The sequence below is a fragment of the Marinomonas algae genome (assembly GCF_047525555.1).
In the GTDB taxonomy this organism is placed as follows: Bacteria; Pseudomonadota; Gammaproteobacteria; order Pseudomonadales; family Marinomonadaceae; genus Marinomonas.
Window position 1 is genome coordinate 1 of sequence record NZ_JBLIXK010000012.1, and the last position, 57,671, is coordinate 57,671.

53 protein-coding genes are annotated in these 57,671 nt (G+C 41.8%); 38 read left to right on the top strand and 15 right to left on the bottom strand.

The annotated features are described in order from the left end of the window. Positions 1–475 precede the first annotated feature (475 nt). From ACMUMQ_RS13725 to ykgO, 12 genes are all read left to right on the top strand, one after another. Positions 476–685 carry a cold-shock protein gene (locus ACMUMQ_RS13725; RefSeq protein ID WP_024024079.1) on the top strand — a complete coding sequence of 70 codons (210 nt, stop codon included), beginning with the start codon at positions 476–478 and terminating at the stop codon, positions 683–685. A 161-nt stretch (positions 686–846) separates the two neighbouring features. Next, a complete protein-coding gene (locus ACMUMQ_RS13730) occupies positions 847–1,398 on the top strand; it encodes a DUF2058 domain-containing protein (RefSeq protein WP_414682545.1) in 552 nt (183 codons plus the stop codon). 412 nt (positions 1,399–1,810) lie between these two features. Further along, entirely contained in the window at positions 1,811–2,689 is an 879-nt protein-coding gene (locus ACMUMQ_RS13735; protein ID WP_414682546.1) for a porin, read from the top strand. A gap of 247 nt (positions 2,690–2,936) precedes the next feature. Further along, positions 2,937–4,025: an amidohydrolase family protein gene (locus ACMUMQ_RS13740; protein ID WP_414682547.1), complete on the top strand. Its 1,089-nt coding sequence runs from the start codon at positions 2,937–2,939 to the stop codon at positions 4,023–4,025. A gap of 14 nt (positions 4,026–4,039) precedes the next feature. After that, positions 4,040–4,327 carry a YkgJ family cysteine cluster protein gene (locus ACMUMQ_RS13745; protein ID WP_414682548.1) on the top strand — a complete coding sequence of 96 codons (288 nt, stop codon included), beginning with the start codon at positions 4,040–4,042 and terminating at the stop codon, positions 4,325–4,327. Beyond that, complete coding sequence (locus ACMUMQ_RS13750) at positions 4,324–4,674, top strand: thioredoxin family protein (RefSeq protein ID WP_414682549.1); 351 nt, start codon at positions 4,324–4,326, stop codon at positions 4,672–4,674. The genes ACMUMQ_RS13745 and ACMUMQ_RS13750 overlap by 4 nt, the downstream gene beginning before the upstream one ends. An 18-nt stretch (positions 4,675–4,692) precedes the next feature. Continuing rightward, positions 4,693–5,646 carry an N-acetylmuramoyl-L-alanine amidase-like domain-containing protein gene (locus tag ACMUMQ_RS13755; RefSeq protein ID WP_414682550.1) on the top strand — a complete coding sequence of 318 codons (954 nt, stop codon included), beginning with the start codon at positions 4,693–4,695 and terminating at the stop codon, positions 5,644–5,646. A 184-nt stretch (positions 5,647–5,830) separates the two neighbouring features. After that, the gene (paeA, locus tag ACMUMQ_RS13760) at positions 5,831–7,108 is read left to right on the top strand and encodes a polyamine export protein PaeA (RefSeq protein WP_414682551.1); all 1,278 of its coding nucleotides are present in this window, start codon (positions 5,831–5,833) and stop codon (positions 7,106–7,108) included. Positions 7,109–7,168: 60 nt separating this feature from the next. Then, positions 7,169–7,759: a glutathione S-transferase N-terminal domain-containing protein gene (locus ACMUMQ_RS13765; protein WP_414682552.1), complete on the top strand. Its 591-nt coding sequence runs from the start codon at positions 7,169–7,171 to the stop codon at positions 7,757–7,759. 194 nt (positions 7,760–7,953) lie between these two features. Next, positions 7,954–9,540, top strand: coding sequence for an ABC-F family ATPase (locus ACMUMQ_RS13770; RefSeq protein WP_414682553.1), 1,587 nt, complete (start codon positions 7,954–7,956; stop codon positions 9,538–9,540). Between the two features lie 202 nt (positions 9,541–9,742). Further along, entirely contained in the window at positions 9,743–9,988 is a 246-nt protein-coding gene (locus tag ACMUMQ_RS13775; RefSeq protein WP_317002938.1) for a type B 50S ribosomal protein L31, read from the top strand. Positions 9,989–10,000: 12 nt separating this feature from the next. After that, positions 10,001–10,141, top strand: coding sequence for a type B 50S ribosomal protein L36 (ykgO, locus tag ACMUMQ_RS13780; RefSeq protein ID WP_317002939.1), 141 nt, complete (start codon positions 10,001–10,003; stop codon positions 10,139–10,141). Positions 10,142–10,233: 92 nt separating this feature from the next. Here ykgO and ACMUMQ_RS13785 read toward each other — a convergent pair whose 3' ends face one another. Further along, entirely contained in the window at positions 10,234–11,871 is a 1,638-nt protein-coding gene (locus tag ACMUMQ_RS13785) for a methyl-accepting chemotaxis protein (RefSeq protein WP_414682554.1), read from the bottom strand. A 242-nt stretch (positions 11,872–12,113) separates the two neighbouring features. On the opposite strand from ACMUMQ_RS13785, the gene ACMUMQ_RS13790 reads away from it, so the two are divergent. The 9 genes from ACMUMQ_RS13790 to ACMUMQ_RS13830 all read left to right on the top strand — a co-directional run bounded on the left by ACMUMQ_RS13790 (position 12,114) and on the right by ACMUMQ_RS13830 (position 23,452). Next, positions 12,114–14,018, top strand: a complete 1,905-nt coding sequence (locus ACMUMQ_RS13790; protein WP_414682555.1) for a PhoX family protein — start codon at positions 12,114–12,116, stop codon at positions 14,016–14,018. A gap of 430 nt (positions 14,019–14,448) precedes the next feature. Continuing rightward, complete coding sequence (locus tag ACMUMQ_RS13795) at positions 14,449–16,836, top strand: putative bifunctional diguanylate cyclase/phosphodiesterase (RefSeq protein ID WP_414682556.1); 2,388 nt, start codon at positions 14,449–14,451, stop codon at positions 16,834–16,836. Positions 16,837–16,925: 89 nt separating this feature from the next. Next, positions 16,926–18,494, top strand: coding sequence for an FMN-binding glutamate synthase family protein (locus ACMUMQ_RS13800; RefSeq protein WP_414682557.1), 1,569 nt, complete (start codon positions 16,926–16,928; stop codon positions 18,492–18,494). Positions 18,495–18,603: 109 nt separating this feature from the next. Continuing rightward, entirely contained in the window at positions 18,604–19,539 is a 936-nt protein-coding gene (locus ACMUMQ_RS13805; protein WP_414682558.1) for a 2-hydroxyacid dehydrogenase, read from the top strand. Between the two features lie 81 nt (positions 19,540–19,620). After that, positions 19,621–19,971 carry a 5-carboxymethyl-2-hydroxymuconate Delta-isomerase gene (locus ACMUMQ_RS13810; protein WP_414682559.1) on the top strand — a complete coding sequence of 117 codons (351 nt, stop codon included), beginning with the start codon at positions 19,621–19,623 and terminating at the stop codon, positions 19,969–19,971. A gap of 58 nt (positions 19,972–20,029) precedes the next feature. Beyond that, positions 20,030–21,013, top strand: a complete 984-nt coding sequence (locus ACMUMQ_RS13815) for a phospholipase A (protein WP_414682560.1) — start codon at positions 20,030–20,032, stop codon at positions 21,011–21,013. A gap of 96 nt (positions 21,014–21,109) precedes the next feature. After that, a complete protein-coding gene (locus tag ACMUMQ_RS13820) occupies positions 21,110–21,679 on the top strand; it encodes a hypothetical protein (protein ID WP_414682561.1) in 570 nt (189 codons plus the stop codon). A 169-nt stretch (positions 21,680–21,848) separates the two neighbouring features. Then, positions 21,849–22,364 (top strand): phosphatase PAP2 family protein, encoded by a 516-nt coding sequence (locus ACMUMQ_RS13825; protein ID WP_414682562.1) that lies wholly within the window; start codon positions 21,849–21,851, stop codon positions 22,362–22,364. Beyond that, complete coding sequence (locus tag ACMUMQ_RS13830; RefSeq protein WP_414682563.1) at positions 22,361–23,452, top strand: MJ1255/VC2487 family glycosyltransferase; 1,092 nt, start codon at positions 22,361–22,363, stop codon at positions 23,450–23,452. The genes ACMUMQ_RS13825 and ACMUMQ_RS13830 overlap by 4 nt, the downstream gene beginning before the upstream one ends. Before the next feature lie 37 nt (positions 23,453–23,489). Here the strand turns inward: ACMUMQ_RS13830 and ACMUMQ_RS13835 are convergent, their stop codons facing one another. Further along, complete coding sequence (locus ACMUMQ_RS13835) at positions 23,490–24,410, bottom strand: dienelactone hydrolase family protein (protein ID WP_414682564.1); 921 nt, start codon at positions 24,408–24,410, stop codon at positions 23,490–23,492. A 305-nt stretch (positions 24,411–24,715) separates the two neighbouring features. Between ACMUMQ_RS13835 and folM the strand changes: the two genes are divergently transcribed. From folM to ACMUMQ_RS13875, 8 genes are all read left to right on the top strand, one after another. Continuing rightward, positions 24,716–25,438: a dihydromonapterin reductase gene (folM, locus tag ACMUMQ_RS13840; RefSeq protein ID WP_414682565.1), complete on the top strand. Its 723-nt coding sequence runs from the start codon at positions 24,716–24,718 to the stop codon at positions 25,436–25,438. A 71-nt stretch (positions 25,439–25,509) separates the two neighbouring features. Beyond that, on the top strand, positions 25,510–26,187 hold the full coding sequence (folE, locus tag ACMUMQ_RS13845) for a GTP cyclohydrolase I FolE (RefSeq protein WP_317004817.1): 678 nt from the start codon (positions 25,510–25,512) through the stop codon (positions 26,185–26,187). An 81-nt stretch (positions 26,188–26,268) separates the two neighbouring features. Then, positions 26,269–26,544, top strand: a complete 276-nt coding sequence (locus tag ACMUMQ_RS13850; protein ID WP_414682566.1) for a hypothetical protein — start codon at positions 26,269–26,271, stop codon at positions 26,542–26,544. Between the two features lie 194 nt (positions 26,545–26,738). Continuing rightward, the gene (locus ACMUMQ_RS13855; RefSeq protein ID WP_414682567.1) at positions 26,739–27,956 is read left to right on the top strand and encodes an MFS transporter; all 1,218 of its coding nucleotides are present in this window, start codon (positions 26,739–26,741) and stop codon (positions 27,954–27,956) included. Between the two features lie 247 nt (positions 27,957–28,203). Next, positions 28,204–29,586, top strand: a complete 1,383-nt coding sequence (locus ACMUMQ_RS13860; protein WP_414682568.1) for an L-serine ammonia-lyase — start codon at positions 28,204–28,206, stop codon at positions 29,584–29,586. Positions 29,587–29,843: 257 nt separating this feature from the next. Then, positions 29,844–31,418, top strand: coding sequence for an inorganic phosphate transporter (locus ACMUMQ_RS13865; protein ID WP_414682569.1), 1,575 nt, complete (start codon positions 29,844–29,846; stop codon positions 31,416–31,418). A gap of 275 nt (positions 31,419–31,693) precedes the next feature. Then, a complete protein-coding gene (locus ACMUMQ_RS13870; protein ID WP_414682570.1) occupies positions 31,694–32,473 on the top strand; it encodes a hypothetical protein in 780 nt (259 codons plus the stop codon). Between the two features lie 40 nt (positions 32,474–32,513). Continuing rightward, positions 32,514–33,131: a LysE family translocator gene (locus ACMUMQ_RS13875; protein WP_414682571.1), complete on the top strand. Its 618-nt coding sequence runs from the start codon at positions 32,514–32,516 to the stop codon at positions 33,129–33,131. A gap of 19 nt (positions 33,132–33,150) precedes the next feature. On the opposite strand, the gene ACMUMQ_RS13880 is transcribed toward ACMUMQ_RS13875, so the two are convergent. Both ACMUMQ_RS13880 and ACMUMQ_RS13885 read right to left on the bottom strand, forming a co-directional pair. Next, positions 33,151–35,142: a DNA topoisomerase III gene (locus ACMUMQ_RS13880; RefSeq protein WP_414682572.1), complete on the bottom strand. Its 1,992-nt coding sequence runs from the start codon at positions 35,140–35,142 to the stop codon at positions 33,151–33,153. Between the two features lie 109 nt (positions 35,143–35,251). Next, positions 35,252–35,473 (bottom strand): hypothetical protein, encoded by a 222-nt coding sequence (locus ACMUMQ_RS13885; RefSeq protein WP_414682573.1) that lies wholly within the window; start codon positions 35,471–35,473, stop codon positions 35,252–35,254. Positions 35,474–35,661: 188 nt separating this feature from the next. Between ACMUMQ_RS13885 and ACMUMQ_RS13890 the strand changes: the two genes are divergently transcribed. Then, positions 35,662–36,282, top strand: a complete 621-nt coding sequence (locus ACMUMQ_RS13890) for an FKBP-type peptidyl-prolyl cis-trans isomerase (RefSeq protein WP_317004801.1) — start codon at positions 35,662–35,664, stop codon at positions 36,280–36,282. 102 nt (positions 36,283–36,384) lie between these two features. Here the strand turns inward: ACMUMQ_RS13890 and ACMUMQ_RS13895 are convergent, their stop codons facing one another. The 9 genes from ACMUMQ_RS13895 to ACMUMQ_RS13935 form a co-directional block, all read right to left on the bottom strand. Beyond that, positions 36,385–36,801 carry a GNAT family N-acetyltransferase gene (locus ACMUMQ_RS13895; protein WP_414682574.1) on the bottom strand — a complete coding sequence of 139 codons (417 nt, stop codon included), beginning with the start codon at positions 36,799–36,801 and terminating at the stop codon, positions 36,385–36,387. A gap of 15 nt (positions 36,802–36,816) precedes the next feature. Beyond that, positions 36,817–38,007 carry a JmjC domain-containing protein gene (locus tag ACMUMQ_RS13900; RefSeq protein ID WP_414682575.1) on the bottom strand — a complete coding sequence of 397 codons (1,191 nt, stop codon included), beginning with the start codon at positions 38,005–38,007 and terminating at the stop codon, positions 36,817–36,819. Positions 38,008–38,101: 94 nt separating this feature from the next. Then, a complete protein-coding gene (purB, locus tag ACMUMQ_RS13905) occupies positions 38,102–39,475 on the bottom strand; it encodes an adenylosuccinate lyase (protein WP_414682576.1) in 1,374 nt (457 codons plus the stop codon). Positions 39,476–39,660: 185 nt separating this feature from the next. Beyond that, the gene (locus ACMUMQ_RS13910) at positions 39,661–41,880 is read right to left on the bottom strand and encodes an NADP-dependent isocitrate dehydrogenase (protein WP_414682577.1); all 2,220 of its coding nucleotides are present in this window, start codon (positions 41,878–41,880) and stop codon (positions 39,661–39,663) included. A 227-nt stretch (positions 41,881–42,107) separates the two neighbouring features. Further along, entirely contained in the window at positions 42,108–42,737 is a 630-nt protein-coding gene (gene hflD, locus ACMUMQ_RS13915) for a high frequency lysogenization protein HflD (protein ID WP_414682578.1), read from the bottom strand. 12 nt (positions 42,738–42,749) lie between these two features. Continuing rightward, complete coding sequence (gene mnmA / locus ACMUMQ_RS13920; RefSeq protein ID WP_414682579.1) at positions 42,750–43,871, bottom strand: tRNA 2-thiouridine(34) synthase MnmA; 1,122 nt, start codon at positions 43,869–43,871, stop codon at positions 42,750–42,752. Positions 43,872–43,992: 121 nt separating this feature from the next. Beyond that, positions 43,993–44,388 (bottom strand): NUDIX domain-containing protein, encoded by a 396-nt coding sequence (locus tag ACMUMQ_RS13925; RefSeq protein WP_414682580.1) that lies wholly within the window; start codon positions 44,386–44,388, stop codon positions 43,993–43,995. Further along, positions 44,324–45,049, bottom strand: coding sequence for a pseudouridine synthase (locus tag ACMUMQ_RS13930; RefSeq protein WP_414682581.1), 726 nt, complete (start codon positions 45,047–45,049; stop codon positions 44,324–44,326). The genes ACMUMQ_RS13925 and ACMUMQ_RS13930 overlap by 65 nt, the downstream gene beginning before the upstream one ends. A gap of 150 nt (positions 45,050–45,199) precedes the next feature. Then, on the bottom strand, positions 45,200–45,448 hold the full coding sequence (locus ACMUMQ_RS13935; RefSeq protein ID WP_317004793.1) for a cold shock domain-containing protein: 249 nt from the start codon (positions 45,446–45,448) through the stop codon (positions 45,200–45,202). Between the two features lie 244 nt (positions 45,449–45,692). On the opposite strand from ACMUMQ_RS13935, the gene clpS reads away from it, so the two are divergent. Further along, positions 45,693–46,043 (top strand): ATP-dependent Clp protease adapter ClpS, encoded by a 351-nt coding sequence (clpS, locus tag ACMUMQ_RS13940; protein WP_317004792.1) that lies wholly within the window; start codon positions 45,693–45,695, stop codon positions 46,041–46,043. Positions 46,044–46,063: 20 nt separating this feature from the next. Continuing rightward, positions 46,064–48,316, top strand: coding sequence for an ATP-dependent Clp protease ATP-binding subunit ClpA (gene clpA / locus ACMUMQ_RS13945; protein WP_414682582.1), 2,253 nt, complete (start codon positions 46,064–46,066; stop codon positions 48,314–48,316). Between the two features lie 145 nt (positions 48,317–48,461). Here clpA and infA read toward each other — a convergent pair whose 3' ends face one another. Both infA and aat read right to left on the bottom strand, forming a co-directional pair. Continuing rightward, on the bottom strand, positions 48,462–48,680 hold the full coding sequence (gene infA, locus ACMUMQ_RS13950; RefSeq protein WP_148831492.1) for a translation initiation factor IF-1: 219 nt from the start codon (positions 48,678–48,680) through the stop codon (positions 48,462–48,464). 225 nt (positions 48,681–48,905) lie between these two features. Then, positions 48,906–49,649, bottom strand: a complete 744-nt coding sequence (aat, locus tag ACMUMQ_RS13955; protein ID WP_414682583.1) for a leucyl/phenylalanyl-tRNA--protein transferase — start codon at positions 49,647–49,649, stop codon at positions 48,906–48,908. Positions 49,650–50,179: 530 nt separating this feature from the next. Here aat and ACMUMQ_RS13960 point away from each other — a divergent pair. From ACMUMQ_RS13960 to serS, 6 genes are all read left to right on the top strand, one after another. After that, on the top strand, positions 50,180–51,019 hold the full coding sequence (locus tag ACMUMQ_RS13960; RefSeq protein WP_414682584.1) for a hypothetical protein: 840 nt from the start codon (positions 50,180–50,182) through the stop codon (positions 51,017–51,019). A 151-nt stretch (positions 51,020–51,170) separates the two neighbouring features. Continuing rightward, positions 51,171–53,903, top strand: a complete 2,733-nt coding sequence (locus tag ACMUMQ_RS13965; RefSeq protein WP_414682585.1) for a DNA translocase FtsK — start codon at positions 51,171–51,173, stop codon at positions 53,901–53,903. A gap of 44 nt (positions 53,904–53,947) precedes the next feature. After that, positions 53,948–54,577, top strand: coding sequence for an outer membrane lipoprotein periplasmic chaperone LolA (gene lolA / locus ACMUMQ_RS13970; RefSeq protein WP_414682586.1), 630 nt, complete (start codon positions 53,948–53,950; stop codon positions 54,575–54,577). Beyond that, on the top strand, positions 54,577–55,935 hold the full coding sequence (locus ACMUMQ_RS13975; RefSeq protein WP_414682587.1) for a replication-associated recombination protein A: 1,359 nt from the start codon (positions 54,577–54,579) through the stop codon (positions 55,933–55,935). The genes lolA and ACMUMQ_RS13975 overlap by 1 nt, the downstream gene beginning before the upstream one ends. Beyond that, positions 55,932–56,303, top strand: coding sequence for a fluoride efflux transporter CrcB (gene crcB, locus ACMUMQ_RS13980; RefSeq protein WP_414682588.1), 372 nt, complete (start codon positions 55,932–55,934; stop codon positions 56,301–56,303). Before ACMUMQ_RS13975 ends, crcB begins: the two co-directional genes overlap by 4 nt. A 64-nt stretch (positions 56,304–56,367) precedes the next feature. Further along, the gene (gene serS, locus ACMUMQ_RS13985) at positions 56,368–57,669 is read left to right on the top strand and encodes a serine--tRNA ligase (RefSeq protein WP_414682589.1); all 1,302 of its coding nucleotides are present in this window, start codon (positions 56,368–56,370) and stop codon (positions 57,667–57,669) included. Positions 57,670–57,671: the final 2 nt, after the last annotated feature.

Genomic DNA, 57,671 nt, shown 5'->3' on the forward strand with positions numbered 1-57,671 from the left:
AATATATTCACTGTTTGGTAGTGTTATTTACAGACAGGGGGCAATGGAATGCCCAAGCCTCCAAGGTGGAGGCCCTGTCTCCTTTTCATGATGATTCAGAGCTGCATGGATGCAGCAGAAAATTCCTCTCTATTTTAGTTACTCCTTAGTTTTATTTTTTTATGATCTAGCGAGCATTTTATAGTCTCTAATCTTAAGAGGCATGTAGCTATTATTTGCTATAAAAGGCTTTTTTTATTCTTTTATAGCAAATGAATGAAAAATTGTTCAAAACTTGATTGACCCGGTGACTGAAAGCGGACTACAATCAATTTCGTTTAAAAGAGTTGGCAATATTTATGTCCAGAGTTGCGAATACTACGTTACGTATGTTCGGTCCTGTTAAGTCATAAGTAATACCGAGTTTTTTTAGCACTATAACGTATGATGATTTACATCTGCGTATAAATTAACTTAACCTACAGGATAAACAGACATGTCTGACGTAGTAACTGGTACAGTAAAATTTTTCAACGAAACTAAAGGTTTCGGTTTCATCACTCAGGATTCAGGTCCTGATGTTTTTGTTCATTTCTCTGCAATCAACACTTCTGGTTTCAAAACTTTGGCTGAAGGCCAAAAAGTTGAATTCCAAGTAGCTCAAGGCAAAAAAGGCCCTGAAGCTCAAAACGTTACACCTTTATAAGGTAACGTTGCTGAGATTTTTCTCAGTGGTGTGAATGCTAAAAAAGCGACTTTTCAGTCGCTTTTTTTGTTTTTGTACTTGATAGATATATGCAATAGAGAAGACTTCAATATTCTCTAATTTTTTTGATTGTAGAAAATTCTATTAATTAGGAGAAAGTAATGGCGGCCAAATCATTGCAGGAGCAGCTGTTAGGAGCTGGTCTTATTGATAAAAAAAAGGCAAAAAAGATAAAAACTGAGCAGATGCAACATAAGCAAAAGGTGAAGAATGGCAAGGCTGCACCAATAGATGAGAGCGCGCGTTTAGAAGAATTGAAGCGCCAGCGTGAAGAAAAGGCCGAGAGAGATCGCGCTCTTAATTTAGAGCAGCAAAAAGTAGCTCAGAAAAAGGCTATTCAAGGTCAGATCCGCCAGATGATAGAGCAGAATCGAATCCGTAAAGAAGAAGGCGATATTGCTTATCATTTTACTGACGACAAAGTAGTTAAGCAGATTTATATTAGCCAGGCTATGCATGATGATTTGAGTCGTGGTCGCCTTGCTATTGTGAAACTTGATCAAGCTTATGAATTGGTAGCTGAACCAGTCGCAGCTAAAATCAAAGAACGGGACGAAGCTTATGTTCTTGTTTGTAATAACCGACTTGATGACGCTGTTGATGAAGATGACCCATATGCAGACTTTAAGATTCCTGATGATCTAATGTGGTGATGTGCTCTTAGTGAAAGTGAGTTTTCTATACTCATTTTCACTGTTTAGTCCTCCTTTCATTTCCACTTTCACTTCCTTTGTTCCAAGTTCAAGCATGTAATTTACACTTTGATTGCAAATGAGCCGATTTTTTCTCCTTGCCTTTTTCTAAGTTTTGCACATTAACACCTTATTTATTTTCAACCTATTGAAAAATAAGGTTTATTTTCTCCATTATTCTACCTAAAAATCTCGATATTCCTTTTTCTTTAGCTTTTTTCAAAAATAAAGAACCCTAAAAGATAAGACTGTGCAAGTAAGTTTTACACCGTTGTTAATTATCTTGAAATGTTTAGATTATTGTCCTGTTACTTGCACGTATCGTGCATTTTTACGAAGAAAAAGAAATTGCATCTATAAAAAGGAAACGAGAATGAAAAAATCGATTATTGCTCTTGCTGTGTCTAGCGCAGCATTGACTTCTGTTTCTGCTATTGCAGCAGAAGGCTCAACATTTGATGTTTACGGTAATATTCAGTATGCAATTACTGATACTGAAGGTACTGGTGACTTTGCTGACAATGGCTCGACTTTGGGTGTACAAGGTGAAACTAAAATCAATGATGATTTGACTGGTTTCTTCAAATACGAACTAGAGTTCGATGCTGATGAAGATGGTGACGAAGATAACGAAGCGAAACTTGACCAAGCATTTGTTGGTTTAAAAGGCAACTTTGGTACAGTAAAAGCAGGTTCTTTCGACAGTATTTATAATGATGCAATTCAAGATTCCGTAGATCAATTTGAATTTATTGGTTTCGAAGGAGCTGATACGACAGAAGAAGGCGATACGATTGCTTACTTCTCTCCGTCTTTTAATGGCTTAGAACTGCAACTTTCTTCACAAGTTAATACGGCAGAAGGTGCTGGAAATGCGACAACTGCTGTTGCTAAGTACAGTGTTGATGCGCTTACTTTTGCTGCTGGTTATGACTCACTTTCTGATGATGCGGAAGAAACAATTGGTTTCTCTATCGGTTACCAAGTAACGCCAGCACTTTCTGTTTCTGCGAAACTAGAAAGCAACGATGATCAAGATATTACAGGTTTGTCTACTCGTTATGGTTACGGTGCAGGTGATCTTTATGCTTCAGCTCAAGTTGTTTCTGAAGATGGTTCTGATGATTACAACGAATATGCTGCCGGCGTTAGCTACAGCCTTGCTTCAAACATGTATGTTTATGGCGAAGTAGGTCAGCTTGGTGACACTGAAGACACTACGACTGCTGTAGGTGTTTACTACGGTTTCTAAGATCAGTAATTAAATGATTTTATTTACTCTAAGGCTCCGGTTACAAGGAGCCTTATGTTAAGTACGATCATTCAAGGTTCCATATTTCTTCTCTTGTAGGCAGATTGTTGGAATTCTTTTGGCATCAAATGGCAACATTTGGTGCCTTTTTTATTTTGTTTCCAACCCTCAAATTGCTTTATAGCTAAGCTGCTATAATGTCTAATTATTGCTCTTATTTTAACTGTTTGATGTATTGGAAAAATTTATGAGGCACTTTGTCTATCTTGCCCTAAACACTTTGTTGTTAACTGGGTGTGTTTCCTCACAAGAAGGAACTATTAATAGAACACTTGACTCCTTCCGAGGAGAGTCTGCCTGCTATGACAGGGAAACTGAGCCTTATACTCCTGTTGTAGATACACACCTGCATTATCGACCTTTCGATGGCAAAGCCATTCCTTTTGACGAGATGAATGAATATTTGTCTCGAACCAGTGTCCGTTTCGTCAACGTTTACGGTATCGGGCAAATGTTACCAGCCCAGTCTTCTTGTTCTAATTATTCAAAATGCCCTGGTGTCCCTGTTTTACCAACGACACGAAGCGATTTTGTCAATGCAGAGAATATGATTGCCTCAGCTCCTGATGATCTGCATTTGACGTTATCAATGACCTTTACTGATTTATCAAACCCTGAGTCGACTATGGCTTTGATGGCATTGTATGAAAAAGAATACCCAGGTTTGTTTCATTGGATGGGAGAGGTCAATCTAGTCAAACAAGCTCAGTTTAATAATCACCATGTTCCTGCTAGTCCTCAAAATATTGAGCAATGGTCTGACTTCATGGCAGAACTCAGAGCAAGAAACTATCCGATTACGATTCATTCAGATATCGGTAACGACGCTCATCCAACCTATTATTTGCATCTAATGGAAAAAGCTTTAGCGCGCTATCCTGATAATAAAATTGTTTGGGCGCACATGGGAGTCTCCTATGAGCAAACTAGGTTAGATGCCCGCGAGCATATTTCCATTTTGTCCCGTTTACTGGATCAATACCCTAATTTGATGTTGGATATTTCGTGGAGAATATTGGACGACTACTACTTTAGCCGACCTGGTAATCAGCCATTGTACGTTGATTTTATGAACCAATATTCAGAGCGAATTCTTCCTGGTTCAGATTTTGTTGCTTTTCGAAATAATACCTATGAGGTGTATCAAGAAGAGCTGAATGTTACGAGTAGGATACATCAGTACCTTAATGATGATGCATTTCGTAACATTGCATTGGGAGCAAACTATTTTAAATTGCTAAATCTGGACTATCAGGCGCCAGCGGTTTGTTTATAAGGTATCCTGCAGTTATGGATATTAAATTAAACAACGTTTTAGAACCTGAAGTTGCTTGCTCCAACTGCCAAGCCTCCTGTTGCCGGATGGAAGTTATGATCATCAGTGACACTGGTGTTCCTGAAAAGCATATTTCTGTTGATGAGTGGGGCGGAGAAACCATGCTGAGACTAGAAGATGGTTGGTGCTCTGCTGTGGATCGAGAAACTTACTTTTGTACAATTTATGATAATCGCCCTTGGATTTGTCGAGAATTTGAAATGGGTTCTTATGAATGTCGAGATGAATTTAAGAAGGTATGATGCAAGCGGCAACGATTGGCTTTAATACAGAGTACTCTGAAGATGCGACAAGCCTTGAAGAAATTCATGGCTTATCAGGCTTAACTTTATTGGAGTTTGGTGCACCTTGGTGTGGTCATTGTCAGGCGGCTCGTAATGCCATGAAAGAAGCCATCAATGAACATTCTGGCTTGGTGCATATCAAGGTATTCGATGGAAAGGGGAAAAGGCTAGGACGGCAGTTCGCTGTAAAGCTTTGGCCTACTTTGATTTTATTGCGTGATGGGAAAGAGGTTGAGCGTATTGTTCGTTTCACATCAGCAGAGGAAGTCCGTCGATTATTATCATTTTCTCATGATCCTATCTAACGATAAGGCTGGAGAGTTATGTTGAAGTTAGCCTTTTTCTTGGCCTTAGTGAGTTTCGCTGTGTTTTATGTTGCACCTGTAGCCGCCAGCGTAAAAACAGAGTTCTCTTATCAATCCTTGTTTTATCAAGAGCTTGAAAATACTCCGCATGCTGTCTCTTCAGAAGAACGCATTAACTCTTTTAGTCAAATATTTTTAGGTGTGCCTTATGTTGGCGGTGGTTTAGGGGAAGGCGAGCAAGGAAAATACGATAAAGATCCTTTGGTTCGGTTTAATGAGTTCGACTGTACAACGTATGTGGAAACTATTTTAGCGGGCGTCATGTCGAGCTCTGAGAATGACTTCATGCCCAGCTTACTGAGTTTTCGCTACAAAGATAGTAATGTCACTTTTACCTCTCGCAATCATTTTCCAAGTTTGGATTGGATCCCAAACAACCAAGATAAATTAAAAGATATTACCCAGTTAGTAGCACAAGAATCGTTAATGACTGCAGAAGCCATCATTGATAAAACCTCTTGGTATCGAAAAATGGAAAAGAAAAAACTTTATTGTGACAAGGATTTATCTGCCCAGTGTGATGGCTTATTAGACCAACTTCATGATGAAGGTGATGCATTTTTGCCAGAAGTCGCTAGCCTTGATTATGTTCCATTAACCGCACTTTATTTGCCATCATCAGACAAGTCCGATGATGCTAGCTTTATAGTCGATCAATCTATTTTAGACCGGATTCCCTCTGGTAGCGTGATTAGCATGGTACGACCAAATTGGGAGCTTAAACAGTGGATTGGCACAAATATGAATGTTTCCCATCAAGGGTTTGCAATACGCAAAGAGGGTCAATTGTTACTTCGTCACGCCAGCGTGCTTCATAAAAAAGTGATTGATGAAGATTTTGTTGATTACTTTTCTCGATATACCAGCACATCGTCTCTAAAAGGTTTTAATGTACAAGTATTAAGAAATTGATATTAAAAGAGTTTTCAAATCCTCTATCTTGATAAATAAGGCTTTTAAAAAGCGCTTTTTATGCTTATAAACAGTGTTTTTGCTCTCTTCTAAAAGTATAAAAAATATACATTGTGTCTGCTCAACTTCCTTCTATAATGCGCTCATATTTGGGCTAGGCCCTTTCTTTTAGAGTGAGAAGTAAATGAATGATATGTTGAGTATTGGCTTATTAATTATTGCTGGTGCCTTATTTGCTATGTCTGAAATTGGTATGGCGGCAGCACGGAAAATTAAGCTTCGAGTACTGGCCGAAGAGGGAGACTTAAAAGCTCAAGCTGTTATTAATCTTCAACAAAAGCCTGGGGCCTTTTTTGCGATGATACAAATTGCATTAAATGCCATTGCCATCTTGGGCGGTATCATTGGTGAGCAAGCGCTTACACCTTATATTAAAGATGCAGTTAGCTTTTTTTATACTGGGCCTTTATTAGCTCAAATTAGTTTCACACTGTCGTTTTTGGCGCTGACGTCGTTGTTTATTTTATTTGCGGACTTACTGCCAAAACGTCTTGCGATGATTATGCCGGAAGCCGTAGCGATTCGTATGGTAACGCCAATGCTTTGGGTGACGTTTTTGTTAACGCCAGTGGTGTTCTTATTTAATGGCATCACCAATATTATTTTACGTTTATTCAATGTACCGATTGAGCGGCAAGAAGTGGTGACGACTGAAGACATTGTTGCCATGATGGACGCTGGTGCTGAAGATGGCAGTTTACAGAAACAGGAATATCAGTTGATCGGAAATGTGTTTGAGTTAGAAACTCGTAATATTTCTAGCACTATGACGCCACGAGATCAGATTATCTACTTCGATATTGATGACAGCAGTGAAGTGATCAGTCAGAAGATCATTGATCATCCTCATAATGACTTCTTAGTTTGTAATGGCAGTTTAGATAAAATTGAAGGCATTATCGAATCAAAAGAAATTCTGCGATTGGTTTTAAAAGGTGAGCCTGCACAGATTAAAGCAGAGAAAGTAGACAAAGATGTTTTCTACCTGCCTGAGACATTGACGCTTTCAGAAGCGTTAAATGCCTTTCGTGTGGCGCCTCAGGCTTTCGCTGTGATCGTGAATGAGTATGCGACCATTGTTGGTATTGTGACAGTCAAAGACTTGTTAGCTGGCTTCATGGGAGGTTTGCTAACACCTGAAGATGAAGAACAAATCGTTCAGAGAGATAAAGATTCATGGTTGATTGAAGGCTTAACGCCGATCAGCGATGTTATGCGCAGCTTAGATATTGAAGACTTTCCAGATCGTACTCAATATGAAACTCTTGGTGGTTTCATGACATATAGCTTGAAACGTTTACCGAAGCGGACAGACTCTTATATCTACGAAGGATATAAATTCGAGGTGCTTGACCTTGAAGGGGTTCGAGTTGAACAGCTGTTGGTGACTCGTTTAAAGTAAAGGCACCTTAAGTCGGAAAGTGAACACGATTAAACGCAGAATAATGACAGGATGCTTAATATGAAATTAGTCATTGGAACTTTATCCACTTGGTCATTAAGAGCTTGGATGTGTGGTCAGTTGGCTCAAATAGAGTGTGAAATACACGCAATTGACTTGTCGAAAGATGGCTACAAGGAGGAAGTGCTGAAATATTCTCCTACAGGCTTAGTTCCCGCTTTAGTCGTAAAGGATTTGGTTATTCATGACTCTTTGGCAATTACAGAATATTTTAATGAAAAATCCAATGGTGCCTTGTATCCAGAAAACTCATCGGAAAGAGCATTGGCAAGAAGTCTTTGTATGGAAATGCATTCTGGTTTTATGAACTTGAGAAGTCAGTGTCCGTTCTCATTAGAAGCAGTGTCACCATTAATGGATAGAAATGAGGGCATTCAAAAAGAACTGGATAGAATCGCTGTTATTTTTCAGCAAGCCAGGTTGCCTTTTATGTTTGATAACGCCGGTGCTGTGGATGTTTTTTATGCCATTCTTGCATATCGATTACACTCCTATGGTGTTGAATTTAACGGAACGGCTGGAGAATATCAGAAGAGTTTGTTGAAATGGCCTTTATTAGAAAAAGCCATTCAGTTCTCGAATAGTTTATAACGCAGGGATCAGATGACTTATTTTTCAAAGATGATAAATGAGTCACTGATGTCTGGTTTTAAATACTCTTTTTATCCCTCGACTTTATCGCTTTAACTCTCTATATTCGCACCCCTTTGTGTTTATCTTTTGTACGCTTGCTTAAGCCGCATTGATAAACCGCTTTTCTCATTACTTACTCTCAGGACTTTCTTTTGATTTCCACAGCTAATATCACCATGCAATTTGGCGCAACGCCATTATTCGAAAATATCTCTGCTAAATTTGGTAACGGCAATCGCTACGGTTTGATTGGCGCGAATGGCTGTGGCAAGTCGACTTTCATGAAAATTCTGAGTGGTGTTTTAGTGCCGACATCAGGCAATGTCTCCATTACACCAGGTGAAAAAGTCGGCACCTTGAGCCAAGATCAATTCGCTTTTGAGGAATACTCTGTCGTTGATGCTGTGATTATGGGCGATGTAGAGCTTTGGAAAGTGAAGCAAGAGCGTGATGCGATTTATGCCAAGCCAGAAATGAGCGAAGAAGACGGCATGCGAGCGGGTGAATTAGAAGCCGAGTTCGCGGAGATGGACGGTTACAGTGCCGAAAGTCGCGCTGGCGATATCTTGCTTGAAGCGGGCATCGAAGAAGAATATCACTTTGGTTTAATGAGCCAAGTAGCGCCGGGTTGGAAATTGCGTGTGTTATTGGCACAGGCTTTGTTTGCTAACCCTGATATATTATTGCTGGATGAGCCAACCAACAACTTGGACATTCACACAATCAACTGGCTAGCGGGTGTATTGAACCAACGTAAGTGCACCATGATCATTATTTCCCATGACCGTCACTTCTTAAACACAGTATGTACTCACATGGCGGACATCGATTTTGGCGAATTGAGAATTTATCCAGGTAACTATGAGTATTTCATGGAAGCCTCTTCGTTAATTCGTGAGCAATTACTCACAGAAAATGCGAAGAAAAGTGCTGAAATGGATGACTTACAGGCTTTTGTAAACCGCTTTTCTGCCAATGCATCAAAAGCCAAGCAAGCCAGCTCTCGTGCGAAGAAGCTAGAAAAAATTGAGTTATCAGAAGTAAAACAATCGAGTCGAATGACGCCGTCGTTGAATTTCAAGCAAGATAAGAAGTTGCATAGACAAGCTCTGATATTAGAAGATCTGGGTCATGGCTTTGAAGATGAAATGTTGTTTACGGGCGGCAGTATGATTCTTGATGCGGGGGCGCGATTAGCGATTATCGGCGAAAACGGTGCGGGTAAGACTACCTTCCTTCGTTGCTTGATGAATGAATTGAAAGCCAAACAAGGCGAGATCAAATGGGCGGAAAATGCGGTGATAGGTTATTGCCCACAGGACAGTACAGAAGACTTTAATTCAGATCTGACCTTGTTTGATTGGATGTCTAAATGGCGTACTGCGAAACATGATGATTTGAAAGTTCGTGCCATGTTAGGTCGTTTATTGTTTACAGCGGATGACTTCAATAAAAAGGTTCGTGTCTGCTCTGGTGGTGAGAAGAACCGCTTATTATTCGGCAAGCTTATGATGATGGACTTGAACGTCCTTGTTATGGATGAGCCAACTAACCACATGGACATGGAAGCCATTGAAGCCTTGAATAATGCTTTAATGGATTTTGATGGTACGTTGATATTTGTCAGCCATGACCGAGCCTTTGTCTCTTCTTTGGCGAACCGTGTAATTGAAATCAAAGATAACAAGATTATTGATTTCCAAGGGACTTATGATGAGTATCTAACGCATATTGCTTAAGGCCTCATCGAAACATTTTAATGATGTAAAAGATCACACCCAATGCCGCTTTTAGAAGCGGCATTTTTGTTTGGGCTTACAAGTATTTTGGTTTTTTGAGTGATCAATTTAGGTGAGCAGTAAGTATTTTTCAGCGGACAAAGGACAGTATTGCTCTGCAAATATAAAATGTTATATCATAACATTTTATAAGGAGTATCCAATGCGCAAAAATATCCACCCAAATTACCGAACGGTTGCCTTCCATGACACTCAAATTGACACTTATTTCTTCATTGGGTCTACCGTTGAAACACAGCAAACAATTGTACGAGATGGGACAGAATACCCTTACATGGCGATTGACGTATCTAGCTCGTCTCACCCTTTCTATACAGGTGAACAAAGAACACACGGCACTGAAGGCCGTATCGCACAGTTCAAACGTCGTTACCGTAAGAGCAAATAAAGGAAGATTGTCATGAAAATTCTCAGCTCTTTAAAAAGTGCTAAACATCGTCATAAAGATTGTAAGGTCGTAAAAAGAAGAGGGCGTCTGTTTGTTATTTGCAAATCAAACCCTCGTTTCAAAGCTTCTCAAGGTGTTAAAAGTAAACGCTAAGATGTGAGGTAATCATTAGAAAAAAGCAGCCAGCTAATATATTAGTCGGCTGCTTTTTTATTGCGCGGATGTTGCTGTTTCAACTCGCTTTTTTAGAGCTTAAAGGTCGACATCACCTTGCGAGTTTCTTTTGATGTTTCAGCGAGAGCTTCGCTTGTTTGATTATTTTTCTGAACTTGCATACTGGCTTGAGTGGAAAGCTCGGCCACTTTTGTATTCAAGTCATTCAGCCTTTGTACTGCATCACTTTGCATAGAAACACTTTGTATTACCGTGTTACTTGCTGTGTTTATGTCATTAACCGAATGCGCGATCTCTTGTAGATACTGTGAGGTACGTGACATTTCTTCTGTAGTTTTTTGCGATTGCTGATGGCTTTCAGTAATACGAGATTCCGCTTCTTTCGCGCCATCTTGCAATTTGTTGATCATAGCTTGAATTTCGTCTGTTGATGCTTGAGTTCGGCTGGCTAAACCACGAACTTCATCTGCAACAACAGCAAACCCACGACCTTGCTCACCTGCACGGGCAGCTTCAATCGCCGCATTTAAGGCCAATAAATTAGTTTGCTCAGAAATGGCGCTGATAACATCCAGTACGGAACCAATTGTTTGTGACTGCTCGGCAAGCTGGACAACAGTTTTAAGTCCTAACTCAAGTTCATTAGATAATTTATCTAATGATTCAACGGTTTGCTTGATTGACTCTTGACCTGTTTGGGTCTTACTAGCTGTATTTTGTGCTGATGTGATAGTGGATTGCGTTGTTTCAATCACTTCATCTTTAAAGCTATCAACTTCTTTAATCGTGTCTGTCATCTGAGCAAACATGCCTTCACGTTCTTGAGTGATTGCTTTGGTTTTTGAAGCAACAGTTTTTAGCTCTTGGCTTTTATTTTCAACTTCTTGGTTGAGTGCGACAGCTTTTGTGAGTGTTCCAGAAAGTCGGTTTACAAAAGTATTATAGTGAGCTGCAATCTTGGTTAATTGGTCATTGCCTGCTTCAGGTAAACGAGCGGTTAAATCACCGTCACCATGTGAAATGTTCTCCATTGCTAGGCGTATTTGACCTATCGGAAGCAGAATCGAGCGCATAATTAAGAACGAGATAAATAAAGCGGCTAAAATAATCACGCTACTAATGATGCTGAGTTTGATGGCTTCTTTATTAAATTGAGCATCAACATCATCTAGGTAAATACCAGAACCGATAATCCAGCCCCAAGCTTCAAAACCTTGAACATAGGAGATTTTTTCAACCGGTTCTTCGCTACCAGGTTTTGGCCATAAATAGTCAACGAACCCTGCGTTTTGCGCTTTTACGACTTTGATAAATTCAGAAAAGATTTTTTTCCCATTTTTGTCTTCAAGACTTAATAAGTTCTTACCATTCAATGACGCGTTTGCACCATGCATTATCATGTTGCCTGCATTGTCATTTATCCAAAAATATTCGACTTCTGAATAGCGAGTATCTTTGATGGTTTCCATAGCAAAGCGTTGTGCCTGCTCTTTGCTCAGCTCGCCAGATTGCTGGAGCGTATAAAAATACTCAAACACGCCAGTGGCAGTTTCAACAACATGCTTTGTTTGTGAGTATTTCTCATTGAGAAGAGATTGTTTGTTGGTGGTTAAGCTTAAATAAATAACGAGTAATAAGCCTAAGGAGAAGAAAAAAACTAAGCTGACTAAGCGTAGATTGATCGAGAATTTACGTAAAGTGTTGATCATTTCAATATCCTCAAAAGCATTATTATTTTATATGCAACTAGTCTCGACATGTTGCCTTTTCCTCATATAACCATAATGCAATCTAGCTGTCATTTTAATGCCATTTTTTCACTGTAGTTTTATGTACAACTTCCTTTTGCAGGGGGAAGTCTTCTTTTAACAGTCAGTATTTACAGAGGCTAATGCGGAAAGCAGTGTTGCTGAGCGGCAGTCATCTATTAACAATATTATAGGGCAGTATTATGAAAACCGTGCAAAAACATGATTTAAGCTTTGATGAGTTAGATGAATTAGTACGACCAGCGCCAGAGGTTGTAGAGTTTGAAGAAGTATCGAATAAGATGGTTTCTCGCCGTGGCTTTTTGGGCGGCGGTGTCGCTGTTGGCGCGGGTGCTTTTGTTATGGGATCAACCACATTAGCCGCAGGTAAAGCGCTTGCTGCTGGGTCAGAAGAATCTCGCCTTGCTTTTAAAATGGTGAAAGCAAATGCGCTTGATACTGTGACTGTTCCAGAAGGTTATAAGTGGGAAATATTAGCGTCTTGGGGAGAGCCTATGTTTTCCAGTACACCAGATTTTAATGGTGCTACTGGCGGTACTGGTGCATCTCAAGAAGCTGCGTTTGGAGATCATTGTGATGGTATGGCATTGTTTGCCCATCACGGTCGTCAAATTCTATGTGTAAATAATGAATACACGAATTTAAAAACACTTCACGCCAATCGTACAGATGGTGTGCCAGCAACAGCAGACGATATTCGCAAAAGCAAAGCGGCTCATGGTGTCAGCATAGTTGAAATAGCCCATAAAAATAATCAATGGAGCATAGTAAAAGATTCGGAGTTTAACCGCCGTATTACTGCCGACACAGAAATGGACATTACAGGTCCAGCTCGTGGTCACAAATTGATGCGTACTTCATCTGATTCTAAAGGTGTTATTGCAAAAGGCACTTGGAACAACTGTGGTAATGGTCAAACGCCTTGGGGAACTTACTTAACCTGTGAAGAAAACTTCAACGGCTATTTCTCTTCAAGTGACGAAAACTTCTCATTAACTCCAGAGATGAAGCGTTATGGCATCAGCCATAAAGATTGGGGTTACAAGTGGGCGATGTCTGACTCTCGTTTTGATGTATCAAAAGAGCCTAACGAGCCTAACCGTGCAGGTTACATTGTTGAGATTGATCCATTAGACCCTAAAGCTCGCCCTAAAAAACGTACTGCGCTTGGTCGTTTCAAACATGAAAATGCAGAGTTAACTATTGCTTCTAATGGTCATGTTGTCGTGTATTTAGGCGATGATGAGCGTGGCGAGTTTTTATATCGCTTCGTTTCTAAGCATAAATATTTAGCAGGCGGAAACAACCGTGATCTATTAGAAGAAGGCACCTTGTATGTTGCCAAATTCCACGACAATAATCGTGGTGAGTGGTTGGCGTTAACGCCAAAAACAACAGGTATGACCGAAGCGGAAATTTCAATTCATACTCGTATCGCAGCCTCCAAAGTTGGCGCAACGACAATGGATCGCCCAGAGTGGGTAGCATCGAATCCAAATAAAGTGGAAGTATTCTGTGCGCTAACCAATAACAAAAACCGTGGAGTTAAACCAAATGCGGGTGGTGATGCAACGCCTGCTGGTGGGCCAAACCCTCGTGTTGAAAATAACTTTGGTCAAATCGTTCGTTGGACGCCTATGAATGAAGACCACACAAGTAGTGACTTTAAGTGGAATTTGTTTGTGTTAGCGGGCAACCCTGCTGTATATGACGATGCAAATGCAGGCTCTCAAAATGTGAATCAAGATAACATGTTCAACTCGCCAGACGGCTTGAAGTTTGACTCTAAAGGCTTGTTGTGGATCCAAACAGATGGCAACTATTCCAATGCGAAAGGCTTTGAAGGGCAAGGTAACAACCAAATGTTGGTTGGAGATCCTGAAACAGGTGAAATTCGCCGCTTCTTAGTAGGACCTAAGGAGTGTGAGATTACGGGCGCTGCTTGGAACACTGAGCGTACTACTATGTTTATCAGCGTTCAGCATCCAGGTGAAAAAGGTGATTCTCATTGGCCTGGTGGCGGTCAGTCTGTGCCTCGTTCAAGTGTGATTGCTATTTCCCGTAAAGATGGCGCGGTAATCGGTTAATGATTTATCGTTAGTCGACCATTGAGGCACGAAAAAAACCAGTATGGTATTCATGCTGGTTTTTTTGTATTTTACCTTTGTGCTATAAGAAAAATTTATTCGATTGGTGTGAGTTTTGGCTCATCCTTCTTTTGATGTAACTCTTTCTTTTTCATATTTTGTGTCATAGTCTTAGTGATACACGTTATTTTTATAGATTCCTTAACTATATTAATAAGTTGAATAGAGTATATAAACGCCATCACTCTCAAGGTTATGGTGAGCAAATAGCCGTTTTATTAGATATTAGTAAATACTTTGATCTACATCAGTTTATGAATGAAGGGAGCACTTTCATTTATAAAGTATTCTTATACTCTAGATCTATTGTGCTAGCTTCTTATAGCACTTTGGCATGCACTCAAACTAGGGACGTTTTAAGTGAGTAATAATGGCTGTTGTGTTATCTAAATCGTTATTTATAAAACAGGCTGTTCTCGTTTTAATACTGGCTGTTTTTTTGAGCTTGCTGAGTAGCGCTTTTCAGGTTGTAGAAAGCGTCGAGGCTCGAAAAGAGAAAATAAACTCAAATTTTGACGAATTATTGGCGGTGGTTGAAAGGCCTCTTGCCGAGGCTTTGTTTCGTCTGGATATGACGTTTGCTCAACAGCAAGTTGACAGTTTGTCTCTGAGTCCTTCCATTGCTTATGTCGAAGTGCATGATGAAAGCGGAGCTTTGTTGGTTCAAACAAAGGAGAAAGTACGAGATTTTACCGTTTCACAATCGCTAGCGGATTCTATACTGTCTGATTTGGAAGAGTATAAGAGCGGTTTGCATATGGACGCGCCTAAATTCTATGCTGGCACTTTATCTGTTATTCCTGAGAAACGTTATCTGTTAGACAATATTCTCGCTGAGCATTTGCCCATTCTGACCTACAATTTGTTCAAAGACGTTTTGTTAGCCTCTTTGATATCTTTAGTTTTTTATTTTTTAGTTACCTACCCTTTAACTCGCTTAACCGATGCTTTATCGACACTTGGGCGTAACGCAAAACTTTCCTTACCTAAATCTTTCTTTCGATACCATCAATCCGATGAGTTAGGTCGCCTTCATTTTACCTTTTCACAACTTCTCGAAAAGTTAAACATTGCGTTAGGCGATCTAGAGCGCAGTGATAGCCATAATCGCGCGGTTATTGAGCATGCTGCGGACGGCATTTTTCTATTAAACGAAAATTATCAAATTACCCGCGTGAATGCTGCTGCTGAGCACTTATTGAAGATGAGCTCAGAAGACATTATATCCAGCTCGTTAGAGAGTTTATTTACCGTTTCTTCTTGGGGCGGTTTTTCAAAAGTACTTGATGGTTTACAGGTGATGCCTCAAACATTCGAGGCCGCTTATCAAGTGGAAGGCGGTGCGCTTCCAGTGGAAATACGAATCGCAAAATACACCATAAAAGACAAGTTTGAAATTTTGTTATTGGTACGTGATGTTTCCGAACGTAAGGAAGCAGAAGCGCACATACATCATTTAGCGTATTACGATTCGGTCACCAAACTACCTAATCGACAATTTGTCATAGAACAGCTAGATGGCTTGTTATCTGAGACGGAACAGAAGCAAGAATATTCGGCGGTTGTATTCATGGATATTGACCGTTTTAAAGTCATAAATGACTCTTTAGGGCATTCCGCAGGAGACCAATTGCTGCGTTGTGTGGCTGTGCAAATATCCAAACAAATCTCGAGTGACATCACATTGGCTCGCATGGGCGGTGATGAATTTGTTTTGCTACTGAGATATTTAGGCTCAGACAGGTCTCAAGTCGAACAAGATCTTAAAAACTTTGTGGAGAGTATTCAATTTGCTTGTCAGCAGGTGAAGCAAGCAGGCAATCATGAAGTTCATATTACTGCGAGTTTTGGCGCTACTTTATTTAAGAGTGCCGATGATTCTGCTGAAGTGATTTTGAAACAAGCAGACACGGCTTTATATCGCGCTAAGGAATTGGGGCGAAATACTTTTTCTTTATATGAGCCTGACATGCAAGTTGCGTCAGATGCTCGCCTAGAAATGGAAAAAGCGCTTCACAATGCAACAGAAGGGAAGCTGTTTGAACTTTATTATCAGCCTCAAGTGAACCACAAAAATGAGTTAATTGGTGCAGAGGCGCTGATTCGTTGGAAAGATGAACGCAGAGGATTTATTTCTCCTGCGGAGTTTATTCCCGTTGCAGAAGAAATTGGCTTAATTGTAGAAATTGGTGAATGGGTATTAGACGAGGCTTTGTCACAAGTCGCGGCTTGGCTGAAAGAAGGCAAATGGCAGCCATCATGGCGTATGTCAATCAACGTGAGTCCTATACAGTTTCAGCAGGTAGGCTTCTTACCCATGTTAAAAGCCTTGTTAGAAAAACATGACGTTCCGCCAGCTTGCGTCGATTTAGAAATTACAGAAAATATGCTCTTGAACGATTTGTCGTCTAGTTTAGACAAGATGAATAAAATTAAAGAGCTGGGCGTTTATCTTTCTATTGATGACTTTGGTACGGGTTATTCTTCTCTCAAATATTTAAAGTCATTGCCTGTGGATAGATTGAAAATCGACCAATCTTTTGTTCGAGATCTATTAACGGATAAAAGTGATGAGGCGATTGTGTTAGCCGTTATCGCCATGGCAAATGCCTTAAACATGAATGTACTTGCGGAAGGTGTAGAAACTTTAGAGCACCATAATCGTTTAGAAGAAATTCATTGCTATAACTATCAAGGATACCATTTCGGCCGTCCCGTGCCGCCCAGTCAATTTGTTACGGACTTTATAAGCAAGTAAGACCAAAAACGATTTAAAAGACTTATCCCACTCTCTAGATTATTATCTAATACAGAATAAGCATTTTTCACATACCATAAGGGCCAGTTATGGATTATTTGTCTTCGTTAGCCTCCCTAACCATTCAGTGGGGAGCCTTGCTATTAGCCTTTTGTCTTCTCATTACCATCATATCTGTCGCGACAATGTACTGGATCGACAAGAATCAAACAGCGCACACTATCAGACGAAACTACCCTGTTATCGGTCGATTTCGCTATCTTTTTGAGCATATGGGAGAGTTCTTTCGACAGTACTTTTTTGCTCAAGACAGAGAAGAGTTGCCTTTTAATAGAGCCGAGCGTTCTTGGGCTTATCGTGCTGCTAAAAAAGTAGATTCCACAATTGCGTTTGGCTCTACTCGGTCTCTAGAAACACCGGGAGATATTTTCTTTTTAAATGGGGCTTTTCCAACACTTGAAGAAGATGCTCAGTCTCCGAAAGAAGTTTGTATCGGACAATATACGGCAAAGACGCCATATCGAACGAGTTCGGTTGTGAACATTTCAGGAATGAGCTTTGGTGCTTTGTCAAAGCCAGCAATTCAAGCTTTATCAAAAGGCGCTGCCAAAGCAGGAATTTGGTTGAACACAGGCGAAGGCGGATTATCTCCTCATCATCTTGCTGGTGGCTGCGATATTGTTTTTCAAATTGGTACGGCTAAATATGGTGTGCGTAATCATGAAGGTCATTTGGACGACGAAAAGTTAGCTAGTGTTGCTGAGCATGAAAATGTTCGAATGTTTGAAATCAAAATGAGTCAAGGAGCCAAGCCCGGTAAAGGTGGCATGTTACCTGGTGAGAAAGTAACAGAGGAAATTGCTCAGATTCGTGGCATTCCTGTTGGTAAGGATTCAAACAGCCCAAATGGTCATCCAGATGTGAAATCCATTGATGACTTATTGAATATGATACATCGTGTTCGCCAAGTTACTTCTAAGCCTGTCGGATTTAAAATGGTGGTGGGCGATTTGAGTTTCTTCAATACAATGTGTGAATTAATACACAAAAAAGGCATAGAGTATTGCCCTGACTTCATTACCATCGACAGCTCTGATGGTGGCACGGGAGCGGCTCCACAGCCACTTATGGATTACGTTGGTATGCACCTACGAGAAAGCTTACCAACAGTAGTAAACATTATTACTTCTTACGGTTTACGGCCTTATATCAAGATTATTTCCTCAGGAAAATTGATCGTTCCTGGTAAGGCGGCTTGGGCTTTGAGTGCGGGAGCGGATTTTGTTGTCTCAGCACGAGGCTTTTTATTTTCGTTAGGTTGTATTCAAGCATTACAGTGTAATAAAAACACTTGTCCCACAGGCATTACCACTCATAATACGGATTTACAGCGTGGCTTAGTGGCAGAAGAAAAAGCGGTTCGGGTTGCCAATTATGCACAAGAACTTTTGCACAGTATTGAGATGATTGCTCACTCTTGTGGCGTTAAAGAGCCAAGAGAGTTAACCAGAGAGCATGTCCGCATTATAGAAAATCAGAGCCGTTCAACACTGTTTTCTGAAGCGAATCCACTTCCGAATGTTCAAACTGAATACATCAATATTATGTCGCCATCTCCTCAAGATGCTTCAACGCCAGTAGAAGAGCGCTTGCAATAGCGCTTTTCTACATTACGTTTTTTGAGCGTATCTCAGTGTTGTCGCTTGTCTATATTTTATCTTATTAGGCTCTCATTTTTTATCCGAATTTAACTATGGAGTACGTTTTATGATTCCCTTTCTTGGTCGTGTTGATGAGCGAGAGCAAGCCATGTGGATAGAAATGTTATCCGACAATATGCCAGATGAAACGATAGTTGCTTTTGCAGATTTAACGGATGCACAGAAACAAGACTGTGAAATCGCTATTGTTGCTAATCCTAACCCTCAAGATTTACTGGCGCTGCCTAATTTAAAGTGGGTTCATAGTTTATGGGCGGGCATTGAGCGCATAATGAACGAGTTAGTTTCGCCTCCTTTTTCGATTGTCAGATTGTCAGATCCAGAATTGTCACAGGCCATGTCTGAAGCTGTGTTAGCTTGGACTTTGTATCTTCACCGTGACATGCCAACGTACGCTCGCCAACAACGTGAGAAATTATGGATAGAGCAGCCTATGGTAAAAGCGCAAGACCGAAGAGTTGGGGTTTTGGGGTTAGGGGCTTTAGGTCGTGTTAGTGCACAAAGGTTGGCGCAGAATGGTTTTTCTGTTGCAGGGTGGAGTCGCAACCCAAAACAAATCGATGGTATAAACTGCTTTTATGGTGAAGATGGCTTGGCATCATTGCTGAATCAAAGTGATATACTCGTATGCCTTTTACCTTTAACGCCTGACACGACAGGTTTGTTAAATGAGCAGAGTTTGTCTCATTTACCAGAAGGCGCTAGTGTCATTAATTTTGCGCGTGGTCCTATTATTGATGATCAGGCGTTATTAGCACAGCTAGAAAAAAGACACTTATCTCACGCAGTGTTAGATGTTTTTGTGCAAGAGCCGTTGCCTGAGCCGCATCCATATTGGACAAATGCCAATGTGACGGTATTGCCTCACATCTCAGCTCCAACGCATCCTATGAGCGCGAGTAAAACGGTAGCTGAGAATGTACGACGTTACCGGTTGGACGGAACGCTTCCGCCGTCTGTGAATCCGGAGTTAGGCTATTAGATATTGATGAGCAGAGTTGGTTTGGTATCGATAAGATTCTTAACTATTTGTATTTGATAAACTGAAAGAATGGAGAAAAGCATGCCACATTGTATTTTGGAATACAGCCAGAATTTAGAGCAAGAAGTGCCACCAGCGGAATTACTTGAGACTGTGAAAGAAGCCTGTGTCGCATCTAATTTATTTTCCGTGGAAGACATCAAATTACGAAGCAGTGCTTATAAAAGCTTTATTACTGGCGGACAAGAGGATGCTTTCATACACGTGATGATAAGGCTTTTGTCGGGGCGTACAAAAGAAGAGAAAAAGCAGTTGTCTACTTTGGTTCTGAATGCTTTAACACAATTTTCATTAAAAGATGTTAGCTTGTCTGTTGAATTGTGCGATATGAATCGTGATACCTACGCCAAAAAAGTTGTGTTGTCTCAATAACCTGAGGCTTGTCTAAATTCGTTAAAGTGGCTTATGTCACTCGATAAGGTTTTAAATAATGAAAGCCATAGTCTATTCGATGGTATTACTTCCTAGTTTGCTTTTGGCTCAAACCGAAATAAACACGCCGGATTATATTACAACGGAATCGGCTGAAAACGCGGCTGTTGCAGAGGAAGAAGACACGTCTTTTTCCCCAACAGAGCCTGCAGTGCCTGAATCTATTTCCAAGCGAGCGGAGAAAGCCAAAGGCTTATTTCAGCAGCGAGTGGATAAAGAAGTCGTAACAGTAGACAACCCATTCGTTTTAACACCTCATAAACCAAACTACTTCTTACCGATTGCTTATACTTCTAACCCTAATGACAGAGCTTTTTTAGGGGACGACGAGACAGAAAGCCTGCAAAGCGTGGAGTTCAAATTTCAGCTAAGTGTGAAGTTTCCCGTTGTTTACGATGTGGTGGGGCGTAATTCCAGCCTATGGTTTGCCTATACTCAACAGGCTTTTTGGCAAGCTTATAACAGTGATATTTCAGCGCCTTTTCGAGATACGAATCATGAGCCAGAAGTTTTCATTGTAGATCAGCCAAAGAATGGTTTTTTAGGCATTAAGCCTAGTTATATTGCTTACGGTTTTAATCATCAGTCAAATGGTCAATCCGGTGATCTTTCTCGATCGTGGAACCGGTTTTACGTGGATTTTTTGTTTGAGAAAGGCAACACCGCTTTTTCCTTTAAGCCTTGGTATCGTATTCCTGAAAGTTCAGACAATGACGATAATCCGAATATAGAAAGATATTATGGTTACGGTGAGCTGAGTGTCATCCATGTTATTGATGATTACAGTATTGATATTATGCTGAGAAATAACCTCAAAGCGTCCGATAATAAAGGGGCTTTGCAGGTTGGTTTTAACTTCCCTTTATGGGGGAAAACGCGAGGTTACATACAATACTTCAATGGTTATGGTCAGTCGCTGCTTGATTATAATCACCAAACACAATCTTTAGGGATTGGTATTATGCTGTCTAATTGGCTGTAATTTAATTGTCTTTGTATTGTTATTGAAAAGATTTTGTCATTGTATTGTCATTTTTTGCTTCTAAGGTGTTTATAAATCTAACCTAGGAGCTATAAAATGAAATTGAAGTTTTTACCAGTTACAACAAGTTTAGTGGCACTAACTCTTCTAACGGCTTGCGGTAATGAGTCTGTGAAAAGTGGTGACACTGCGTCTGTTGCTGAAGCGATGTCTTTAAATAATGAAGATTTATATGAAGTTCATCATGATGGTCGAATTCATATTTTTGATGACCGCGCAACATACGAAAGCTTCCTTGAAGTAGGTGAAACTTCTTTCCGTAAAGTTCATATCGGTGAAGGTCCAAAAGGTGAGACGCTTGTTTTCGGTTTAACAAACGAAGACAAGAAGAAAACATCAGGCATTGCTTCTATGGACATGTATCACGGCACATTAGAAGGCGCTACGCCTTTCTACGGTGAAATGCGCGTTGAAGGCCGTATTTTTGTTTTCTCTTCTTTGGCTGAAATGAACAACGCTCGTTTGGTTGGTGAAGTGCCATTACGTTATACAGAAATTGGCGCAGGTCCAAATGGTGAAACTGTTGTTTATGCGTTAAACAGCAGCAACAAGAGCGTGAAACCTGTTGCCATGATTGAGCAGTTCCACAAGATGAACGATCTTTAAAGAAGGTATTTACTTCAAACTTTGAGCTTGAAGTAACGCCAAATAATGCCTCGCTTTATGCGGGGCATTTTTGTTTGTGTGGTATGTCATCAAGTTGTCATTTAAGTGCCATCTAACTGACATTTTACTCGTCTATGTTTGAGAATAAGATAAACAGCGAGGTGATAGCATGAACATACTTCAGAATATACATGCATTTGATGTACAGACTTTTTACTGGTTTATGGCTCGTAAACACAGAGCAAAATTAACCAGTATTGGGCGTGCTATTTCATTCACAGCCGATGGCCCTCTTTATGCCGCTGCCGCAATCATGTTTTGGTTTGCGGGTTATGAAACTCTAGTCACTGTTTTAGCTTTTGGTTTCTTGCTTGAGCGTATTGTCTATTTTGTTTTAAAGCGTGGTTTTAAACGGAATCGTCCAGCAGATGCGCTTGATGACTTCCGTAGCTTTATTATTCCATCTGACCAGTTTTCTTTTCCATCTGGCCATACGTCAGGGGCTTTCTTTATGGCGTATTGCCTAAGTGAATGGTTCCCAAGCTTCAATGTTATTTTGTATTTTTGGGCGGCGCACGTTGGCTTGTCGCGTATTTTTCTGGGTGTGCATTTCCCAACAGACACAGTGATTGGCGCTTTATTAGGAAGTGCCTGTGCGGCCTTTATGATTGGAGTTCTGGTATGAAGATTTTATATGGCGTTCAAGGAACAGGAAATGGTCATATTACCAGAGCAAGAGCCATGGCTGCTGAAATGAATGCAGCTGGTGTAGAAGTAGACTTTATCTTCTCTGGTCGTCCGCCTGAAGATTATTTCGATATGTCGGTATTTGGCGATTATCGTACCTTTCAAGGTCTGAGCTTTGTTGCTCGCAATGGCAAGTTGGATTTATTGGCGACTTGTCGAAATGCGAATTTCTTTAAGCTCATTCGAGATATTCGTTCATTAGATCTTCGTGGTTATGATTTGGTTATTACGGATTACGAACCGATTGTTGCTTGGGCGGCAAAATTTCAAGGTATTCCTTGTATTGGGTTTGGGCATCAATACGCTTTTAAACATGACATTCCTCGTTATAAGAAGAACTTTATTGCGCAATGGATTATGTCTAATTTTGCGCCAGCTGCGATTCAGCTTGGTGCTCATTGGCATCACTTCGGTTACCCAATTTTACCGCCGTTAATTCATCATGAAGAAAGGCAAAACACGCCAGACTCTATGGACGTGCTTGTGTATTTGCCTTTTGAAAACAGCGAAGAAGTCATGGATTGGTTGGAAGGTGTGCCGGATTATTCTTTCAGGTTGCATTGTAAAGACATTGAGCCAGGTGTGTATGGCAAGGTTGAAGTTTTTCCGTTTAGCCGAGAAGAGTTTCAGAAGAATCTGAGCGAATGTGAATCTGTCCTTTGTAATGCGGGTTTTGAACTGAATTCTGAAGCATTGCAGTTAGGCCGAAGAATATTGGCGAAACCGCTTAAAGGGCAAATTGAGCAACATTCCAATGCCATTGCCTTGGAGCAATTAGGTGTGGCGAAAACAACAGAGACTTTAGATTCTGGGATTATTCAAGAATGGCTGGAAACCGGTCGAGTCGTGCAGATCTCTTACCCTAATGTGGCTCGTGCAGTGGTTTCTTGGTTGCAATCAAGCAATGATGTGAGTGTTTCTGATTTGTGTGAATCTTTATGGCAACAAACGCCAAATGTGCGTGGAATTGATTTTAAATACAATCAAAAACCGACATCACTAAATGCAAAAAGCGTTACAGCATAATTTCTTACTGTAACGCTTTTTTATTTCTCTTTCTTTCTTAAGCGTTCAGGTTCTGTTTAAAGAATCCAATGGTTCGCTCCCAAGCAAGCTCTGCATTGTCTTCTTGATAACGACCAGTCGAGTCATTATGGAAACCGTGGTTCGCTTTCGGATAAACATAAGCAGTGTAATCAACTTTGTTGGCTTTTAGTGCTTTTTCATAGTCTGGCCAAGTCGCATTAACTCGATCATCTAATTCCGCAAAGTGGATTTGCAGCGGAGCTTTGATTTGATCAATATTAGATTTTGCTGGCGTTCCATAATAAGGCGCACCGGCATTGATTGTGTCTGGCATATTTGCTGCGAGAGAGTTGGTTAAGTAACCACCAAAGCAGAAGCCAACCATGCCCACTTTACCCGTGCTGAACTCGTGGTTCTTAAGTAGCGTTGCGGCATCTTTGAAGTCGCCTTCAATTTTGCTGCCGTCGAGTGTTCTTTGCATTGCGCGACCTTCGTCATCATTTCCTGGGTAACCACCTAATGGAAACAAAGCGTCAGGTGCTAAAGCGATGAAGCCAGCTTTCGCCAATCGACGAGCAACGTCTTCAATGTATGGGTTCAAACCGCGGTTTTCATGAGCCACTAAAACTGTTGCAGCTTTATTATTTGCATCAACACCTTTTGGAACAACTAGGTAGCCGCGCGCTTTACCGTGTCCGTTTGGCGAGTCAAATTCCACGTAGCTTGCTGTAATGTCTGGATCATTAAAAGAAACTTGCTCTGCTAGCGCGTAATTTGGAGTAAGTGCTCCAGCAACGACGGATAGAGTTAATCCTGCTACGCTTAGTGTGCCAAGGCGAGATAAGAAGGTGCGACGGTCAATGTCTCCATGAGCATATTCGTCGTACCAATCAAATGCTTCTTGAGGGATGTCTTTTGCCGATAAAGCAAGGGCCGTTTTTTCTGTTTGTAAGCTCATTTCAACTCCTTTGTACTCTTTCTATTTAAAGTGGGTAGTCATAAAGGTCTTCGAACGCTTTCTTTAGATGTGATAGTTCAAAATTAGTTCAATCATTACGATGCAAAATAAATATTAGATGACTTTTTTTGGTATGAGTAGAATCTTTTGTGTAAAGGTATGATTGGCTTAAATGTAAATTGGGGATCAATCCCTTTCCGTGTTTTTATCGTACAAACAAAGGAAGGTGTAAACTGACAATCGTCGTTAATACAAGCATTGAAAGCTTGAGCGAAACGAACGGATGAATGAATGGAGAAAGATGGATGACGCTTAAAGTGCCAATAGTTATTACTGGTGGAGGCCAGCGTCTTGGCTTGGCTTGCGCAAAAGCGTTAGTTGAACAAGGTTACGACTTGGTCGTCACCTATCGCACCATGCGTGAAAGCATTCAGCAATTGGAAGAATTGGGAGTGGATTGCATTCAAGCGGATTTTTCTACTCAGAGCGGTGTAGATAATTTCATCAATAAGGTACAAACTGGCTATCAAGCACTAAGAGGCGTTATACACAATGCATCAGAGTGGGAGTCGGAAGATGCGGGTTTAGACTCGGCTTTGTTGATGGAAAAAATGTGGCAAATACATGTATTTTCGCCTTACCGTATAAATCTGGCCTTTGAGGCATTATTATTGGCAGGATTTGAACAAAGTGGCGCTGCTGATATTATTCATATGACAGATTATGTCGCAGAAAAAGGCAGTAATAATCACATTGCTTATGCTTCCAGCAAGGCAGGTTTGGCTAATTTAACCTTGTCATTTGCTAAGCGTTTTGCACCGAAAATAAAAGTGAACACAATTGCACCGTCGCTTCTCATGTTTAATGAAGAAGATGATGAAGAGTATCGTCAAAAGGCGCTCAATAAGTCATTGCTGCGTAAAGAGCCAGGCGAACAAGAAGGTGTGCAAGCCATACAATATTTATTAGATAGTCGTTACGTGACAGGGCGAACCTTGTCCCTCGACGGAGGCCGGCATCTGGTCTAATGCACCAAATGCGACTTCTTTTTTAATGCCTCCGTGTCATGTGACAGGGCCAAGCAATTTAGGATACAGAAATGAACACAGCAGAATCAAATAATGTAACAACTCTTGGCCTATCCGATGGGGCACGAAAAGTTCGTGACGCCCTAATCAGTAAGGGTTTAGAAACCCCGATGATTGATAACGGCTTATCCAGTGAAGAAAAGTACCAGCGTATCAAAAGTGCTTTTGAAGATGTGGTGACGACTTTGGGTTTGGATTTAGCCGATGACAGTTTAGCGGAAACGCCTCATCGCATTGCCAAAATGTACGTGAAGGAAATCTTTTCTGGTTTGGACTATACCCAGTTTCCAAAAATCACAGTGATTGAAAACAAGATGAAAGTCGATGAAATGGTGAAGGTCAGCGACATTAGTTTTACCAGCACCTGTGAGCACCATTTTGTGACGATCGACGGATTGGCAAAAGTGGCTTATTTACCTAAAACAAAAATCATCGGTTTATCGAAAATTAACCGTATTGTTCGTTTCTTCGCGCAACGTCCTCAGGTTCAAGAGCGTTTGACTCAGCAAGTATTGGTTACATTACAAACCTTATTGGAAACCGATAACGTCGCAGTCACTATGGATGCGGTTCACTATTGTGTGAAATCGCGTGGTGTTATGGATGCAAGCTCTTCAACTCAAACGACAGCGCTTGGCGGATTATTTAAGCGCAGTGATAAAACTCGTAGTGAGTTTCTTGCTCGATAATGGTTTGACGACATCCGTGAGACGAAAAGCCTTTCATAAGGCTTTTTTTGTTGCTGTATAAATAAGAAAAAGGCGAAGACAATGACAGATAAGAAAACAGTTTGGTTTCCTGCTAAAAAGAATGGTTTTGGATGGAGTCGTCCAACTGCTTGGCAAGGTTGGTTTGTACAAATGTTTTATCTTTTTTCAGTCGGTCTAATTAGCTTTTTTGTAGACCCAAAAGAAGAGCTTTCTATATGGTTAATATTGGTGTCTATTAGCACTGTGATTCTGCTTGTGGTGTATTACGTGAAAGGCGAAGCACCTAATTGGAAGTGGAAAACAATTGATAAAGAAAAACGTCGATTATTTAAATAACCTCTAAAGTTTATCTTAAAATCTTGTCTGGTTTTTAAGATATAACTTATCTTGTCTATCTTTCATAACCTTAATGAAGTGGCATTAACGTATTAGGTTGATTGTAAAAATATGTTACTTTACCAACCTTATTAAAAGTCAGGCGACGAGTTATCTTTGCTTGGCTTTTGGCCTGATAGAACAAGGGACTCACATTGACTACTACGGATAATAACACTTCTTTTCCTGAATACCTTTCACGTGGATTATTGCTTTTTTGCCTTGTTGCAGTCGGCATTGGCCAATCTTTTATTTTTACCTCTTTGCCACCAATTGGTCGTGAAATCGGGCTGGCTGATGTTCGTATTAGTACCTTGATTACGGCTGGTGCGGCGACGTTTGTCGTCGCCGCTTTCTTTTGGGGAGGCATCATTAATCGAATCGGTCGTGTTCGTTCAGTTATTATTGGTATGAGCTGCTATGCGGTTACCATTGGAATGACGGGTTTTGTATTGCATGAAGCGTTAGAGCGCAATATGTCGGCCGAGCAAACTTACTATTTTGTCTTTGCCTTGCGCATTTTATTTGCCTTGGGAATTGCAGGGATTTTACCGTCTGTGCAGACTTATTTGATTGCGCACACAGACATTAAGCATCGTAGTGCAACCATTGCCAAAATAGGCGCGTCTTTTAGTGTGGGTATGATTTTAGGGCCAGCGTGCGCATCTTTGTTAAGTGGATTAGGCTTAACCGCACCGTTTTATATTATTGCTTTTCTGGCTGGTGGTGCCGCTGTATTGGCTTCATTTTATGTGAAAGATACAAAACATGTTCGTCAATTTGAAAAGCCACCAGCCATTAATTGGTTTAAAGAAAGAGTTGTGCCATTTTTAGGTATGTCGACCTTGGTGATTCTTTCTATTACCGGTGTTCAGCAAATTATGGCATTTCTGATTCAAGACAGATTTCATTTAGATGTGGCTGAAACTACGAAACAAGTTGGGTTTGCCATGATGACGATGTCTTGTTTTAGCATTTTGGTGCAAATGATACTTGTACCGAGATTTCAGTTCGGCGTGATTACTTTAATCTTCACAGGCACAAGTATTGGCATATCAGCGCAGTTGGCATTTATATTTTTAGACTCTTATGCCGGTGTGCTGTTTGCTATGGGATTGTTTGGTACAGGCGTGGGCTTTTTGTTTCCTGGCATTGTGACGGCACAAACCTTGTTGGTGAAAGACGATCAACAAAGCCGTTTGGCCAGTATGAATGCTTCGATGCAAGGGCTAGGAGCCGCATTAGGGCCAGTCGCTTTGGCATCTTTGTATCAAGTTGGGCAGTTAGTGCCATTCTTTGCCTTAATGTTTGGGTTGCTGCTGATATTGTCGATCTTCAGCTACTGTAAATCAAAGCTAGGTTATACATTCTAGTATTAATCGAGCGAACTTAGAGTGTGAAAGCTTTAAAGCCAAGAGCCAGTCTCTTGGCTTTTTCGTTTTCTTAGCTTCTGCGTTGTTACATCTTCTCACTTTGATTTGTTTCATTGGCTCATTTCTTCATATAACCCTGCAATGTGTTTCTTATTGGAAACTTTTTGTCGTAAGTGATAATTTTCTTAGCTAGGTATTCTGCTAATGTACTTATGGTGTTCCATGGGTTGGCGATAGAGGATAAAGCATGGCAATCAGTTTATTTGATCTTTTTAAGGTAGGTATCGGTCCCTCCAGCTCTCATACAGTTGGGCCAATGGTTGCTGCGAACCAGTTTGCTTATCAATTGCTAAAAGGTGATTTGCTGAAACAGGTATGCAGGCTAAAAATAGATTTATATGGCTCTCTAGGTGCGACGGGCAAAGGGCATGGTACAGGAACGGCTGTATTGATGGGGCTGGAAGGCGAGCTTCCAGAATCTATTGATCCTACTTTGGTGAGTGAACGTGTTGAGCGCATTAACCAGACATCGCAGCTGAGCTTACTTTCAGAGCACAATATTTCTATAGATGTTGCTAATGACCTCATTTTTCACCGTATCGATCGCCTTGATTTTCATGCTAATGGAATGACGCTAGCTGCCTTTGATCAAAATAATGATGAAATTCATAAAGCGACATTTTACTCCGTGGGCGGCGGGTTTATTGTTGAAGAAGATGAAGAGGGCAATGTTGCTTTAGTTGAAGATACGACAGAGCTTCCTTATGTTTTTCATGATGCAGCGACACTCATTAAGCTTTGTCGAGAAGAAGAGAAAAGCATTGCTCAAATCATGATGGAGAATGAGAAAACCTGGAGAACAGAAGAAGAGATAAAGCAGGAAATTTTGTCGATTTGGGCCGTGATGAAATCCTGTGTTCAGCAAGGAATTCAAAATGAGGGAATCTTACCTGGCGGTTTAAAGGTAAAACGCCGAGCCGCTAGTCTTCATAAAGATCTCATGAAAAAAACGAATATGGATATGATTACACCTTCTCTTGGAGCAATGGATTGGGTGAATCTTTATGCGTTGGCGGTAAATGAAGAAAATGCTGCAGGAGGACGAGTTGTCACGGCGCCAACTAATGGCGCAGCAGGCATTATTCCTGCTGTTTTACATTATTATTGGGATTTTTGCCCTCGCTCTAATGATGACGGTGTTGTTGAATTTTTTCTAACGGCGGCGGCCATTGGTTTTCTTTTTAAAGAAAATGCATCCATCTCTGGAGCCGAAGTCGGATGTCAGGGAGAAGTCGGTTCTGCTTGTGCCATGGCAGCGGCTGGTTTGGCTGCGGCTACAGGTGGAACACCAGAGCAAATTGAGAACGCGGCTGAAATCGGTATGGAGCATAATTTAGGGCTAACTTGTGATCCTATTGGTGGATTGGTACAAGTGCCTTGTATTGAACGTAATGCAATGGGAGCGATGAAGGCCATTAATTCTGCCTCTATGGCATTACGCGGTGATGGAAATCATTATGTATCGCTAGATAAAGTCATTAGAACCATGCGAGATACAGGAAGAGATATGAATGATAAATACAAAGAAACCTCTCGCGGTGGTTTAGCGGTAAATGTTATCGAGTGTTGATGCTTTGTAACGATTTATTGTTTTTTATAAAAGCGCTGTTAAAGGCGCTTTTTTTGTTTGTATATGCCCTGAATATTTGAGGTTTTTAGGTCTTTTTATCTATAAAAAGCCCGTGTAGAATGACGCCAAAATTGTGTTGCAGAAATATGACAAGCAATGGCTAAGATGTAATATAGCCACCCTTTGGACAAGAAAGCTGTTAATAAGATTTTATTAACGGCTCTTGGTACTGATTAATTCTATGAAGAAGAGCCCTTATGGATCTTACAAATACCTCAAAAAAAAGTGCAGCTTTGGCTAATGGTCATGAATATATTCGTGTTCTGATTGCGTTAGCGTTTGTTTTAGCTGTTGGCTTTTATGCGACAACCAATGGAGTGGAAGTTTCTAATATATCTATTTTAGCCATCGCAGCAGCGATTGGTGCTTACATGGCTGTGAATATCGGTGCAAACGATGTAGCGAATAATGTGGGACCAGCAGTAGGGGCAAAAGCTTTGTCCATGACTGGCGCCATTGTTATTGCCGCAATTTTTGAAGCTTCTGGTGCTTTAATTGCCGGGGGTACAGTCGTTGGTACAATTAAAAACGGCATTATAGACCCTAACTTTATTGGTGATTCAGGCACCTTTATTTGGGTCATGATGGCGGCATTATTGGCAGGAGCGATTTGGCTTAACCTAGCAACGTACCTCGGTGCTCCTGTTTCAACAACACACTCGATTGTTGGTGGTGTATTAGGTGCTGGTATTGCTGCTGGTGGCTGGGATATTGCGAACTGGGACAAGATGACTGCCATTGTTGCTAGTTGGGTAATTTCCCCAGTACTAGGCGGCATCATTGCGGCACTTTTCTTAATGTACATCAAACGCGCTATCACATATAAAAGCGATATGATTGCAGCGGCTAAGAAAGCGGTTCCTTTGTTAGTTGGCGTCATGGTTTGGGCTTTCTCTACTTATTTGATTCTTAAGGGCTTAAAGAAAATCTGGGCTTTGGATTTTGTAACAGCGGCAATGATTGCTTTTGCGATTGCTCTAACAGCTTATTTCATTGTTCGTCCTATCGTCGATAAAGCAGCGGCGGCACTTGAAAACAACAAAGACTCCGTTAATAGCTTATTTACGATTCCATTAATTGTTTCTGCCGCGTTATTGAGTTTTGCCCATGGTGCAAACGATGTTGCCAATGCGATTGGGCCATTAGCTGCGATCAATGAAGCTTTGTTAACGGGTGCCGTTACGGGTAAAGCCGCTATTCCATTGTGGATTATGATTGTTGGTGGAATAGGTATTGCGGTTGGTCTTGCTTTATTTGGCCCTAAGCTTATCAAGACAGTTGGTTCTGAAATTACAGAGCTAGATAAAACACGAGCATTTTGTATCGCTATGGCGGCAGCAATTACGGTTATCGTTGCTTCTCAGTTAGGCTTACCTGTTAGCTCAACACATATTGCTGTTGGTGGTGTTTTTGGTGTTGGCTTCTTGCGAGAATACCTAAAACAGTCCTATGAGAAAAAGTTGAAATCTATTGTTGCTCACTCTGAATCTGCTGGTCATGATGGTTATCAAACTCAAGAATTCGTAAAACGTTTTCAGGATGCCGATGTTGATGAGAAGCGTCTTATTTTGAAAGAGTTGAAAGCGGCTCAAGCATCTTCGCCGATTTCATCTGCTGAGCGTAAAGGCTTGAAAAAAGCGACGAAGAAAGAGTTAGTGAAGCGTTCTGCATTATTACGCATTGCTGCAGCTTGGGTGATTACTGTACCTGCGTCTGCGACACTTTCTGCTATGTTGTTTTATATGTTGCTTGGTTTCTCTGTTTCTCGTTAAACTTTGCAGCATTAAGAGTACAAAAAAAGACCAGCTTGTCTGGTCTTTTTTTGTGTTACAGTTCTGCTCTGTGTTATATAAGAGAATTGCTTTTTAAAGTGTCTAGGGATAAAAACTTAATAAGCTGACGGCCTTCACGATTTGAAGACGTATGCGTTCGATTACAGATGGAGTTTGTGTAATGTGAAGTGACTATTTCACATTATTGTATTTCGGCTCGTTTTGAGAGCCTTCTGCATTATCCAGTTATCAATATTAAGGTAAACATTCATCCAATGACTGCTGTTAGTATCACTGTGCTTTTACTTGTTATAGGCGGTTTTATCGTCTTCGCCATTGTGTTGCAGCTAAAAGAGCAAGCAAGATTGGCTAAGTTGCGACAAATAGCAACTTTGAACAATCAATTGCGTCAGGTTCGTCGATATTTAGATGAAATGCCTCCCCAATATCAACCAAAAGACATGCGCTTGTGGTTATTTTCTCGCATGCTTCAGCTTCATGATAAACTGTTGGCACTACAGCCTGATACTACTTTAACGCGCCGACGAAATCATCTCGCTGAAGAAATAGAAGAATTTCAATCCAGTAAGCAAAAGCGCCGTGCTAAACCGATGAGTGATGAGGTACTTATTGTTGAAGTGAAGCGCTTATTTGATTCCTTTGAGACGTTTTTGACTGTAGCGCAAAGAGACAAAGAAATCGATTCTGATTTAGCTTATCGTTATATTCAGCTGATGCATTTCTTTAAGTATAAAATTAATGCTGATCATTATGCTTACCTTGCTAGAAAAGACTTTCTGAGTGGAAGAATAGACAAGGCGTTAGAGCAATATAAAGAGGCTTTGTCTCAGTTATCGCCATTAAAAGACTCTGCCCAAGCACAGCCTGCGATTCTAAAATTAAAAGATGTTATTCAAGAATTAGAAGAGAAGCTGGCTCTACAGAAAGCAGAGAAAGAAGTTAACCAAAAATCAGAAAATGAGAAAGAAGAAATGGATGATGAATGGAATAAGTTTATTGAAGATTCTGACTTCAAAGAGAAAAAGCGTTTTTAATTTTTGTGAATTGAACTTTTATTTTAGATAAGGATATTGTGTGAACCTCGCTCTGCTTTCTGCCTTTATACCTACTTTCTTTTTTGTCTCTATCACGCCAGGTATGTGCATGACTCTTGCCATGACGCTTGGCATGACAATCGGCATTAAGCGCGCACTTTGGATGATGTTTGGTGAGCTTATTGGTGTTGCGACCGTAGCCACTTTATCTGCTATTGGCGTCGCAGCTTTGCTTTTAAATTATCCGAATGTTTTCCTCGTTTTAAAATATTTAGGCGGCGCTTACTTGGCATATATCGGTATTCAAATGTGGCTATCTAAAGGCAAAATGGCCATTAAAATGGAATCTGAAGAAGAGCCTGCTTCTCGTATTGATTTAATCTCACAAGGCTTTGTGACTGCCATTGCCAATCCTAAAGGGTGGGCGTTTTTTGTGGCATTATTACCGCCTTTTTTAGATGCGACTCAACCACTCGCTAGTCAATTGATCATATTGATTAGTGTTATTCTCATGCTTGAATTCAGCTGTCTGCTTATCTATGCGGCGGGCGGTCGAACACTCAAATCTTTGCTTCTGCAAAGTGGCAATGTTCGCATAATGAACCGCATTGCTGGAACCTTAATGATTGGTGTCGGAGCTTGGTTAGCAATAGGCTAGCTTTTTGAACTTAACTTATTTAGCGCTTTGCAGTAGACCGTCTTGTTCTCGTTTTTGATGTGCTGTTTGAGGGCTTCGATGCGGACTTTCTTTTGCCTGTTGAGCGCTTTGAAAAAGCTTTCTTAGCTGGTGCTGGTAAATGCTTCAATGACGCTGAAGACAGGCTTTTCGAGGCGTCTAATAGTTCTACTAAATTACCTTCTAAATGTGACATAAAGCTTTGGTAACTTGTTTCACCGAGGCTTATTGTGTTTAGTGTTGATTCCCATTGAGCTGTCATATCAGGTGTGACCAATTGGCTAGGTAAGCAGTCTACAAACGCTCGGCCTGTTTCGCTGGCGTGTATTTGTTTCCCCTGTCTGATTAAGAATCCTCGTTTAAATAACAACTCAATAATACTTGCTCTTGTGGCGTCTGTTCCCAGTCCATCTGTGTCTTTCAAAATGGCTTTTATGTCTTTATTTGTGACAAAGCGACTAATTCCTGTCATTGCTGAAAGCAAGGTAGCATCAGTAAAAGCGGCTGGCGGCGTGGTGACTTTGTCATGAATAATACCCTCATGACACCAAAGTGAATCGCCTTTTTGAAGTTTTGGCAATTCATTTTGTTCTTCGTCGTTTTGCTCTCTTTTACTGTTCGACTTTGTTTTTTGCGGAAGCAGTGCACGCCATCCAAAAGAGATTGGTGTATTACCCTTTGCTTCAAACTGACCTCCAGCGATATCGAGCTTGATATAAGAAGCGAGGAAATCATAATCGGGATAGAACTGCATTAAATACTGGCGAGCAATCAGCCCAAATACTTGTGATTCGACTTTTCCGAGAGAGCCTGCTTTATGGGCTTGGCTAGTCGGAATGATCGCATGGTGAGCGGTAACTTGTTTGTCATTCCATGCTTTGCTGCGTATTGCTGGGTTCGCATTCTCAGCACCTTGTGCAAGTTCTGCTGTGGCCTTACTTAAGGCGTTTAAAATGCCTTTAGCGTCTTTGTGTTGAAGGCTTGGTAAATAACGACAATCTGACCTTGGGTAGGTGATTATTTGATGGCGTTCATACAGGGTTTGACAAGTATCCAACACTTGTTGAGCGGATAACGAGAAAATCTTCGCTGCATCGATTTGAAGGCTTGATAAATTATAAGGCAAAGGAGGCGCTTGCTTCTTTTGCTTATAGCTCGCCTCAATAACATTGGCTGGTTGGTTGGTGATACGAGAAGCGACATTGACGGCTAAAGCTCGATTTAGAACGCGGTTTTCTTCATCCATATGCGGCTTGCAAGCTTCACTTGGCAGCCACTTTGCTTGAAATCTTGCTTTCAGATTTGTTTCTACTTGAGCCCAGACTTGGAAGTAATCCTTCGGAATAAAGTGTTCTCGTTCCTTGTCTCTCGCCGCCACAAGTCCCAATACCGGCGTTTGCACTCGGCCAATGGATAGAACGCCTTGATAGCCAGCTTGTCGGCCTCTAATGGTATAGGCTCTAGTAAGGTTTAAACCAAATAACCAATCGGCTCTGGCTCTCGCTAAGGCTGAACGGGAAAGAGCAGCGAACTCGCTGTTTGGACGTAAGTTGTTTAGTGCTTTTTTGACGGCGCTTGGTGTTAGGTCATTAATCAGGAGGCGTTGAGTATTTTGCAGTTTGAGCTTAGGCACTTTGGTGAAATAAATGACCTCATCAACTAACAGCTGACCTTCCCTGTCTGGGTCACCTGCATGAACAAGATGTGTTGCTTTTTTAATGAGTTTTTTTAAAACACCTAGCTGTTTTTTTGTGTTGGCTTTTTCTTGCCATTGCCAGTCGGTTGGGATAATTGGCAGATGATCCAAGCTCCATGATTTAAAGATAGGATCATATTGATGAGGTTCAGCTTGCTCTAGCAAATGCCCAATACACCAGCTAATACAGTCTCCATTAGGCAACCAAATACAGCCGTCTTCTTTTTTCTGTGGTGATGGGAGGGCGGCTGCAATGGCGCGAGCAAGGCTTGGTTTCTCTGCAATATAAAGAATCATGAATACACTTACTGTTTATATATACAGTAAGTGTATCGAACAAATGTAACCTTGACTAGAGTGGCGTTGCTTTATTGAATCCGCTGAGAGAAGTGAAAGGTGTGTCGATTTAGCTTTTTATTTTCTGATTTGTATTCACCACTACCGTATTTGTTTGGTGTGATGTACTTGAGACATTATCAAGTTGAGGACGATCAATGTGATTCGCAAATAAAAAGCTACTGATAGCCGATAAAAATAAGAAGCTGATGAATAGCATGCCCCAATAGTCAGAAGATTTTTTGCTGACTCGATTTTGTATGGTTGATGGTATAAAGCGCTTCGTTTTCATAATGGGTTCCTTCGCTCAATGAATGCATTAAATGATAATGGATATCATTTAATAAATCTATCGATTTAATATAAAAAATATTAATCCAGCAGCGGCAGTTTAATGGTTTTGAAAAATGAGCCCATGTGATTCTGGCTATGTTACAATTTGCGCTCAATTTTATGTGTAACGAATAAGAGAGTGTAAACATGTCTGAACTGTCGTTCGATTCGAATGAAGCAAAAATCGCATACGGTATTGGTCGCCAAATTGGTGATCAACTACGTGGTAGTGACCTTGGAGAATTATCTCTAACGCATCTTTTTGCTGCGATTGAAGATTCTTTGAATCAAGCTGAAATGCGCGTTCCAGGTGAAGAATTGGAAGCAGCTTTTGCAGAACTTCAGCAAAAAATGGAAGAAAAAGCTCGCGCTGGATCTGAAGAAACAGTAAAAGCTGGCGAAGCATTCCTTGCAGAAAACAAAGCAAAAGATGGCGTTCAAACAACAGAAAGCGGTTTGCAGTTCGAAGTTCTTGAAGAAGGTACTGGCGCAACTCCTAGCCTTGAATCAACCGTTCGTGTTCATTACGAAGGTCGCTTGATTGATGGTCAAGTATTCGATAGCTCAATTGCCCGTGGCGAGCCAATTGAATTTCCTCTAACTGGCGTTATTGCTGGTTGGACTGAAGGTCTTCAGTTGATGAAAGAAGGCGCGAAATACCGCCTAACAATTCCAGCTGAATTGGCTTACGGCGCACAAGGCGCAGGCGCAATGATTCAGCCTTTCTCTGTTCTACAGTTCGATGTTGAGCTAATTGCTGTTGTTTAATTAGCGATTTAGAACGAAAAAAACGAGCTTTCTAATACAGAAAAGCTCGTTTTTTTTATGTCTAAAAAAAGCAGTAAATTTAAACTTAAGTGCAAAGGCTGGTTATATTTCCCGCTCCATTCGGACGTGCATTTTTCCTGCTTCTAGAAATATCTTACCGTCAGAACGGAAGCTTTGCTTTGTGTAAAACTGCTGGGCATCGACTTGGGCATTGAGGAAAACTTTTCTGAGCCCCATTTCTCTCGCGACTTTGATGGCTCTAGCCGTCAGCATTTCACCGTAGCCTTGGTGTCGATAAGCAGGCAACACTGCTAAACGACCTAACTGGCCTTCTTCTGTCAACCGACAAGTTCCTGTCGGTACAGCTGTTGTGCCAAAAGTCACAAAGTGAACGGCATCTTCATCATGGTCATCCCATTCGTCTTCTGGGTCGATGCCTTGTTCAATAATAAAGACTTGTTTGCGTACAAAGGTTATTTGGTCTTTGCTGCTGTTCCAGTCCGAAGTTAATACCTTCACTTTGTTCTCCTGTTTTTATTCTGGCGCGACGAGTTCAATAACGCCTTGTTGGCGAATAAAAAATCGTACAAGAGGCTCTAAGTCATCGTTTTGGCTTAAGTCTAAACCAGAAAAATCAAATTCAACCTGATCTGTAATTGCTTGAACAAATGGGGCTAATTCACTGTCCAGATTAATACTTTCACCGTTGCAGAAAACCGTCACATGATTTTCTTTGTCATTGAGATAGTAGCAAATACGCGCGTCACCAGGGCGAATAAAGGTTCGGCCTTGAATTGCATTTTGAAACGCTTTATCTAAGTCGCTTGAGTTTAGCGGCGCTAAATATTCAGGGTATTTGCTTTCGCTCATGGTTTCGCCTAACCAGTTTGCTAATACGTCAGGCTGATTTATGAGCTTAGCCAATTCAGCTTGCAAATAGGAAATATCATCTTGATGTATTTCAGCGCTGTGATCGCGATTTCCTGTTTCTGGTGCCGCAAAGCGGTTTTTGACATTGATGTTTTCGCACAGTTTGTCGCGAACCCCTGTCAACGCATCTTGTATGCTTGGTGCACGGAAGCCGACAGAATAGGTCATACATTCGTCGTCTAAAGCGCGACCATTGTGGGCGAAGTTAGGCGGTAAATACAAAATATCACAGGCTTCTAACTCCCAATCCATTTCTGGGTTTACAGAGAAGTTATCTAAAATGTGTAGAGAGATATCCGCAATGGCTGAGTCTTGATATTCCTCAGGCGGCAGAACTTGCCAGCGGCGTTTACCAGCAACTTGAATTAAGAAAACATCGTATTGATCATAATGAGGGCCAACGCTGCCACCTTCGGTTGCGTAGCTGATCATGACATCATCAAGGCGCCAGCTTGGGAGGAATTGGAATTGCTCTTTTAATGCCTGAATCTCAGGAACCCAGTGATCAACCGCTTGAACGAGAAGTGTCCATTCTTTTTCTGGTAAGTTAGCAAAGGTGTCTTCGTCAAATGGCCCTTGTTGTGTTTCCCATGGCGTTTTTCCATTTTCAATCACGAGGCGTGACTCGACTTCTTCTTCCATCGCCATGCCGGCGAGTTCGTCTGCTTCTAGTGGCACTTCAAAGTCTGACAGACCAGCACGAATGAGAAGAGGCTTCTTTTGCCAATATTCATTCAAGAATGTTTGTGCTGTCATTCCGCCAAGAATGGTTAACGGCGTATCTAGGTCTATCATAGGTTTCTCGTAAAAATATAAAGAGTCAGTTGGAAGTGTAAGACAAAAAAGAGCCGATAAATCGGCTCTTTTTTAAGGCTATAAAAAGTAAAGCTTAGTTGCGAATGGCTTTCGCTTGCGCAACGGCATTACCAATGTATGTGCCTGGTGTTAAGGTTTTTAGTTCCGCTTTCGCGGCTTCTGGCATGTCTAATGTTTCAACAAAAGCTTCAATTGTAGCTTGGTCAATGACACGGCCACGAGTTAGCTCTTTTAGTTTTTCATAAGGAGACTCAATGCCGTAACGACGCATCACAGTTTGAATTGGCTCAGCCAAAACTTCCCATGCCGCATCTAAGTCTGCATCTAGGCGAGGCGCATTGATTTCAAGCTTGCTGATGCCTTTTAGCGTGGATTGGTAAGCAATTAAGCTGTGAGCTAAGCCAACACCTAGGTTACGCAATACAGTTGAATCTGTTAGGTCACGCTGCCAGCGAGAAATTGGTAATTTCGCGCTTAAGTGTCCCATAATTGCATTCGCAATGCCCAAGTTACCTTCAGAGTTTTCGAAGTCAATTGGGTTGACTTTATGCGGCATGGTAGAAGAGCCGATTTCGCCTGCAATGGTTTTTTGTTTGAAGAAGCCCATAGAAATGTAGCCCCAAACATCACGATCGAAATCGATCAAAATCGTATTGAAACGACAGATAGCGTCGAACAATTCTGCGATGTAATCGTGTGGCTCGATTTGAGTCGTGTAAGGGTTCCACGTTAAGCCCAAAGAGGTCACAAAATTTTCTGCGTGTGCTTGCCAATCCACATCTGGGTAAGCTGAAAGGTGAGCGTTGTAGTTACCCACCGCGCCGTTGATTTTGCCTAAAAATTCAACGTTTTGGATTTGCTTAAGCTGACGGCTAAGACGTGCAGCAACGTTCGCCATTTCTTTACCCATGGTAGATGGAGAGGCTGTTTGACCATGAGTACGAGACAGCATAGGTTGCTCAGCATGTTCAATAGCTAGGTCTTGAATGGCTGTAATGATGTTGTTTAACTCTGGAGTAATGCCTTCTTCCAAAGCTTCACGAAGCATCAAAGCGTGAGACAAGTTATTAATGTCTTCCGATGTACAAGCAAAGTGAACAAATTCAGAAATTGCAGCCAATTCTGCGTTGTCTGCCATTTTGTTTTTAATGAAATACTCAACCGCTTTCACATCGTGATTGGTGGTTTTCTCAATGTCTTTAATCGCTTGAGCATCGGCTTCACTGAAGTTGTCTGCTAATTGGTCTAAGAAAGTGCTGGCTTGAGCACTAAGAGCAGGAACTTCAACAATTTGTGGGTGACTGGCAAGAGCCTGTAGCCAGCGAACTTCAACTATGACTCGCATACGTAGCAAACCGTACTCGCTTACTGAGCGACGTAATACGTTTGTTTTCGATCCGTAACGACCGTCGATAGGGGAAATTGCATTTAAGCTAGTTAATTCCATTGAGATAACGCCTCGAACATGGTTTTCAGGGAGCCGCTATTATAGGCAAAAGAGGCGAGGTAATACAGGGAGTAGGCGATGGTATAGGCATAAAAAAAGCCCAGATTTCGTTTAAATAGAAATATCTAAACGACATCTGGGCTTAGTGTTACTTAAACCTCTCTAAATCGAGAGAAGGTTTAGGCTTACAGTGTAGCCAAAGCTTGGTTGAATGTAGCGCTTGGGCGCATGACTTTTTCAACCGCATCTAGGTCAACATGGTAGTAACCAGATAGACCTGCTGGTTTACCTTGTACTGCAGCCAGTTCAGCAACGATTGTGTCTTCTTTCGCTGTTAGCTCTTTTGCCAATGGTGCGAATTTCGCAGCAAGGTCAGCGTTTTCAGTTTGTGCTGCTAGCTCTTGAGCCCAGTACATTGCTAGGTAGAAGTGGCTACCACGGTTGTCGATACCGCCAACTTTACGAGAAGGAGACTTGTTAGTGTCTAGCAATTTGCCTGTTGCTTTATCTAGGCATTTCGCAAGAACTTTTGCTTTCTCGTTGTTGTTCTTGATGCCAAGCTCTTCAAAAGAAACCGCCACAGCCAAGAATTCACCAAGTGAATCCCAACGTAGGTAGTTTTCTTCCATTAGCTGTTGAACGTGCTTAGGAGCAGAACCACCCGCGCCAGTTTCATACATGCCGCCGCCGTTTAGCATTGGAACGATAGACAACATTTTCGCAGACGTACCAAGTTCCAAGATTGGGAACAAGTCAGTTAGGTAATCACGTAGGATGTTACCTGTTACTGAAATCGTGTCTTCGCCACGAATGATGCGTTCCATAGAGAAACGGATCGCTTCGTTGTAAGGCATGATGCGAATGTCTAGGCCTGTTGTGTCGTGGTCTTTTAGGTAAAGCTCTACTTTCTTACGAAGTTCGTTATCGTGAGAACGTTCTTCTTCTAACCAAAACACAGCTGGTGTGTCAGATTGACGAGCACGAGTAACGCCAAGTTTTACCCAGTCACGGATTGGAGCGTCTTTTGTTTGACATGCGCGCCAGATATCGCCTTTTTCTACAGCGTGCTGCATAAGAACATTACCTTGAGCGTCTACAACGCGCATTGTGCCAGCTTCAGCGATTTCAAATGTTTTGTCGTGAGAGCCGTATTCTTGTGCTTTTTGTGCCATTAAACCAACGTTTGGAACTGTACCCATTGTTGTTGGGTCGAATTCGCCGTTAGTTTTACAGAAGTTGATCGTTTCTTGGTAGATACGAGCGTAAGTGCGATCTGGAATAACCGCTTTCGCATCATGTGCTTTGCCGTCACGGCCCCACATTTTACCAGAGTTACGGATCATCGCAGGCATAGAAGCGTCAACGATCACGTCACTTGGTACGTGCAAGTTAGTAATGCCTTTATCGGAATCAACCATGGCCAATTCTGGACGCGTGTTGTAAACGTCTTGAATCGCTTGTTTAATTTCTTCTTGTTTTGCTTCAGGAAGCGTTTGGATCTTGTCGTATACGCTGCCTAAACCATTGTTTGGGTTAACGCCGATTTCTTTAAACAATTCTCCGTATTTTTCAAATACGTCTTTGTAGAAAACCGTTACAGCATGACCGAATACGATTGGGTGAGACACCTTCATCATGGTTGCTTTCAAATGCACAGACCACATGATGTTGTCTTCTTTCGCTTCTTGCATAGACGCTTCAAAGAATTCACGTAGTTTTGTACAGCTGATGTTCATGCTGTCTAAGATTTCGCCTTCAAGAAGAGGAAGCGATTTTTTCAATTCAACAGAACCGTCTTTTTTGACGAATTCGATGTTAACCGTTTGAGCAGAATCCATAGTCACAGATTGCTCAGAAGAGTAGAAGTCGCCATCACGCATGTGGTCGACATGAGAAATAGAAGTCTTTTTCCATTTACCCATTGAATGTGGGTTTTTGCGAGCAAAGCCTTTTACAGCAGCTGGTGCGCGACGGTCAGAGTTACCTTGACGTAGAACTGGGTTTACCGCACTACCAAGTACTTTTGCATAACGCGCTTGGATGTCTTTTTCTTCGTCAGTTGTTGGATTTTCTGGGTACTCAGGAAGTCCGTAACCTTGTGCGTTTAGTTCTTTGATTGCAGCATTAAGCTGAGGCAAAGAAGCACTGATGTTAGGTAGTTTTACGATATTTGCTTCAGGAGAAGCGGTTAAGTCACCTAAGAATTGAAGGCCATCTTCTACTTGCTTATCCGCAGGAAGAAGGTCAGAGAAGCCTGCAAGAATACGGCTTGCTAAAGAGATATCTGTCAGTTGTAGTTCGATATCAGCTTCTTTTGCAAAAGCGCCAAAGATAGGAAGCAAAGATGAAGTTGCCAATGCTGGTGCTTCATCGGTCAACGTGTAATAGATGGTTTGTTTCGACATGTAATTCCCCTAACATTTCAGGCAGTGTTGCCCATTGAATCGAAGATGACTTTTAGCCGCCATTCCCTAGGTTTTAACTGGTTGTGCATAATATCTTGCACAGGTTAAAAATTTGCTCAACATACTACCTAAAAAAACAAGGTAGAGATATTGGCTCTAAGATATACTCAAAATTGATTTCAGTTATCCTATGAATTTGTTCTATCAAGCCTAGCTAAAATACGTGATTAGCTGCGAGATTCTAGTGCTTTTAATAGTGCCTTTCTTTTAAAAATCAAATGCCAGCGTTTACCGCCTAGCTGACGCCATAACATAGCGGCGCGAATACCAGACATTAAAATAGTGCGAACTTGGTTAGCGATATGTGGCTGTTGTAAAAAGCGGCTATCGCCTTGTACCTGAATGCGGAAAGGCAAAGTACTTAGAGTTTCTTGATACATGCCTGAAATAGCAGCAATGATGTTTTCGTGAAGTAGGCTGTCGTAATGGGCTTTCTTTTGCTCTATCTGAGAAATCTGTTGGCCAATAGTGGACAGCATTTGTGGTGTTTTAGCGAGTTTGCTTTCAAGGTGGACTAAGCTGAGAGCGTATCGCAATGTATCAGGGTTTACACTACTGCGATCTTTGCTTAATGCTTTTCTCGTGACGTTACGACCAAGTGATAAATTACTCTGACAATCCCACTGTCCACCATAAATATCTTCAGTAGAGGGGGCGTTGACGAGTAAGATGCTCTCGATCATAGGCTGTAAGGCCGCATTATCGACTTTTCCTGTCTTGGCTAAAACCGCTACCAATTCTGCTGCTTGAAATACAGCAGATAGTGCAATAGTTTGTTCTTTTTCTTTGCTACTCACGTGATAGGTTCTCTATTTATTAAAGGCGATGTTGATGATGCCGCCACCTAGACACAATTCATCTTGGTAAAAAACAATGGATTGCCCTGGTGTAATGGCCCTTTGTGGCTCAACAAAAGACACTTCAATTTGGCCTTTTTCATTAAGATACACAGTACATTCTTGATCAGGCTGGCGGTAGCGGCATTTTGCTGTGCAAGTCATAGGCAAACTTGGTGTTTGGCGTGCCACCCAATCAAAATTCTCAGCAATAAGGTGGGTCTTATAGAGAGATTCGTGTTGGCCGCCTTGAGTCACAATCAGCACATTGCGTTTAAGGTCTTTTTCTACCACATACCAAGGGTCGTCGGAATAGTTTGCTAAACCGCCAATGCCTAACCCCTGACGTTGACCAATTGTGTGATACATCAAACCATGGTGGCGAGCAATCACATCACCTTCAAGGGTTTCAATATTACCTGGTTGAGCGGGCAAATATTGTTCTAAGAAATCTTTAAATCGGCGTTCGCCAATGAAACAAATGCCTGTACTGTCTTTTTTGTTGTGTGTGACAAGTCCAAACTCTTCCGCTAAACGGCGTACTTCTGGCTTTTCAAGCTCGCCAACTGGGAAGAGTGTTTTGGCTATTTCGTCCTTACCAACTGCGTATAAAAAGTAACTTTGGTCTTTGTTGCCATCTAAGCCTTTTAATAAAAGCGGCTCGCCATCTTGCTCACCACGACGCACATAATGCCCTGTGGCAATGTAATCTGCTCCAAGTGCTAAGGCGTATTCAAGGAAGGCTTTGAATTTGATTTCTTTATTGCAAAGGATGTCTGGATTCGGTGTTCGGCCGGCTTTGTATTCTTCTAAAAAGTGCTCAAATACATTGTCCCAATATTCGGCGGCAAAGTTTGCAGTATGAAGTTTGATGCCAAGCTTGTCGGATACCGCTTGAGCATCGGCAAGGTCTTCTTTGGCTGTGCAATATTCCGTACCGTCGTCTTCGTCCCAATTCTTCATGAATAAGCCTTCGACCTGATAACCCTGCTGCATCAAAATAAGTGCTGAAACGGACGAATCCACACCGCCAGACATGCCGACGATAACTTTTTTTGTGCTGTTTGCGTTGTTCGCAATAGGGTTTTCTTTCATGACCTGATCATTCTCATTGTAAAACGGTGGTAAAAGCACTTTTAAAAAAGGCTCATATTTAAATGGTTACGAAGAGGCTGACGCCTCAGGTAAAATTTTGCTTGCCATTGTAGCATTTTCTCTACGGTGAAACAGGGTGGAGAAACTGATCAGACAAAAACGACAAAGGTATTATGGGGTTGCGAAGCGAATCTTCAATGCAGGCTTTGATCAATGGACTGCGATGAGGCAGAGCCATGATTTCCTCATAGGTTAGCCAATGACTGGATTCTATGTCTGGATCTAGCTCTTGGCTTGCTTCTTCTAGGGCTTCACATAAGAAACACAAACGATGATAAGTGTCTGCGCCTTCGAATGGTGTGAAAGAGTACATGCCCAATAAACCAGTGGGTTCTACGCGCCATCCTGATTCTTCTCGAGTTTCTCGAACAACGGCTTCTATGGCGCTTTCGTTATTTTCTATGTGACCGGCGGGCTGGTTGAGAACCAGTTGGCCGTCTTGCCACTCTTTCACCATTAGATACTTGGTTGGCTGATTTTGAATGTCTTTTTTGACCAGTGCGGCGACGGTGAGGTGAGGCAGTCTTTCTCTTTCTTTGTTGTTCAAATTCCATTACCTGCTGAGTAAGTTGTGCGGTTGGTTCTATGTATTGCCATTCACCAACGGCAACATCATCCAATGTGTAAGGCCCAATGGCATAACGTATTAAACGTAAAGTGGGAAAGCCGACGGCGGCTGTCATGCGACGTACTTGACGATTTTTTCCCTCATGGATTTGCAATGAAATCCAGCTTGTCGGGATGTTTTCTCTGTGTCTGACAGGTGGCGTTCTCGGCCAGATATTAGGCTCTAATATAGGTTCTGCTTGAGCGGGTTTGGTTAAGCCGTCTTTCAGTTCGACACCTTGCTTTAATTGCTCAAGTGCCTCATCGGATATATTTCCTTCCACTTGCACCCAGTAAGTTTTGGGCATTTTAAAGGTTGGAGAAGCAATGAGGTGTTGGAGCACGCCTTGATTGGTTAACAATAATAAACCTTCAGAGTCATAATCCAAACGCCCAGCAGGATAGAAATCAGGCGCTTTCACATAAGATGCCAGTGTTTCTTTATCGCCTTCTTGTGAAAACTGGCTGAGGACTTTAAAAGGTTTATTAAGCAAAATTAGATTGGAAGGCATGCGTACAAGCTATGATCAAGTGTTTTCGTTTAGGTAAGTGTTGCTGATATCAAAATACCAAACTAAGACACCTTACCCTTCGTGTTGGAAGGGTAAGGTAACAAATTCGAGTTTGGATAGCGATGTGGCTATTTGCTTACAGTGGTATTTTTATGCAGGTTGGTTGCTTTGTGTTGAAGGCTCCTCTGCTTGGCTGATCACCGGATTGATTTCTATGGCGTGTAAGCCTCGTTCTCCAGGTTCAACACTAAAGGTAACTGTTTGGCCTGCTTTTAAGGTTTTATAGCCTTCCACATTGATCGCTGAATAATGAATAAATAAATCTTCATCAAAATCTTCCGATACGATAAAGCCATAGCCTTTAGCATTGTTAAACCACTTCACTGAACCTTGATGCATTGAGTCACTCCTTATCCACTCTAATCGCTGTAAAGCGTTTAATTTCTGTTAATTTGAGCTATCAATGTGAGAATTTCACTCATAAAGATTGATTGAACATATGATAGTCCCAATAATGAAGGTAGAAGCCCTTTTGGAATTTGTAAAATCTAAGTGGTAATCTGTAATACAAAATACGACGTATGAGCAGTAATGAGTCAAATTTGACGCGTTACGTGAAGAATTTTAGCCTCAGAGGCATGGGATGATTGTAAATCAACAAATTAGACTAATATCAGAAGATGACGAGCAACGTGGCAACACGAATATTGCGATTGCTCCAGAGGAAACAGAATTAAAACCACCTTCCATGTATCAGGTGGTATTGTTTAACGATGATTATACGCCAATGGATTTTGTCGTATTTGTTCTACAACGTTTTTTTTCTATGGATGGAGAGAAGGCTAATCAGGTAATGTTAGAAGTGCATCAAAAAGGAAAAGGCGTTTGTGGCGTTTATCCTTTTGATATTGCAGAGACAAAAGTGGCAATGGTACAGCAGTTCGTGGAACAAAATGAGCACCCTTTAATGTGTGACTTGGAAAAAGTCGACTGATTCAGAGTGAGGGAATAGCAATGTTAGATAAAGAACTAGAGCAAACCCTAAACACAGCTTTTAAAGCGGCGCGTGACAAGCGCCATGAATTCATGACGGTAGAGCATTTATTATTAGCTCTGATCAATAACGACGCTGCCTCAAGCGTCCTGAAAGCATGCGGTGTCAGCTTAGATGTTCTAAGCAAAGAGTTGGAGGAATTTGTAAACAGTACAACACCTTTAATTCCTGAAGACGACGAAGAACGTGAAGTGCAGCCAACGCTTGGTTTTCAACGTGTTTTACAGCGTGCTGTTTTTCATGTGCAGTCGTCTGGTAAACGAGAAGTGACGGGCGCCAATGTGCTGGTGGCGATTTTTAGTGAGCAGGAAAGTCAAACGGTTTACTTGCTAAAACGTCATGGCGTGGCACGTATCGATGTAGTGAATTACGTTGCTCACGGCATTTCTAAAACAGGCGATGCTTCCCAAGAAGCGGAGCAAGATGAAGACGCAGAAGATACAAACACAGCGCCTTTGCAGAAGTTTGCAACTAACCTTAATGAAGAGGCGAAAGCTGGAAAAATCGACAAATTGATTGGTCGTGAATACGAAGTAGAACGAGTAATACAAACACTTTCTCGTCGTCGTAAGAACAACCCGTTGTTGGTGGGTGAATCTGGCGTAGGTAAAACTGCCATCGCTGAAGGTTTGGCTAAGCGCATCGTTGATGGGCAAGTGCCGAATGTGATCGCCGATGGCGTGGTTTACTCCTTGGATCTTGGTGCTTTATTGGCCGGTACAAAGTATCGTGGTGACTTTGAAAAACGCCTGAAACAGTTATTGGGTGAATTGAAAAAAATGCCCAATGCCATTTTGTTTATTGATGAAATTCATACCATTATTGGTGCTGGCGCGGCATCCGGTGGCGTAATGGATGCTTCTAACTTATTGAAGCCAGTCTTGAGCTCCGGCGGCTTGCGCTGCATTGGCTCGACGACTTTCCAAGAGTTTCGAGGTGTATTTGAAAAAGATCACGCCTTGGCTCGTCGCTTCCAGAAAATTGATGTGAATGAGCCAAGTGTTGATGATACTTATCATATTCTAAAAGGCATCATTGGCGCGTTTGAAGAGCACCATCAAATCAAATACGAAGAGCCGGCTTTGCTAGCGGCAGCAGAGCTTGCTCAGCGTTACGTGACAGACCGTCATATGCCAGACAAAGCAATTGATGTGGTTGATGAGGCAGGTGCTTATCAGCGCCTACAGCCAGAGGAAACGCGTAAGTCTGTGATTACGGTTCAAGAGATTGAAGATATCGTTTCTAAGATCGCCAGAGTGCCAGTTCGAGCGGTTAACTCAGATGATAAAAAAGTGCTTTCTAATCTAGAGCGTAACCTGAAAATGGTGGTGTTTGGTCAAGACAATGCCATTGACTCCTTGTCGTCGGCGATCAAATTGTCTCGTGCAGGTTTAAAAGCAGAGCAAAAGCCAATTGGCTCTTTCTTGATGGCAGGCCCAACAGGGGTTGGTAAAACAGAAGTGACCAAGCAGCTTGCTAAGCAATTAGGCTTGGAATTGATTCGCTTCGACATGTCTGAATACATGGAGCGCCATGCGGTCTCCCGCTTGATTGGTGCGCCACCAGGTTATGTTGGCTTTGATCAAGGTGGCTTGCTAACTGAAGCTGTGACTAAGAATCCTCACAGTGTGGTTCTGCTGGATGAGATTGAGAAAGCTCACCCAGAGGTTTTCAATTTATTACTGCAGGTTATGGATCACGGTACCTTGACGGATAACAATGGTCGCAAGGCGGATTTCCGTAATGTGATCTTGGTTATGACGTCCAACGCCGGTGCAGAGGAGTTAGCGCGTCGCTCGATTGGTTTCTCTAATCAGGATAATTCAACTGATGGTATGGAGGTGATTAATCGTACCTTTACACCAGAGTTTAGAAACCGCCTGGATGCTGTGATTCAATTCCAACAACTTGATGAACGTATTATCTTCAGTGTGGTGGATAAGTTCTTGGTTGAGTTGCAGGTTCAGTTAGACCCTAAAGGCGTTATGCTGGAAGTATCTGACACCGCAAGGGGTTGGTTGGCTAATAAGGGTTATGATCGTCAGATGGGCGCTCGTCCAATGGCTCGGGTGATTCAAGAGCATTTGAAGAAACCATTGGCAGATCAAATTTTATTCGGCGATTTACATGATGGCGGTCACGTCAAAGTGTCGCTGGATGAGAAAAGTGATGAGCTTAAATTTGATGTGATCAAAGAAGCTGTTGTTCATTGAGCCTCTCAAGACCTCCCCCTTGATAAGGGGGAGGACTTGAAAATTGAGAGCATAAAAAAAACCGGACAATTCAGTAAGATGAAATGTCCGGTTTTTTTATATTTCTAATTTAGATGTTTGCTGCTGGTTTGGCGCAATGACTAAATTAACGAGCTCGGTAAACGATACGGCCTTTTGTAAGGTCGTAAGGTGTTAACTCAACTTTTACTTTATCGCCAGTCAAAATACGGATGTAGTTTTTACGCATTTTTCCAGAGATATGAGCAATTACAACGTGTCCGTTTTCTAGTTCGACACGGAACATGGTGTTAGGCAACGTATCAATGATAGTGCCTTCCATTTCTAAGCCTTCTTCTTTTGCCACAATATGTGTCCTATGGTGTTAACTTGTATATTTAGTAGACGCCGACCATGGATTACTCGAAGGTCTACAGGAAAAGAAATTCATGTTTTCCTTTTCCAATTGAGCGCTAAATTTACTAATCATAAAGTCTAATTTAGCGACGTCTGAATTTTGATCGAGCATATTTTGCCTAAAAAAGCATCGTAAGGCAAACTTAGTTGTTGGGTTTTCTTGTCTCTTTTCGGGCTAAATCGCCCATTTTTCTGTTTTTTGGCCAAGCTTTATAAGCTCTGAATTGGTATGAGTGTTTGAAATAAGTTGCTGCAAAATGGTGACAAAATTCTCTCTTGGCATTAATTCGGCGCCCAGCGAGAGCAAATGTTCGGATTCAACTTGGCAATCTATTAATTCAATGCCAGATTTTTGAGCTAGCTCACAGAAGGTTTTTAAAGCAATTTTTGATGCATTTGGTGCAAGTGAGAACATGGATTCACCAAAAAACATTCTTCCCATTGCGACACCGTAAAAGCCGCCCACTAATATATCGTCCTGCCATATTTCAATAGAATGCGCATAACCAAGGCGGTGAAGCTCAGAATAAGCGGTTTTTATGTCTTCTGATATCCAAGTTCCTTCCTTATCTGCCCGTAATGAAGAGCAGTGTCCAATCACGGTTTCAAACGCTTTATTAACAGAAAATTGCCAGTTGCCTTTCCTAATTGCCTTTTTTAAGGATTTCGAAAAATGGAATTGTTTAGGGGGAAGTACACACCTTTGCTCAGGGTGCCACCACAAAATAGGATCTGGGTCGCTGAACCAAGGAAAAAAGCCTTTACTGTAAAGGTGTATTAAGCGAGTTGGCGATAAATCACCACCTATAGCGGATAACCCCTCTGGATCTTGTAATGCCTTATGTGGGAGTGGTGTGTCATAAGGTGATTCAGTCAGCAAGATTAGCTCTGGTTCATTGTCTTCTGAAGGTACTTGCATTGAAATGGGGCCTTAAAGCTAGTCTAGATTCAATAACGTGTTTTTTAGGTGAAATAAAATTGTGGGGAAATTATACAAAAAAACTAAAGATATTGTTTTATATCCCGATACATCAATTAAGCAAGAAAAAGTATTGAGCTTGCAATGAATTGACACATTGTCTGGATGAATTCTTGTGATTGTGTAGGAATAAATCAAGTGAATGACGCTTTTTTGCTTTTATTGAGTGTTTTTCGATCAAAAGAGAGCGCAAAATGAAAAAAAAAAGAAAAAAAGCGCAAGGAACGCTTGACCAGTACCTTGAAACTTGGTTTTAATCGATGCAGTCCTAAACTGTAATGTAAAGCAACTCTAGGGTTGTTTTGTTAGGAACTACAGAATAGCTAGCTTTTTTTGACTTTTGTCACAAAAGTGAAACTGATTGGTTTTAAGATGCATGAGTCGTTGATTTAACAGCGTTTCTTGTATCGTTAGAAACTTATCAAATCGGTCTACAAGACCACATAATATAATATAAAGGGGAATCTTGAATGAAAGCGATTAAACTTGCTTCTATCTTCGCGGTATCTGCTGTTGCAGCTGCTGTTTCTACAACTACTATGGCTGCTGAACCTGTATTCTCTGGTTCTGCTGGTTTGAACTACTACTCTTACGAATCAGGTAGTGATGAAGTCGGTTCTGAAGGCGAAGTAAACATCATTGGTGATACTGGTCTTGTTTATTTTGACTTAGATATGGAATCTGGTCCAGATGGTTTTGATCTGGATGAGATTTATGTAACTCAAGGCGCAGTTCAGTTTGGTGACTTCGATGGTTCTTTGATCGATGCAGCCGCTTTTAGTGCTGGTGTTTGGGAAGATAACGACGACGCTAAATACCCAACAGACAACGACCTTGCTATTCGTTACTCTGTAAGCGATGAATTGACAGTTGCTGTTGAAGCGGTTGAAGGTAGTGATGAAGGTTCTTTGGCTTTCTCTTACTTGACTAATGCTGGTGGCGTTGACCTTGGCGTTTCTGGTGCTTTCCATGATGGTGACAACGTTGCTGTAACTCTAGGTGTTAGCGCTCCTGTTGGTCCAGCTACTGTATCTGGTTTTGTTATCACAGGTTCTGCAGCAGAAGCTGACGTGATGAACTACGGTGTAGGTTTAGACCTTCCTGTTACTGATGCTGTATCTTTCGCGGCTCAGTACTACACTTTAACTGGTGAATCTGAAGTAGATACTGATTACGAAGATGCAGGTGTATTTGAAGTTGCTGCGTACTATACTGCTGGTGACATTACTTACTTCGCATCTATGGTAACCTTCGAAGATGATGCAGCTGAAGCTGATTACACTGTAATTGGTGCAAGTGCTTCTTTCTAAGACCTTTCTATTATTAGAAACGTTTACTTAGTGTAAAAGCGAAAGCCAGCCCTTTGGGTTGGCTTTTTTTATGGTAAGCTTGACGAAATTGTCACTCTGTTTTTTTAGAGTATGTATTTGTTTTGGTTAGCATAAAATAGGAAGGCGTGTTTTGTCAGAAAAAGCGAGTGAGTCTACACACTCACCAATATGGAATATGTTTGCTAAACAAGCGGCGTTTATTGCAGCGCTCTTGTGTTTATTTTTTTTCGGGTTGGCAACTTACACCTATAACCCAAACGATGCTGGCTGGTTTTATTCTGGTAACGGCCAAGTAATCCAAAACTCCATGGGGCCAATTGGCGCAACGATTGCCGATTTAATGTCTGGCTTTTTTGGATCTTTATTTTACTCTTTACCGCCTTTATTTTTTTGGGTCGCTATTATTTTATGGCGCAATCCTCATTCCCTTCTCCCCATTAATAATGCCTTGCTCTGTACATTAGGTAGTATTTTATATTTATCCTTTGGCTCTGTACTGTGCTTTTTGCACACAGTCGGTGATTCGACTCTACAGTATGGTGCGGGTGGTGTTTTAGGCTTAGGTTTAGGTAAATTATTATATGGCTTTATTGGCTATGATGGTGCAACGCTGGTTAGCTTAGCTTTAGTGATTTTGGCGTTTACCTTATTGTCTCAGCTGCATTGGCTGAGTTTAATGGATCGTTTAGGGGAAACTCTTTTTAGGTTTGGATTGTTTCTTCGTGATAAGCATCAGAATCGCCAAGAAGTGAAAGCCAGTAAGAAGTCTGATTCTAGTGATATATCTTTGGATTCCGATGAAGTAGAAGAGCCGGCTATTCTGCGAAAAAGACGAAAAGAAAAAACGATCAATAATGAACAAGTCAGTGAAGATATTTTGCTGGACACGTCCACAGAGCAAGAGTTGCCTGAGTCGTTAACGACTGAACAAGAAGAAACTAAAGCATCTAAATTTCGTCTCTCTTCTTTGTTTTCAAAAGCTAAGTCTTCAAAACCGAAAAATGAAACGACAGATGAAAGCTCAGCTGTTCATGAAGAGCCAGACTTTGATGGTTTAGACAGCTTGTCGTTTGACGAGCCGGATATCAACTTTGGCGACACTCTGTATATTGAAGAGTCATGGTCTGATTCTAATGCTGGCTCTTCAGACGCAACGCCAGATACGACATCAGATGCAATAAAGCCAAAAGCGACAGAGTCGAAATCAGCGACTATTACAAAAGAGCAAGCGGATGCGGCTTTGTTCGGTGAAGAGGCTGAACCTGTGCCTTCGACTCCTGCAGCGCATAAACCGGCTTTCCGCACTTTGTCTGAAGCTAAACAGTTAGATTCACTTGGCGGGCCTTCTTCCAACGATGTTGAGAGTAAATCAGATCAAAAAGCCTATTCGTTACCAAGCCGGGAAGTATTAACTAAGCCGAAACCGAAACAGGGTGGCTACACTGAAGATGAGTTGTTGGCCTTGTCTGAACTTCTTGAACAACGCCTGCAAGACTTCGGCGTCAAGGCAGAAGTGGTAGAGGTGAACCCAGGCCCAGTCATTACACGCTTTGAGATACAGCCAGCGCCAGGCGTTAAAGTGTCTCGTATTACCAATTTGGCGAAAGACCTTGCGCGTTCTTTAAGTGTCATGAGTGTTCGTGTTGTTGAGGTCATCGCTGGAAAATCCACCATCGGTATAGAAATTCCAAACCAAGTTCGCGACACAGTGTACTTTTCTGAAGTCATTAACTGCGACGGATATGATCATTCATCTTCATCGTTAACTTTGTCTTTAGGACATGATATTTCTGGTGAGCCAGTTGTTGTCGACTTAGCGAAAATGCCTCATGTCTTGGTTGCAGGCACAACAGGTTCTGGTAAGTCGGTTGGTGTGAATGCCATGATTCTCAGTATGTTGCTGAAATCGACACCAGACGAAGTGCGTATGATCATGGTTGACCCTAAGATGCTTGAGCTTTCTATTTATGAAGGTATTCCACATCTGTTGACGCCAGTTATTACTGATATGAAGGATGCGGCGAATGGGTTACGTTGGTCAGTAGACGAAATGGAACGACGCTATAAGCTCATGTCGAAATTAGGTGTGCGTAATATCGCGGGCTACAACAAAAAAGTGCGTGATGCCATTGAAGCGGGTAAGCCAATTGAAGACCCTTTATGGCAGCCTGAAATGGCGATGTTCTCTGAAGACGGTGTGGCGCGTACCGTGCCGCATTTAGAACCTCTTCCTTACATTGTGATTGTCGTCGACGAGTTCGCAGACATGATGATGATAGTCGGCAAAAAAGTGGAAGAGCTGATTGCACGTATTGCCCAAAAAGCCCGTGCCGCTGGTATTCATTTGATCTTGGCGACACAGCGACCTTCTGTGGACGTTATTACTGGCTTGATTAAAGCCAATATTCCGACGCGTATGGCGTTTCAGGTGTCATCAAAAATCGACTCTCGTACCATCTTGGATCAAGGTGGCGCCGATCAACTCTTGGGAATGGGTGATATGTTATACCTTCCAGCGGGTCTGCCAACGCCGATTCGTGTCCATGGTGCTTTTGTTTCTGATGAAGAAGTGCATGCGGTTGTGGAAGAGTGGAAACAAAGAGGTGAGCCAGAGTACATTGAAGACGTTGTGGTGAACCCAGAAGACTTAATGTCTGGTGGTGACAGTGAAGACAAGGATGCACTTTATGACGAAGCCGTGAAAATTGTCATTGAAACACGTAAAGCTTCTATTTCCTCTATTCAACGCCGTCTTAAGATAGGGTACAACAGAGCGGCTAATTTGGTGGAAGCAATGGAAGCTGCCGGCTTAGTTGGGCCAATGGGCACCAACGGTCAGCGAGACATTTTGATTCCAGAATAATTATTTTATCTTCCTGTTTTACTGGAAGTGTTTGGAGAAGCAGTTTGATTAATAAATTAGTTGCTGTATGTGTATTTAGCATTTTTTTGGGCTTTCAGGCGGTTGCAGTGCAAGCCGAAGACAGTGTTGAAAGTAGAATCGAGCATTTGCTAGAAGGAAATCGTGACATTGAAGGGCAATTTCGTCAGGTAACGTACGATGAAAAAGGTCACGAGCTTCAGGTGAGTAAAGGCGTTTTCTTGTTAGCTAAGCCAAATCAATTTGTTTGGGACAGCATTTCACCTTTTGCACAGCGAATTGTATCGGATGGTACAAGCATTACCGTTTGGGATGTGGATTTGGAGCAGGCGACCATTAAGCCTCTTGCTAGCTCTATTGGTAACTCTCCCGCTGCCTTGCTTGGCCAGCCAGCTGCAGAGGTTTTACCTAACTACAGTGTGACGACAATGGGGCCTGAAAAATTTCGTTTAGAGCCTAAGAAAGAGCAGGATTTATTCCAAACTCTTACTTTATCTTTTAGAAATGAAGTGATTACCTCCATGAGTATCGTGGATGCGCTTGGGCAAACTACTGTGATGGAGTTCCAAAACGTCGAGCAGCATGAAGGCGTCGCGAAAGAAAACTTCGTGTTAGATCTTCCAGATCATGTGGATGTGATTGTAGAAGGTCAGTAATGAAAGATCTTTTCTCGGATATACCAACAGGTGCTTATCAGCCTTTAGCGGCAAGAATGCGGCCTTCTAGTCTAGATGACTATATTGGGCAGTCGCACCTAGTTGGCCCGGGAAAGCCATTACGACGGATGGTTGAGACAGGTAATTGCCATTCTTTTATTCTTTGGGGGCCACCGGGCGTAGGTAAAACAACTTTTGCTCAGTTGTTGTCTCATGCGCTGGATGCGCAATTTATCGAAATCTCAGCCGTCATGTCTGGTGTGAAAGAAATTCGCGCCGCTGTGGATCAGGCGAAACAATTACGCATGGTGAAAGGTACGCAAACGGTGTTGTTCGTTGATGAGGTTCATCGATTTAATAAATCTCAACAAGATGCATTTTTACCTTTTATTGAAGATGGCACCTTCTTGTTTATTGGTGCCACGACTGAAAATCCTGCCTTTGAATTGAATTCCGCTTTGCTGTCGAGAGCCCGTGTTTACCGATTAAAATCGCCTACAGTCGAAGAGGTTAAATCTGTTCTGGTGAGAGCTTTGCAAAGTCACGAGAAAGGCATGGCTGAGTATGGTTTTCACGTTTCGGACTATTTCCTCTCTGTATTGGCGCAGGCAGCCGATGGCGACATTCGTCGCGGCTTGAACTTTTTAGAAATATTGTCTGACTTGGTTGAACCTGGAACAGAAGTGACGCAAGAGCAACTTGAAGATGTTCTTGGTGGCAGTGTCCGTCGTTTTGACCGAAAAGGGGATGTTTTTTACGACCAAATTTCAGCCTTTCATAAATCGGTGCGAGGTTCGTCTCCAGATGGTGCTTTATATTGGATGGCACGAATGCTAGATGGTGGTTGCGACCCTTTGTATATCGCGCGACGTCTGTTGGCGATTGCTTCTGAAGATATTGGCAATGCAGACCCAAGAGCCTTGCAAGTCGGTTTAAACGCTTGGGATGTTTTTGAGCGTGTTGGCCCAGGTGAAGGCAATCGTGCGATTGCTCAAGCGGCTGTTTATATGGCTTGTGCACCCAAAAGTAATGCGGTTTATAAGGCGTTTAATCAGGCCATGTCCGATGTTGCTGCGCAACCAAGCTATGAAGTGCCTGTGCATTTACGGAATGCTCCGACGTCTTTAGCCAAAAGTATGGGGCACGGTGATGAATACCGTTATGCTCATAACGAGGAATACGCTTACGCCGCTGGCGAAAATTATATGCCAGAAGAATTAGCCGAAATGCGTTATTATCAACCGACAGATCGTGGTTTAGAGAAAAAAATCGCGGATAAGTTGGATTGGCTATCGAAGCTTGATGAAGAAAGCGCTCTACAGCGCTACCGTGGGAATGTAAGAGAGCAAGATTTATGATGTATCTTATGATTGCAATAGGTGGTGCTTTTGGAGCCTTAAGCCGATATGGCGTGACAAGGTGGATTAATAGCTATTGGCAGCATCACTTTCCATTCGCAACCCTGTTCATTAATGTGTTGGGTTGTGTGTTAATGGGCGTTGCATTTGTAGTGGTAAGTGAGAGGATGCCGTCACTTGAGCCTTATCGTCCTTTGGTCATGGTGGGCTTTTTAGGTGCATTTACCACTTTTTCTACCTTTTCTTTGGAAATTGTCTCGCTTATTAACATGCAGGCTTGGCTAAGTGCCATAAGCTATTTATTATTGAGCTGCATTTTGGGTGTTGTTGGCCTCGCGATTGGTATGGCGGCGGCTCGATTTTTCTAACCCCATTCATGATCAGTATTGATCACATTTTTTATTACATTGTTTAAAGGATATTGTTGCAGAGATGTTAGACATTAAAGCATTGCGCGCTGACCCAGAAGCCATTGCGGCTCAACTTAAAAAGAAAGGCTATGAGTTGGATGTGGCGACTTTTTCTTCCTTGGAAGAGCGTCGTAAGGCCATTCAAGTAGAAACAGAACATCTGCAACAAACCCGTAATTCGGTATCCAAAGAAATTGGTCAAGCCATGAAGTCTGGTGATAAAGACAAAGCGGCTGAATTGAAAGAACAAACTGCGACATTAGGCGATGACCTAAATGCCGCTAAAGACCAATTAAACGATGTGCAGTTGGCAATGGAAACCTTGTTAGAAGGTATTCCGAACTTACCTCATGAATCTGTGCCAGAGGGCAAAACAGAAGACGACAATGTTGAAATCCGTCGTTGGGGCGAACCTAAAGCATTTGATTTTGAGCCAAAAGATCATGTGGATCTTGGTGAAGCTTTGGATATGTTGGACTTTGAAGCGGCGGTAAAAGTAACGGGGTCACGCTTTGCTGTGATGCGTTCTGATCTTGCTCGCCTTCATCGTGCTTTGACTCAGTTTATGATCAACACGCATGCTGATGAACATGGCTATTCTGAGGTTTATGTACCTTATTTGGTGAACTCTCACTCTCTTAAAGGAACGGGGCAGTTGCCGAAATTCGAAGCGGATCTTTTCAAAGTGCCTGTCGATAAAGAAAGTGGCAACAATGATTTGTATTTGATTCCGACTGCAGAAGTGCCTGTTACCAATTTGGTGCGTGACGAAATCCTAAATGATGCAGACTTACATAAAAAGTTTGTGGCTCATACGCCATGTTTCCGTAGTGAAGCGGGCAGTTATGGTCGTGATACTCGCGGTATGATTCGCCAACACCAGTTTGAGAAAGTGGAGTTGGTGCATGTTTGTCGTCCAGATCGCTCTGAAGAAGTGCTTGAAGAGCTTGTTGGGCATGCTGAAGCTATCCTGCAAAGATTAGAGCTTCCTTATCGTACGGTGATTCTATGTGGCGGTGACTTAGGTTTCTCTGCTCATAAAACCTATGACATTGAAGTGTGGTTGCCAGGCCAAGGAAAATATCGTGAGATCTCTTCTTGTTCTAATATGTGGGACTTCCAAGCTCGTCGTATGCAAGCTCGTTGGAGAAACCCAGAAACAGGTAAGCCTGAATTGGCACACACCTTGAATGGATCTGGTTTAGCCGTTGGGCGTACTTTGGTTGCTGTGTTGGAAAACTATCAAAACGAAGACGGTAGTGTTCGTGTTCCCGGCGCTCTAGTACCTTATATGGGTGGTAAAACCTTATTGAAAAAAGCGTAAGT

Excerpts from the sequence above, each read along its gene's own strand:
- clpA (WP_414682582.1), top strand. The coding sequence starts at position 46,064 with ATGTTAGATAAAGAACTAGAGCAAACCCTAAACACAGCTTTTAAAGCG.
- ACMUMQ_RS13790 (WP_414682555.1), top strand. The coding sequence starts at position 12,114 with ATGAAAACCGTGCAAAAACATGATTTAAGCTTTGATGAGTTAGATGAA.
- ACMUMQ_RS13755 (WP_414682550.1), top strand. The coding sequence starts at position 4,693 with ATGTTGAAGTTAGCCTTTTTCTTGGCCTTAGTGAGTTTCGCTGTGTTT.
- ACMUMQ_RS13785 (WP_414682554.1), bottom strand. The coding sequence starts at position 11,871 with ATGATCAACACTTTACGTAAATTCTCGATCAATCTACGCTTAGTCAGC.
- folM (WP_414682565.1), top strand. The coding sequence starts at position 24,716 with ATGACGCTTAAAGTGCCAATAGTTATTACTGGTGGAGGCCAGCGTCTT.
- ACMUMQ_RS13910 (WP_414682577.1), bottom strand. The coding sequence starts at position 41,880 with ATGTCGAAACAAACCATCTATTACACGTTGACCGATGAAGCACCAGCA.
- ACMUMQ_RS13825 (WP_414682562.1), top strand. The coding sequence starts at position 21,849 with ATGAACATACTTCAGAATATACATGCATTTGATGTACAGACTTTTTAC.
- ACMUMQ_RS13725 (WP_024024079.1), top strand. The coding sequence starts at position 476 with ATGTCTGACGTAGTAACTGGTACAGTAAAATTTTTCAACGAAACTAAA.
- ACMUMQ_RS13880 (WP_414682572.1), bottom strand. The coding sequence starts at position 35,142 with ATGATTCTTTATATTGCAGAGAAACCAAGCCTTGCTCGCGCCATTGCA.
- purB (WP_414682576.1), bottom strand. The coding sequence starts at position 39,475 with ATGGAATTAACTAGCTTAAATGCAATTTCCCCTATCGACGGTCGTTAC.
- ACMUMQ_RS13775 (WP_317002938.1), top strand. The coding sequence starts at position 9,743 with ATGCGCAAAAATATCCACCCAAATTACCGAACGGTTGCCTTCCATGAC.
- clpS (WP_317004792.1), top strand. The coding sequence starts at position 45,693 with ATGATTGTAAATCAACAAATTAGACTAATATCAGAAGATGACGAGCAA.
- ACMUMQ_RS13730 (WP_414682545.1), top strand. The coding sequence starts at position 847 with ATGGCGGCCAAATCATTGCAGGAGCAGCTGTTAGGAGCTGGTCTTATT.
- ACMUMQ_RS13850 (WP_414682566.1), top strand. The coding sequence starts at position 26,269 with ATGACAGATAAGAAAACAGTTTGGTTTCCTGCTAAAAAGAATGGTTTT.
- ACMUMQ_RS13815 (WP_414682560.1), top strand. The coding sequence starts at position 20,030 with ATGAAAGCCATAGTCTATTCGATGGTATTACTTCCTAGTTTGCTTTTG.
- ACMUMQ_RS13735 (WP_414682546.1), top strand. The coding sequence starts at position 1,811 with ATGAAAAAATCGATTATTGCTCTTGCTGTGTCTAGCGCAGCATTGACT.
- ACMUMQ_RS13805 (WP_414682558.1), top strand. The coding sequence starts at position 18,604 with ATGATTCCCTTTCTTGGTCGTGTTGATGAGCGAGAGCAAGCCATGTGG.
- ACMUMQ_RS13740 (WP_414682547.1), top strand. The coding sequence starts at position 2,937 with ATGAGGCACTTTGTCTATCTTGCCCTAAACACTTTGTTGTTAACTGGG.
- ACMUMQ_RS13960 (WP_414682584.1), top strand. The coding sequence starts at position 50,180 with ATGAAAGCGATTAAACTTGCTTCTATCTTCGCGGTATCTGCTGTTGCA.
- mnmA (WP_414682579.1), bottom strand. The coding sequence starts at position 43,871 with ATGAAAGAAAACCCTATTGCGAACAACGCAAACAGCACAAAAAAAGTT.
- ACMUMQ_RS13890 (WP_317004801.1), top strand. The coding sequence starts at position 35,662 with ATGTCTGAACTGTCGTTCGATTCGAATGAAGCAAAAATCGCATACGGT.
- folE (WP_317004817.1), top strand. The coding sequence starts at position 25,510 with ATGAACACAGCAGAATCAAATAATGTAACAACTCTTGGCCTATCCGAT.
- ACMUMQ_RS13885 (WP_414682573.1), bottom strand. The coding sequence starts at position 35,473 with ATGAAAACGAAGCGCTTTATACCATCAACCATACAAAATCGAGTCAGC.
- ykgO (WP_317002939.1), top strand. The coding sequence starts at position 10,001 with ATGAAAATTCTCAGCTCTTTAAAAAGTGCTAAACATCGTCATAAAGAT.
- serS (WP_414682589.1), top strand. The coding sequence starts at position 56,368 with ATGTTAGACATTAAAGCATTGCGCGCTGACCCAGAAGCCATTGCGGCT.
- ACMUMQ_RS13835 (WP_414682564.1), bottom strand. The coding sequence starts at position 24,410 with ATGAGCTTACAAACAGAAAAAACGGCCCTTGCTTTATCGGCAAAAGAC.
- ACMUMQ_RS13820 (WP_414682561.1), top strand. The coding sequence starts at position 21,110 with ATGAAATTGAAGTTTTTACCAGTTACAACAAGTTTAGTGGCACTAACT.
- ACMUMQ_RS13925 (WP_414682580.1), bottom strand. The coding sequence starts at position 44,388 with ATGGTGAAAGAGTGGCAAGACGGCCAACTGGTTCTCAACCAGCCCGCC.
- paeA (WP_414682551.1), top strand. The coding sequence starts at position 5,831 with ATGAATGATATGTTGAGTATTGGCTTATTAATTATTGCTGGTGCCTTA.
- aat (WP_414682583.1), bottom strand. The coding sequence starts at position 49,649 with ATGCAAGTACCTTCAGAAGACAATGAACCAGAGCTAATCTTGCTGACT.
- ACMUMQ_RS13935 (WP_317004793.1), bottom strand. The coding sequence starts at position 45,448 with ATGCATCAAGGTTCAGTGAAGTGGTTTAACAATGCTAAAGGCTATGGC.
- ACMUMQ_RS13930 (WP_414682581.1), bottom strand. The coding sequence starts at position 45,049 with ATGCCTTCCAATCTAATTTTGCTTAATAAACCTTTTAAAGTCCTCAGC.
- ACMUMQ_RS13750 (WP_414682549.1), top strand. The coding sequence starts at position 4,324 with ATGATGCAAGCGGCAACGATTGGCTTTAATACAGAGTACTCTGAAGAT.
- ACMUMQ_RS13865 (WP_414682569.1), top strand. The coding sequence starts at position 29,844 with ATGGATCTTACAAATACCTCAAAAAAAAGTGCAGCTTTGGCTAATGGT.
- ACMUMQ_RS13800 (WP_414682557.1), top strand. The coding sequence starts at position 16,926 with ATGGATTATTTGTCTTCGTTAGCCTCCCTAACCATTCAGTGGGGAGCC.
- ACMUMQ_RS13900 (WP_414682575.1), bottom strand. The coding sequence starts at position 38,007 with ATGATAGACCTAGATACGCCGTTAACCATTCTTGGCGGAATGACAGCA.
- ACMUMQ_RS13975 (WP_414682587.1), top strand. The coding sequence starts at position 54,577 with ATGAAAGATCTTTTCTCGGATATACCAACAGGTGCTTATCAGCCTTTA.
- ACMUMQ_RS13830 (WP_414682563.1), top strand. The coding sequence starts at position 22,361 with ATGAAGATTTTATATGGCGTTCAAGGAACAGGAAATGGTCATATTACC.
- ACMUMQ_RS13795 (WP_414682556.1), top strand. The coding sequence starts at position 14,449 with ATGGCTGTTGTGTTATCTAAATCGTTATTTATAAAACAGGCTGTTCTC.
- ACMUMQ_RS13860 (WP_414682568.1), top strand. The coding sequence starts at position 28,204 with ATGGCAATCAGTTTATTTGATCTTTTTAAGGTAGGTATCGGTCCCTCC.
- ACMUMQ_RS13765 (WP_414682552.1), top strand. The coding sequence starts at position 7,169 with ATGAAATTAGTCATTGGAACTTTATCCACTTGGTCATTAAGAGCTTGG.
- ACMUMQ_RS13745 (WP_414682548.1), top strand. The coding sequence starts at position 4,040 with ATGGATATTAAATTAAACAACGTTTTAGAACCTGAAGTTGCTTGCTCC.
- crcB (WP_414682588.1), top strand. The coding sequence starts at position 55,932 with ATGATGTATCTTATGATTGCAATAGGTGGTGCTTTTGGAGCCTTAAGC.
- ACMUMQ_RS13810 (WP_414682559.1), top strand. The coding sequence starts at position 19,621 with ATGCCACATTGTATTTTGGAATACAGCCAGAATTTAGAGCAAGAAGTG.
- ACMUMQ_RS13870 (WP_414682570.1), top strand. The coding sequence starts at position 31,694 with ATGACTGCTGTTAGTATCACTGTGCTTTTACTTGTTATAGGCGGTTTT.